A 55701-nucleotide genomic window follows, 5' to 3' on the forward strand; every position below is an offset into this window, starting at 1 on the left:
CTGCCATCGGGAGCGGCGCGGCGTGCGGTTGCCGGCCCGCACGGCCGGATTACGGTACGACGCGGACCACCTGGCCGCCGCGGTCGGTCAGGTCTACGACCGGCTCACCCCGACCGCACCACTTCGCGGGTGTCCGTCACTGCGCGGCGGAGGCGTGCGGAACGCATGAGCCGGTGCCAGGCGACGTAGCCGAAGATCGTGCCGATCGTGTTGGACAGCAGGTCGTTCACGTCGGTCCAGCGGTTGCCGTGCACGGTCAGGATCATCACCAGCTGGGTGACCTCGATGCACAGGCTGAGCAGGAAGCCGATCCGGACCACCCGCAGCCGGTTCACGATGCCGAAGTTGAGGTGTAGCAGCGCGGCCAGCGGCAGCGTCATCATGGTGTTCAGCACGAAATCCCGGCGGCGCATGCTGAGCGTCGGGATCAGCAGGATGCGGTAGGTGTCCGGCGGGCCGGAGTCCGGGCCCCAGGCCAGATGCGCGGGGAGCATGGTGGCGCCGAGGACCGCGACCGCGTACCACGACAGGGCCCAGGCGGCGAGCAGACGCCGGGTGGTCAGCTGGCCCCGCCGGCGCAACCACCACCAGGACAGAAGCATGAGAATGCCGCCCAGCGGCAGCAGCACCGGCAACGCCGGAATGTCGAACTGTTCAGCACGCATCGCAACTCACGCTACGCGACCCGGCGCAGCCCCTCCGCATGATCCTCGTCGTATCGGCCCCGGCGCCGCGCCGCCGTCGCGCCATTTCCGCTCAGCGCAGCCAGCCCTCTTTGCGGGCGATCCGGATGGCGTCCAGCCGATTGCGCGCCCCGGTCTTGGCGATCACCGCGGAAAGGTAATTACGGACGGTGCCGCCGGACAGGTAAAGGCGGCCGGCGATCTCTTTCACCGACTCGCCCTCGGCGGCCAGCCCGAGCACCTCGAGCTCCCGGGTGCTCAGCCCGCGGTCGGTGTTCAGCGAGGCGGCCTGCAGCATCGGCGAGACCACCCGCTCGCCGGCCGCCAGCCGGCGCACGGTGTCCGCCAGCGAGGACGAGGCGGCGCTCTTGACCAGGAAGTTCAGCCCGCCGTTCCACCGGCGGGGCGGGAGCATGCCGCGCTTGGACGGGTCGCAGAGCAGCAGCATGGCGCAGGACGGGATGGCGGTGTGCAGCTCGTCGGCGATCGGCAGCACCTGGCTCACCATGTACTCCGTGTCGATCACGATGACCGCCGGCCACAACTGCGCGGCGCGCGGGGCGAGATCGGCGTTGATCGGCAGGGTGGTCACGTAGTGCATGTCCGGTTCCGTCTCCAGGAACGTGCGCACCGGGACGCCGAAGTATCCCTCGTCTCTGACCACCACGATCCGGATCATCACACCACCCTCGTCGACGGGCGCCGGGTCGCGACCCGGCGCCGAACCGTATGGAACGCTCGACGCACCCATTCTTAGACGACTCGCGGTCCATTCTGCGAGTGCGGCACAAGTCGATCCGATAAAGATCTCCAGGGGTACACCGTGGGGAGGTCAAAAGGGATTCGTGCCACCGCCGATGGGCGCGGCGCACCTACATAACGTAACCGTCCGGAACACCCAGCGCACGTTCTGTCGGCCGTTCGACGGAGTCAGGTCCACCGGATCAACGAATCCGGCAGCCGGAACAGGCGATTCACCCCGGAGTGCCCTACCCAGACTGCCCATCAACGCTTACAAGTCGTGCTATTCCGGGCATCGATCGTCCGTTCCGGCCCGCCGAAATGTCACCGTGACTCAAGTCCGACAGAAAAATCACTCGAAAGATCGCGTCATCATGACCGTTTTCGATAACCGCATTGATCAATTCTCGCCCGCGTTTCCGGCTTCCCCCGCGACAGCGGCGATCCCGGCTTGGGGGTCGTGCAACCGGCCGCCCTCGACGCCCCGGCACGCCCCCATCCCCCCGCGGAGGAGATCCGGAGACGGCGAAGGCGCCCCCGGCCGGAGCCGGGAGCGCCTTCGCGGGTGGTGCGGTCAGTGCAGGACGATCGGGGCGGGCGCGGCCCCCTGGTCGTCGAGCAGGTGCGACTCCTGCTTCCTGCGGGGCAGGAAGAACGCCGGGATCAGCGTGGACAGGGTGAGCACGAAACCGACCCAGAACGTCGTGGCGAACGAGTCGGCCACGAAGTTCAGCCCGCGCTCCAGCAGGTCGGGCGGGAGCTGGGCGGCGAGCTGCGGGTCCTGCTGGGCGCCGATCGCGGCCCCGGCCTCGGTGACCGGCGCGCCGGTCTGCGGGTTGGTCACGCCCGGGATGACCGGGGACTCGTTGAGCTGGTTGGTCAGGATGACCGACATCATCGCGGTGCCGACCGAACCGGCGATCTGCTGCAGGATGTTCAGCAGCGTGGAGCCGCGGGCCACCTCGTGGTGGGTGAGCGTCTTCAGCGCCGACGTCATGATCGGCATCATGGTGCCGCCCATGCCCAGGCCCATCACGAACAGCGAGCCGCACAGCAGCAGGTAGGACGTGTCCGTGCCGACCTGGGTGAAGGTGAAGAAGCCGGCCGCGATCAGCAGCAGCGCGAACGGGACGGTCCGGCCCACCGGGATCTTGTCGGCCAGCATGCCGGCGATCGGCATGGTGACCATCGCGCCGATGCCCTGCGGGGCCATCAGCAGGCCGGCGCTCAGCGTCGACTCGCCACGGACCTGCAGGAAGTAGCTCGGGAAGAGCAGACCCGCGCCCATGAACGCGATGGTGAACACGGCCAGGGTGATGGTCGAGACGCTGAGGTTCCGGTTGCGCAGCAGACGCAGGTCGAGCAGCGGATGCTTCGGCTTGAACGAGTAGAACACGAAGCCGATCACCAGCAGCGCGCCGATCAGCATCGGCACCCACACCTTGGTCGCGGTGAACTTGCCCTCCTCGGGCAGCGACGACACGCCGTAGAGGAACGCGGCCAGACCGGGCGAGAGCATCAGCATGCCGAGGAAGTCGAACGACTCGGACGGCTCCGGGCTGTCCTTCTCCAGCGCGAACCACGCGTAGACCAGCGCGACCGCGCCGATCGGCAGGTTGATCAGGAAGATCCAGTGCCAGCTGGCCGCCTCGATCAGCCAGCCACCGAGGATCGGGCCACCGATCGGGCCGAGCAGCATCGGGATGCCGAGCACGGCCATCAGCCGGCCGATCCGCTCCGGGCCGGCGGCCCGGGTCATGATCGTCATGCCGAGCGGCATCAGCATGCCGCCACCCAGGCCCTGCAGCACCCGGTAGCCGACGAGCTGGCCGATGTTGTCGGCGGTGGAGCACAGGACGGAGCCGAGGGTGAACAGCACCAGCGCGGTCATGTAGAGCCGCTTGGTGCCGAACCGGTCGGCCGCCCAGCCGGTCAGCGGGATGACGGTGGCCAGAGCCAGCGTGTAACCGGTCATGGTCCACGCGACCTCGGCATAGGTCGCGTCGAACTCGGTCTGGAAGGTGGGCAGCGCGACGCTCACCACGGTGATGTCGAGAATCGACATGATCGCGCCGAGGACCACGACCCCGGCGATCTTGAGAACGGCGGCGTCGAGCTTGGCTGGCGCAGCCTGGGCTTGACTACTCAAAGGAAACTCCCATGGCCGCATGGGCCCATGCGGCGGATTGTCCGGACAGATCCGGCGGGCTCAGCCCCCTGTTCCCGCCATGACACGGCGTGAGCGTAGTCCTCGCGCTCCCCGGCTCACCTCCCCTTTATCCCGCTCCGGACTGTGTCGCTCCCCACTGGTTCGCCGTTCTGGACACGCGCACCGCGGCCGGCACCCCCAGCCCGTCGGCGGCCCAGTGCGCCAGGACCGGCGCCAGCACCCCGCCGCCGAGGAACCGCAGCGTCCCGAGCGCCACACCGGCCACCCCGGTCACCACCGCGTCGGTCCACGGCCGGCCCGGCCCCAGGTGCCAGAGCCCGAACAGCGCCGCGGACACCACGGTGGCCCAGACCGGTCCGTGCTCGCGGTCGATCAGCCCCCACAAAACCCCGCGGAACGCCACCTCCTCGAAGATCACGGTGGCCAGCGGGATCGCCACCAGCGAGGTGTACCACGGGCGCTGGTAGGACGTCCGGAAAAGCCGGCGGGCCGCCGGGACGCGGACCGCCACCGCGTACCCGATCGCGATCAGCACGGCGGCGCCCAGCCCGTACCGGAAACCGGCGGTCGTGAGTCCCGCCTGCCCGGCGGTGAGGCCGGAGACCGCGACCAGCAGGGCCGCGGCCAGCGGCCCGGTGACCGGCTGGGCCCAGCCCGGCCCGGCGGCGGTCCAGACCCGGACCACCACGATGATCAGCAGCACCACTGCCAGCGCGGACGACACCTCCCACGGTAAATCGCTCGACCCGGTCCGGCAGCTCCGGCTACCTTGCGACGACGCATGTGGCGACTGACGAGAGGGGGCCCCGATCATGTGGACCCCCGTGTCGCGATTCGACCTGATCCTCGTGTCTGGTGTGCCCGGTCCCGGCCGCGCCACCGGGGCTGGACGTCCCTGACCGCCTGAGCGTTTCTCGGCGGCCGGGCCGGCGCACGTCCCCCGACCGATCCGCATCGAAAGAACGAACCATCATGCGTGTCCGCAATCTCGGCATCCTCGCGCACGTCGACGCCGGCAAGACCACGTTGACCGAGCGCATCCTCTACGTCACCGGCGCCACCCACAAGCGCGGTGAGGTGCACGACGGCACCACCGTCACCGACTTCGACCCGCAGGAGCGCGACCGTGGGATCACCATCTTCGCCGCGGCGGTCAGCTGCGACTGGGCCGGGCACCGGCTGAACCTGATCGACACCCCGGGACACGTGGACTTCTCCGACGAGGTGGAGCGGTCGCTGCGGGTGCTCGACGGCGCGGTCGCGGTCTTCGACGGGGTGGCCGGCGTGGAGCCGCAGTCCGAGGCGGTCTGGCGGGCCGCGGACCGGTACCGGGTGCCGCGGATCGCCTTCGTCAACAAGCTCGACCGGGCCGGCGCGTCGCTGTCCCGGGCGGTGCGGTCCATCGCGGAGCGGCTCGACGTCGTTCCGCTGGTGGTGCAGCTGCCGCTGGGTGCGGAGGGTTCGTTCCGCGGCGTCGTGGATCTGGTCGGTCGGCGGACGCTGACGTGGGCGGACGGCAGCCTGTCCGAGACATCGGAGATTCCGGCGGAAGCACGGGCGGCTCGGCAGCGCCTTGAGGAGCAGGTCGCCGCCCTGCACCCGGACGCGCTGGACGAACTGGGCGACATCTCGGACACGACACTGCGCAAAGCGCTCCGGGACCTCACCCTCAAGGGCGAGGCGGTGGTCGTGCTGTGCGGCTCGGCCTACCGGAACAAGGGCGTCGAACCGCTGCTCGACGCGATCGTCGACTACCTCCCGGCCCCGGCCGGCGATCCCGCCGCCGACCTGGCCGCGCTGGTCTTCAAGGTGCACACCGCGAAGACCGGCCGCCTCACCTACCTGCGGGTCTACGACGGCACGATCACGAAGGGAGACACCGTGCGGGACGCGGGAACCGGCCGTACCGAAAGAATCGCCCGCATCCTGCGGGTCCAAGCGGACCGGCACACCGAGATCGGCCGGGCCGTGGCCGGCGACATCGTCGCCGTCGCCGGGGTCAAAGCCGCCCAGGTCGGCGCCACCCTGGCGGATCCACGGCACCCGGTGCTGCTGGAAGCGCCGCGCAGCGCCGAACCGCTGGTCTCGGTCGCGATCGAGGCCCGCACCCGGCAGGACGCGCTGCGGCTGCCGGCCGCGCTGGCCGCGCTGACCGAGGAAGATCCGTCCCTGACCGTACGGGTCGACGCCGAGACCGCGCAGACCCTGCTCTCCGGGCTCGGCGAGCTGCACCTGGAGGTGGCGGTGGAGAAGCTCCGGCAGCGCACCGGCCTGGCGGTGACCATGGGCCGCCCCCAGGTGGCCTACCGGGAGACCGTCCGGCGGGGCGTCACCGGACTGCTCCACCGGCACGTCAAGCAGGACGGCGGGGCCGGCCAGTTCGCGCACGTGGTGCTGGACGTCTCCCCGGGCGAGGGATTCACCTTCGCCTCGACGGTGACCGGCGGGCGGGTGCCGGCCGAGTACATCCGCGCGGTCGAGGCGGGCTGCCGGGAGGCGCTCGCCGAGGGTCCGCTCGGCGGTCACCCGGTGACCGGGCTGCGGGTCACCCTGACCGACGGCCAGACCCACCCGAAGGACTCGTCCGAGATGGCGTTCCGCGCGGCCGGCCGGTTCGGGCTGCGCGAGGCGCTGCGCGCCTGCGAGATGCGGTTGCTCGAACCGGTCGCCGAGGTCACGGTGAGCGCTCCGGCGGAGACGCTGGGCGCGGTCCTCGGTGACCTCGCGGCCCGGCGCGGCCAGGTCGTCGATTCCGGGGTACGCACGGTGACCGCCGTCGTGCCGCTGGCCGAGCTGTTCGGTTACGCCACGAAGCTGCTCAGCCGCACCCATGGTCGCGGCACGTTCACCAGCCGGCCGGCCGGCTATCGACCGGCGGCGTGAACGGACGACGGGCCCCGGCTCTCCAGCCGGGGCCCGTCGGCACCCGCTCTCTGCGGCCGGGACTTGTCGGCGGTCGCCTTCCCCGGCCGTGCCTTGTCAGCCGTCGCCCTCTCCGGGCGTGGCTTGTCAGCCGTCGCCCTCTCCGGCCGTGGCTTGTCAGGCGGCTGCCGCGACGCCGGCGGTGGTGACCGGTGGCAGGGTGGGGCCGAGGTGCACGTCGGTGCGGGCCGGCTCGACCGGGATCGGCGCGGCGCCGGCACCGGCTTTCGGCAGCGGCCGCCGCGGCTGGACCCGGCCCGAGCTGCCGCCCCGCCCCGGATAGACCAGCAGCCCGTTGACCGGGTCGGGGACCGCGTCCAGCGCGGCACGGACCGCCGGCAGCGCCCGGAACTCGGCGAACCGCTCATCGGTCCGGAAGGCGATCTCGAAGAGCACTCCCCACGAGTGCCGGTGCCAGACCCAGTCATAGGCGCCGTGCGTGACGGCGGCCTCGACCAGCGCGTTGCCATGCGAATCCTGCCAGCGGGCGGCGGAGAGCCGCGGCCCGTCGAAGACCTCGATCGACCACCAGTGCAGCTCCATACGATCCAATGTACGACCGCCGGGCACCGCCGAACGGGCCAAAATATGCTGGTCGCAGACCCCGGTGTCGATCCGGGCGAACCACCCTTATGAGGGGCGGGCGGGCAGCCGGCCCGTCTGCGGCGACCCCACAGTGGATGACACCCGCACGCGCCCCCGGCTGGACTCGAACCAGCGACCCCGGCGCTCGGAACGCCGTGCTCTCTCCGCTGAGCTACGAAGGCATGGTTCCCGCGGAGGAGGTGGGATTCGAACCCACGGGACCCTTCCGGGCCCACGCCGATTCCAGCGGCGTTTCCGAAGCCAGGCCGGCTCCTCCCGACGTACACAAGCAGCGCGGACGGGATTCGAACCCGCACATGCCCTGGGTGAAAACCAGGTGACTCTCCCTCTTCGTCCACCGCGCCATGCGTGCCCCGAGCTGGTGTCGAACCAGCGACTTCCGCCCTGTGACGGCGGCGCTCTCCCGCTGAGCTACCGGGGCTGGGAGCAGGGGTGGGATGCGAACCCACGACTTCCGGCTCATGAGGCCGGCGAGGACGACCGAACTCGTCCACCCTGCGAGTACGCCGCCGGGGACTCGAACCCCGAACCCGCTGATCAAGAGTCAGCTGCTCTACCCGTTGAGCCAGCGGCGCATGAGGAGACGGCGGGAGTCGAACCCGCACGAGACATCACTGCCTCCACCCGCTTTCGAGGCGGCGGCCGGCGCCGATCGGCTGGCGTCTCCACAGTGTCGGGTCGACCGGATTCGAACCGGCGGCCTCTCGCTCCCGAAGCGAGCGCGCTACCAAGCTGCGCCACGACCCGTTCTTTCGCTACGTCGGGATGGCGGGATTCGAACCCACGACCCCCGGCACCCAAGGCCGGTGCGCTGACCAAGCTGCGCCACATCCCGCTGGCGGAGAGTGAGAGATTCGAACTCTCGGTGAAGGATCATTCCCCCACTACGGATTAGCAATCCGCCGCCTTAGGCCACTCGGCCAACTCTCCTCCGCGCCCTGTACCGGGATCGAACCGGCGACCTCGCGCTCGACAGGCGCTTGCTCTACCACTGAGCTAACAAGGCAGGGTGGACCCGGCCGGATTCGAACCGGCCACCTCCGCTGTGCGAGAGCGGCGCTCTACCAGAAATGAGCTACGAGCCCGTGACAAGAACTGTCGTACCCGGAGCGCGATTCGAACGCGCACTGCCACCGTTCTGAGCGGTGTGCCTCCTGCCGTTGGGCTACCCGGGCATGGTGCGGTGTTTCGCTGCGAGCGGAGGATTCGAACCTCCAACCTTCCGGTTCAGAGCCGGACGTGCTGCCAGATTGCACCAGCTCGCATCGTTTCTCACGAAGAGTGGTCACCGGGATTCGAACCCGGGGCCTCCGCCATGGCGAGGCGGCGCTCTGCCAACTGAGCTACGACCACGTGCGTCGCCCGTCCGGGGGTCGAACCCGGTCTTCCGGAGTGAGAGTCCGGTGGTCTGACCTTCCGCAACCTCACGGGCGATGACCTCACTGCGCGTCCCCGGAGAGATTCGAACTCCCGACACCCGGATCCGTAATCCGGTGCTCTATCCGCTGAGCTACGGAGACCTGACCTGCATGGAGCGTGGACCTGGGCGGATTCGAACCGCCGACCCCCGGTCTGCCGAACCGGTGCGCTACCGGACTGCGCTACAAGCCCATTGTTCCGCCCGGCCGCCGGCGGCGATGCTGCCGGCGGCCGGGACAAGTGATGATGATGTGTGTCATCCACTGTGGAGTTGTCAAGGAGCACGATCGCCGGTGGAAAGCCGGGATCAGACGCACGGGCAGCAGGATTCGAACCCGCATCTAACAGATTTGGAATCTGTCGCTCTGCCGTTGAGCTACACCCGCATGCTTTGTTCGCTGACGGCAAAGAAAAACCGCCCGGTCCCGGATCGGGAGGGCGGCTGATCGACGCTAGCTGGATTGCTAGCCTCGCCACCACTCCGGATCACGCTTCGACTCACTGGGAAGCGGAAGATCCATGATCAGGGCTGCCTGGGGACGACCGGAGCGCGCCGGAGCGCTCGCACCGCGCAGCATTTCTCGCTGCGACATGCTGGCAATCGGCCACCGCATGATCGTTTCACCCCTTCCCTGATCGGTCCGGCTCCGGCCTCTCGGCCCGTCCGGCTCGCTGTTGAAGCACACAGTATTCGCGGCCCCGGGGACCGGCAACGCATTTAAACGACGGAATTCCGCACGGCATTTCCGATCGAGGCGTCGTCCGGGCCTCACCTGGGTATATCGGGGGCATGAGTGATCTTGAGCCAGAGAGCTTCGCCGAGTTCGTGACGACGGACGGGCCTGGTTCGGCGGACGTCAGCCAGCTGCCGCCGGTGGATGGTGCGGACGACACCGAGCCGCGGCCGGCCAGCGAGGACGTCGAGCGCGTTCCGGCCGAGGCCGACGACCAGGAGTTGTACCGATAGGCCGATGCCGGGCCCCGAGGACGGGGCCCGGCATCACGCGGGCGCGGGGTGGGTCAGGCCTCGACCGGGGTGAGCTCCGGCAGGGCCGCGGGGGCCGGGGCCGGGGTGGTCGCGCGCTTGGCCGGGACCAGCAGGGCGACCAGGAAGGCGGCGGCGCTGGCGACGGCGAGCAGCAGGAACGCCTCGGTGTAGCCGGACTCGGCGGGCAGACCCTGCGGGCCGGGGTGGCCGGTCACCACGGAACTGACGATCGCCGTGCCGATCGAGGCGCCGATCGTACGGATATTGGTGTTCATGCCGCTCGCCGTGCCGGTCTGATGCCTCGGGACGCTCTGCACGATCAGGTTGATCATCGAGGAGTAGAGCAGGCCGAGGCCGATGCCGAAGACCGCGCCGGTGACGGCGACGACGGCCCGGCTGTCGTGGGCGAGGGCGAGGCTGAGCGCGCCGGCCGTGCCGAGGCCGGCGCCGATCAGCAGCTGGGCCTTGTTGCCGACCCAGCGGGTGAGCGGTCCGCTGATCGAGCCGGACACCGCCATGGTCACCATCATCGGCAGCATCAGCAGCCCGGCCGTGGTCACGCTGGCGCCGAAGCCGTAGCCGGTGCTCGACGGGACCTGCATGAGCTGCGGCAGGAAGGCGAAGACGCCGAACATCGCGGCGCCGAACAGCAGCGAGACCAGGTTGGTGGTCCAGACCGCGGGCAGGCGCATCATCCGCATGTCGATCAGCGGCTCGGCGGAGCGCAGCTCGCTCACCATCCAGCCGGCGAAGAAGACCACGGCCAGAGCGAACAACCCGACGGTACGGCCGGTGGTCCAGCCCCAGGTCGCGCCCTTGCTCAGCGGCAGAAGCAGGGCGACCAGCCAGCCGGCCAGCAGCACCGCGGAGAGCCAGTTGATCCGGCCGCGCGGGCCGGGCGGGGACGCCGGGATCACCCGCCAGGCGACCACGGCGACCAGGGTGACGGCGACCATCGGGATCCAGAACAGCCAGCGCCAGTCGAGCCAGCCGACGATCGGGCCGGCCAGCACGATGCCGAGGCCGCTGCCGCTGGCGATGACCGCGGCGAGGACGCCGATCGCGGAGGACACCCGGTGCGGCGGGTAGACGTCGCGGATGATGCCGAAGGAGACCGGGAAGACGGCGGCGCCGAGGCCCTGCACGACACGGGCGACGATGAGCACGGTCACGGTCGGGGCGATCGCGGCGAGCAGGCAGCCCAGCGCGATGGCGCCGAGCGCGACCAGCAGGGTGCGGTCCTTGCCGATGGTGTCGGCGATCCGGCCCATCAGTGGGGTGGCCACCGATGCGGCGAGCAGCCAGGCGGTCAGCACCCAGGTGACCGTGCCGGCGGTGGTGTGCAGGTCCTGCTGGATGGTCGGCAGGACCGGGGTGACCAGGGACTGCATGAGGGCGAACGCGGCGGCGGCCGCGGCCAGCACCGCGAAGGTCACGCGCGGCGCCGGCTGACGGTCCGAGGTCGCCTGATAAAGTCGAGGCATGCCTCCAGATTAGTGGAGGGTGCCCTCCGGTTCGCAAGCGGTTTTCTCCGGGGGCCGTGTGAGGAGGGTCTCCATGCCTGATGTGCCAGTCGCGGTGCGTCGTCCGCAGCGGGCGGACGCGCGGCGCAACTTCGACGCGCTGCTCGCCGCCGCCCGGGACACCTTCGCGGAGCAGAGCACCGACGCGTCGCTGGAGGAGATCGCCCGGCGGGCCGGCGTCGGCATCGGCACGCTGTACCGGAACTTCCCGACCCGGCGGGACCTGTTCGAGGCGGTCTACGTCGAGGAGATCGCCCAGCTCAGCGCGGCCGCCGAGGCGGTGGCGGCGCAGCCACCGTGGGAGGCGCTGCGCGCCTGGCTGGAGCGGTTCGTGGGCTACGTGGTGACCAAGCGCGCGGTGATCGACGCGCTGAACCGGGAGTCCGAGCTGTTCCAGGCGTGCCGGGTGACCATGTACGCGGCCGGCGAGCCGCTGATGGAGCGCGCCCGCGCGGCCGGCGAGGTCCGGCCGGACGCCAGCTTCGACGACGTGCTGCGGATGATCTCCGGGCTGGTGTCCGGCGCGTTCGTCGACGAGGCGCAGCGGGACCGGGTGCTGACCTTCGCGCTCGACGGCATCCGCGCGGGCCACCGAAAAAGCGCTGACCTGGACAGTTGAGGAAGCCCCGGCAACCCGGGCGCGAGGAGGCCGGGGCCGGCAACGAGCCGCGCGACGCCGCCGCCCTGGCGATCTGACCAGCCAGCCTGTCGATGCCGCTCGCTGCCGCATCGGTTTTCCACACCAGCATCTTGTCCACAGGACAGCCGCGTGTGGCCGCGATGCTGCGCCACACTGTCTTCGGGCGGCTCCCCCTGGGAGGGCGGGAAACGGGCGGGCGGGAAACGGGCGGGCGGGAAACGGGCGGGCGGGAAGCGGGCGGAAACGGGCGGTCAGGGGCCGGGACCGGGCAGCCGGAGAACGAGCGAGCGAGGAGTGCGCCTCACCAAGGCGACGAGGCCGCCCCAGATGGGACGGCCTCGTGAGTCTGCGCTGGTCAGGCGCTTTGGGCGTACGCCAAATCGGGTTTTCTGGTGGTGGTCTGGAAGCCGGTGGTGATCAGGTAGAGGGCCGCGGCGTAGGTGGTCATGATCAGGACGCCGGAGGCGGGGACGTGGAGGCCGGCGGCGCCGGCGCCGATCATCAGGTCGGAGATCAGGAAGAGGGCGCCGCCGAGCGCGGTGCGGCGGGAGACGCCGACGGCGGCGGCGGCCATCGCGGCGAGGGCCAGGCTGTAGATCAGGATCGGGACGCGGAGCGTGCCGAGCCGGGACCAGAGCAGGGCGTTCACCGCGGCCCAGAGGACCGCGTAGGCGGCGAAGGCGGCGACCCGCGGGCGGGCGCGGCGCAGGAACGCGGTGAGGAAGCAGAGCTGGGCGCCGAGGAAGCAGGCCATCCCGGCCAGGAACGCCGGGGTGCCGTCGAGCAGCAGGGCGACGTCGCCGAGGAAGGCGAAGGCCAGGCCGGCGCTCAGCCGGTTGCGCTCCGCGACGTACCCGATCAGCAGCGGCGCGAGCAGCGGTTTCGTCACCCACTGCAGGGCGGTCCAGTCGGCCGCCACCGCGATCACCTCGAGGATCGCGACGGCGATGAAGATCTTCAGTTTCATCCGGCCGGCTGCCAGCCGGGACGGCCGAAGACGTAGCCGAGGCGGGCCCGCCAGGAGGTGGCGGTGCGCAGGTCACGCCAGATCGCGGCGTACTCGTGGGTGGCCACCTTGAGCGGGTTGTAGGTGGTGATGTTCGTGGTCAGGCCGTACTTCACCGGCTCGCCCTCCGGCTCGAAGCTGCGGAACATCCGGTCCCAGACGATCAGGATGCCGCCGTAGTTGCGGTCCAGGTAGGGGTCGTTGGAGCCGTGGTGCACCCGGTGGTGCGACGGGGTGTTGAAGAACCACTCGATCGGCCGGGGCAGCCGGTCGATCCGCTCGGTGTGCAGGAAGAACTGGTAGGCCAGGCTGATCGACTGCTGCAGGAAGATCATCCACGGCGGGAGGCCGAGCAGGGCCAGGGGCAGCCAGAACGGCAGCGACGTCATCGGGGTCCAGCTCTGCCGCAGCGCGGTGGACAGGTTGTAGAACTGGCTGGAGTGGTGCACCACGTGGCTGGCCCAGAGCACCCGCACCTCGTGGTGCAGCCGGTGGAACCAGTAGTACGCGAGGTCGTCGGCGAAGAACAGCAGCACCCAGACCCACCAGTGGTGCGGGTCCAGCTTGAACGGGCTGAGCACGTAGAGCCCGGCGTAGACGACGGCGGTGAACAGCTTCCACGGGAAACCGATCACCTGGCTGCCGGCGCCCATGGTGAGGCTGGTCGCGGTGTCGCGGGCCTCGTAGCCACGCTCCTCGTCGTCGGGCAGGAAGCGGTAGGACAGCACCTCCATGACGATCAGCAGCAGGAAGGCCGGGACGGCGTAGAGGACGGCGGGGATCATCGGACGGTCTCCTTCGCTTGCAGGAGGCCGCGCGCGGCCGCTTCGGCCTCGGCGGCGGCGCCGGCCTCGATCAGGGCGGCGAGCTTGCGGTGGGCGGCCACATTCAAGATCTCTTCGGTACGCAGGTGGGGCGGCACCTGCCCGACCGCCAGCGTCCCGGCGGTGAGGCTGTTGAAGGCCAGCAGGTACGCGATGTTCCCGGAGCCCTCGATGATCCGCCGCCACAGGGCGAGGTCGGCGAGCCGCATCGCGGCCAGGTCGGGAACCGCCGCGGCGTAGGCCTCGACGGCGTCGCTCACCCGCCGTTTCGCCTCCGGGGTGGCCCGCTCGGCGCAGAGCCGGGCGGCGTCGGCGCCGACGCAGGCGCGCATCTCCATCACGTCGCGGGCCAGGGTCTCGACCGGCAGCACGTCCTCGGCCGCGGTGAGCGCCATGGCCAGGTCGAGCCCGGCGGTGGCCCGCCAGTCGAGCACCCGGGTGGCGCCGCCCTGGCTGACCTTGACCAGCCCGAGCTGCTGCAACCGGCGCAGCGCCTCACGAATCGCGTGCCGGTTGACCTCGAAGGTCGCGGCCAGCTCGCGCTCGCTGGGCAGCGCGTCGCCGGCTGGGTAGCGGCCGGCCAGGATGGCGTCGCGCAGCTGCCCGAACACGTGGTCGGAGACGGACTGGCGTGGTGCGGGATCGAAATCCATGAGCGGCAGTGTGCCCCGCAACACATCAACCCGTCAACTGGTTGGACCAGTAGCGGCACAAGAAAGCCGGGACGTCGCCGCCCCAGCTTGCGCTACGTCAGCGGCGCCCGAAGAACCGGCGCCACCCGCTGGGCCTCGGCTCCGGCTGAACCGGCTCCGGCGCCGCGTCCTCGTCGTCGCCCTCGTCCTCGCTCTGCCGCAGCACGGCCTGGGCCAGCGCCTTCTCCCCCTCGACCGCGCCCGGCGTGACCAGCATCAGGTGCGCCAGCGAGGTCCAGATCATCACCGGCCGGGGCGCCTCGGTCGCCGCGACCAGCCGGTCGCGGACCAGGACGCGGACCTCGTCGCGCAGCGCCGGCTCCCGGTACGCCGCGGTGACCAGGGCGAACAGCGCCGCGTCGGAGACCCAGTCCTCGACGCCGAAGGCCAGGTCGACCAGCACCTGACGGCGGGTGGAGGTGGCCCAGGGCTGGTCCTTCCGGTGGTGCAGGATGCCCAGGCAGACCCACGGCTGCAGCAGCCGGTACCAGTACACCGGGTCGGACTGGGACAGGATCTGGTAGCGCCGGATGTCCGGCGCCTGCGGCGGGTGCACCAGCAGGCCGAGCAGGTCGTCCAGGCTCAGCGCGCCGAGCGGCTCGGCGCGGACGTAACCGGCCAGCGGCGACGGCCACGGCTCCGCGCCGACCCGGTGCAGCACCTCGACCGCCTCGGCCGACGGCGGGGCGACCGCGGCCACCGCGTCGTCGCCCTCGTAGCGCCAGACCGCGTACTTCCCGGGCCGCAGCGGGACCCGCATGTCCGGCTCACCGAACTCGGCGATGCCGATCTGCACCGGCCGGCCGACGAACCGGCGGAACGCGGCGAGCGCGCTGGCCGGCTCGCCGCCGGAGAGGCCCAGCTCGGTGATCATGCCGGTCTCCCCGGCGGCCTGCCGCCGGGCCATGTCCCGGGTGACGTTGCTGACCGCCTCCTCGGGCATCGGCACCCAGTTCAGCCAGGGGCGGCGCTGGCTGGCCATCGCGAAGAGCATCTCGGTGGTCGCGCAGGCGTGCGGATCGTCGGCGACCGCGACCAGGTCGGCCACGTCCCCGCCGTCCCGGAACCGCAGCGCCCGCCGGGCCGCCTCCTGATGCGGGAACCCCGCGTCCGCGGCGAGCTCCCGCAGCTTGTCTTCCACGTCTTGGCTGACCATGGCGGCAGAGCCTAGACGATCAAAATGGACCCTCGCCAGCATCCGCACATCGGCTCGCTCGGCTTCACCCGGGAAATGTATGCGGAACATATGCCGCGAACCCCGGGCCGCTTCCCGACCGGACCCGCGGGATCACGCCTGATCGACGGCGAACGGCTGGAGTCCCCCCGGGTCGAGCTGGCCACCGCGCTGGTCGTCCGGGACAGCACCGCCCAGGTCCAGCTCCGGGACGGGCCGGCCGAAGAAGTAGCCCTGCGCGTACTCGTAGCCGAGCTCACGCAGGTACTCGGCCTGTTCGGCGGTCTCCACGCCCTCCGCGACGGCGCGCAGCCCGAGCCCCTTGCTGACGTGGATCAGCGCGTCGACGATCACCGCCCGGCCGCCACCCTCGGTGATCTCGTCGACGAACGACTTGTCGACCTTGAGCACGTCGACCGGGACGGTGCGCAGCAGGCCCAGCGACGAGTGGCCGGTGCCGAAGTCGTCCAGCGCGATCCGTACCCCGGCCCGGTGCAGGGTCTCCACCGCGTGCACCGCCAGGCCGCCGCCGAACAGCGCGGTCTCGGTCACCTCGACCAGCAGCTCGCCCGGGGTCAGCCCGCACTCGTCCAGGATGCCGGCCACCACCTCGGGGAAACCGGGCTCGCTCAGCTGGCGGGCCGAGACGTTCACGCTGATGTAGCCGAGCGCGTCCGGGCCGTACTCGCGCCGCCAGCCGGCGAACTTCCAGCACGCGGTCCGCATGACGAACTCGCCGAGCTCGACGATCAGCCCGTTGTCCTCGGCGACCGGGACGAAGTCGGCCGGGCTGACCAGCCCGCGGACCGGATGGTGCCAGCGGACCAGCGCCTCGCAGGCCCGGATCCGCCCGGACGCCAGGTCGACGATCGGCTGATAGACCACCCGGAAGTCGCCGTCGTCCAGGCTGTGCCGCAGGTCGGCGCCGAGCCGCGCGGTCGCGTCGGCGCGCTCGTCCAGCTCCGGGGTGTAGACCATCAGCTGGCTGCCGGACGCCTTCGCGGCGTACCGGGCGGTGTCCGCGCGGCGCACCAGCTCGGGCACCGGCACCGCGCCGCACTCCTCGCTGTCGGCCACCCCGAGCCGGGCGTTGAGCAGCAGCTCGTGCTCGCCCGAGACGACCGGGCGGCGCAGCACGTCGACCAGCCGGGACACCACCGTGTCGCCGTCGTCCTCGCCGGCGTCCAGGACCAGCACGGCGAACTCGTCGGCGCCCATCCGGGCCACCGCGTCGCCGTCGCGCAGCGACGCCCGCAGCACCCCGGCCACCGCGGCCAGCGCCTGGTCACCGGCGGTCCGGCCGAGCCGGTCGTTGACGTGCTTGAACCCGGCCAGGTCGATCATGATGAGCCGGCACGGGCCGGCCGCCACGCCCTTGGCCACCTCCTCCTCGAAGGCGCGCCGGTTCGGCAGGCCGGTCAGGTCGTCGCGCATGGCCAGGTCGTGCAGCCGCCGGGCCTGGCTGTGCACCCGGGCGATGTAACCGGACATCCGGGTGATGATCAGCAGGAACAGTGCCATCGAGCCGATCCCGACGGCGAGCCAGCTCATCTGGCCGCCGCCGCGCTCGCCCTGCACCAGCAGCACAGCCGGGACCAGCAGCATCGAGGCGGTCAGCGCGAGCAGCCGGCTCCAGCCCAGGCTGTCCCCCTCCTCGACGGCCGGGGTGGGCGACGCCGGATGCGCGGCCGCGGCGGCCCAGCAGACGTAGGCGAGCAGGTAGCCGGCGTAGACGTAGGTGCCGCCACCGGCCACCGAGACCGGCCACAGCGTGTAGAAGACGTTGCAGGTCAGCGTGATCAGGCCACCCGCGGTGAGCAGCCACATGCTCCCGGTGCGCGGGCCGTGGCGCAGCAGCATCGGCACCAGCAGCGCGCAGAGCAGCACCCCCATCGTGGGGTAGCCCGCGGTCACCGCCCGGGTGAGCGGCGGCAACGAGTCGTCGATCACGATCGGCGCGATCACGAACGTCCAGTACGCGATGCCCACGCTGATCGCCACGATCGCCGAGTCGATCAGGTTGCCGGACCAGACCGGGCCGCGCCGCCGGGTCAGCCGGAAGAGCGCGACCAGCAGCATCGGATAGGCGCCCAGGTAGAACGCGTCGGCCAGGGACGGGAACGGCGGCGGGCGCCCGGCCAGCTGCGGTGCGGCGTAGACCAGGTCGCCGGCCGCCCAGGTGGCGATCCCGGCCGCGAAGATCCGCCAGGCGGCCGACCGCCCGTACACCAGCATCAGCACCACGGACCCGACCGACACCAGGGAGGAGAGCAGCACGGCCGGCCATCCGTACGGCAGCAGCGCGTAGCCGCCGGCCGCCGCCGTACCGGCCAGCAGCCAGGCGAGCCACCTCGGGGGACGCCGGAGACCCGTCACACCCCCTCAGATCGGCATCCCGCCCGCGAAGTTGAGCTTCACCGCCCGGGAACGTCTGACGATTGCCCTCCGCCGTCGTCGGTGAGCTGCGCGAGGTACCAGGTCCGGTACCGGTCCAGGATCGGCTCGATGTCGGTGGTGGCGACCTGGCGGAACAGATCGAAGACGTGCCGGTACTGCCGGACGACGCCACCGCCCCGGGACAGCAGGCCGGTGTTGAAGGCGTCGATGACCACCATGTCCTCGTCGTAGACGGTGAAGCCGTGCAGGGGCGGCAGCGGGGTGGGCACGCCCTCCGGCACGAGGGCGAGGATCACGTTGGGCCGGCGGGCCAGCAGACGCAGGTTGGTCAGCTGCTCCAGCATCGCCTCCGGCGGGCACAGCCGGTTGCGCAGCACCGCTTCGGTGACGACGAAGTGAAAGGTGGTGTCCGGGTCGGCGAGGACCTCCTGCCGGGCGGTCCGCGCGGTGACCGCGCGGGCCATCGCCGTCTCGTCGGCGTCCGGCTGCACCAGCCGCTGGAAGGACAGCAGCGCGGCGCGGATGTAGCTGCCGGTCTGCAGCAGCCCGGGCAGCACGGCCGGCTGGAAGTCCCGGATCTCGGTGGCCGACGCCTCCCACTCGGCCACACCGTTCTGGCGGTTGGCGAGGTCGGCGTTGGAGGGCCGCCAGTCGGTCATCCGGTCCTGCGCGCCCTCGGCCCGGCGCTGCAGGTCGGACGCCACCGCGTCGTCGGCGCCCAGGGCCCGTGCGATGGTGACGACGTCCTTCGGGTCGGCCACCCCTCGACCGCGTTCGATGCGGGAGATCTTCGGCTGGCTCATCCCGACCCGGACGGCGAGCTCGGCGCCGCTCAGCCGCCGCGCCCGGCGCATCCGCGCGAGCGTGGTACCGACCGGTTCTTCCTGGTCGAGAGGGGCACCGGAATCCGAACTCACACCCCGGGCCCCTTCCTCGACCGTCAGGAGATGGCGCGGTGCGCCTCAGCGAGCAACTCGGCCGGGATCTCCACCAGCATCTCGCCGTCGGGCACCTCGACGCCCGTCCGCTCAGCGGGCACGAAGTACCCCTGGACCACTACGGAACCGGAGTCGGTGCGGTAGATCGTCGGGCACGAGCCGGCCGTGCAACTACTCGCGACGACCTGCAGGGACATGTTGTTAGTCACACCGCAGACTAAATCATAGCGGATACCCAAAGTAGACCCGAATCACGGACAAGCAGTCCGGCAAAATCCGGCTTACACCCCGGGTATCGGACACACTGTGCGATTCGGCTATAGACATCAGTAAAGCATCTCTTCATGCCAGCTGATCTGCCGCATGGCAACCTGCCTGATGGCCTGATCCGGACAAAGGCCAAAATTCGCGGCTCGTGAATAAGTCGTCGACAAGCGCCTGTTATGCACGGAGGCTGTCGGTAATCACTCGACTACTCCTCCCTTTGGCGGTAGCGATGCTCTACCACTCCCCCGCGGCCGTGTCGTTTGCCGACGACCGGGCGCCGCTCTATCTCCTCCTCGCCGCGATCTTCATGGTCGTCGGCCTCCGGTACCTGAAACGGGCCCTGGAACCGTTCGGGGCGGTCATCGGCGCCGCCGCGGCCGCCGCCGTCGTCGCCTTCTCGCTCGGCGCCGGGCTCATCTTCCTGCTCGCCGCGATCGCCTCGCGCTGACCCGAGGAGCGCATCATGACCGATCTGACCACCGCCGGGCTGATCGCCGCGCTCGTCGGCCTCTTCCTGGTGTCCGAGCTGGCCGCCGCCACGCTGCCCCTGTTGATCGTGATAGCGGTGGTTCCGCCGCATGAACGCCCGGCCCTGGCGGCGGTGCTCGCCGCCACCGACAGCCGGCGTCGCCTGCACGTGTGGCCCGCGCTGCGGACCGCGGTCGCCGACCGGCGCCGGCTCCGGGCCGGGCGGTACGCCGCCGCCGGGCGACCCGGGCCGCCGTAGCGGGCACGTCCGGCCGCTGGCGGGGTGCTGGCACCGGCGTGCCAGCGCGCTGTGCGGATCATGCCAGCGGGCTCCTCCACTCTCGGTGGCGTAACCGGATGAGGGGGGATCGTGGACGATCTCGTAGTGCGCGCCGAGGGGTTGCGCAAACGCTTCGGGCAGACACAGGCGCTCGACGGAGTGGATCTGGCCATGCGCCGGGGCACGGTGCTCGGCGTGCTGGGGCCCAACGGGGCCGGCAAGACGACCGCGGTGCGGGTGCTGGCGACGCTGCTGCGCCCGGACGAGGGCACCGCGTACGTGGCCGGCGTCGACGTGCTGCGCGAGCCGCAGAAGGTGCGCCGCCGGATCGGGCTGACCGGCCAGTACGCCTCGGTCGACGAGGACCTGACCGGCACCCAGAACCTGGTGCTGATCGGCCAGCTGCTCGACCTGCCGACCCGGGCCGCCAAGCAGCGGGCCGCCGAGCTGCTCGCCTGGTTCGACCTCACCGAGGCGGCCGGCCGCCCGGCCAAGACGTACTCCGGGGGCATGCGGCGCCGCCTCGACCTGGCCGCCAGCCTGGTCGGCCGGCCCGAGGTGATCTTCCTGGACGAGCCGACCACCGGGCTGGACCCGGCCAAGCGCGAGGACATGTGGGGGGTCGTGCGCACCCAGGTGGCGCAGGGCTCCAGCGTGCTGCTGACCACGCAGTACCTGGAGGAGGCGGACGCCCTGGCCGACGAGATCGTCGTCGTCGACCACGGCCGGGTGATCGCCCAGGACACCCCGGACGGGCTCAAGCGGCGGGTCGGCGGGCAGACCCTGCGGATCCGGCCGACGGATCCCGCACGGCTCCCGGACGTACTGAAAATCCTCGATGCGGTGGCCGCGCCCGGCACCAACGCCGCGCCGGACGACGCGGCCGGATCCCGGCCCGGCGCCGCGTCGGTGCCGGTCACCTCGGACCACGCGCTCGACGACGTGATCCCGGCACTGCGCCGGGCCGGCGTGGAGATCAACGAGTTCGGCCTGCACCTGCCCAGCCTGGACGAGGTGTTCCACACCCTGACCAGCGACAAGGGCGACAGCAAGAAGACGGAGGCGCTGGTATGACCACGGCAGTTCTCGCCAAGCCGGCGAGCTTGGACACGCCGCGGCGGGGCGGGCTGATCCGGCACAGCGCCGCGCTCGCCAAGCGCAGCCTGATCAAGACGATCCGGACGCCGGAAGCGCTGATCGACGTGACCATCCAGCCGGTCATCTTCCTGCTGATGTTCACCTACCTGTTCGGTGGCGCGATCGCCAACGGTGACCGGCACGGCTACCTGCAGCTCCTGCTGCCCGGCATGCTCGCCCAGTCGCTCGCGATGGGCGGCATCGCGCTCGGCCAGAACCTGAACGCCGACATCGAGAAGGGCGTCTTCGACCGGTTCCGGTCACTGCCGGTGTCCCGGTCGGCGCCGCTGGTCGGCGCGGTCGGCGCGGACATCGTCCGCTACCTCACGGTGTGCCTGGTGACGCTGGGCGTCGGCACCGTGATGGGCTTCCGGATCCAGACCGGCGCGGTGCCCACCCTCGCCGCGGTCGCCCTGGCCATCGGGTTCGGCCTGTGCTTCGGCTGGGTCTCGGTCTGGGTCGGCATGCTGGTGCGCACCTCGGGCGCGGTGCAGGGCGTGATGTTCCTGCTGGTCTTCCCGCTCTCGTTCGGCAGCGACGTGTTCGTCCCGGCCGACACGCTGCCCGGCTGGCTGCAGGGCTTCGTGCAGGTCAACCCGATCACCCACCTGGTCGGCGCGGAACGCGGCCTGCTGATCGGCGGCCCGGTCGCCGACCACCTGCTGGCCACGCTGGCCTGGATGGCCGGTCTGCTGGTGGTCTTCGTGCCGCTGGCGCTGCGCGCCTACAACAAGCGCACCTGATCACGACTCCAGCGCACGGTTCACCTGGCCCGGATCGATCCGGGCCAGTGCCGTGCCCGGGTCCAGGCCGAACCCGGCGGCGTACGCCTCGGCGAACGCCTCCTCCCCCAGCACCGCCCGGTTGCGCCGGGTCAGCTCGGCCACCTGCAGGTCGGTCGGGTCGTGCGCGCCGCGCAGCCGGGCGCCGGCGCCGAGCAGCTGCACCGCGTCCCGGTGCCGGCCGAGCAGGTCGGCCAGGCTCGCCGCGCCGATCGCGACCAGCGACAGGATCGGCATGTCCCGGGTCGCCTGAGCGGCGGCGTACGCCCGGATCAGCGCTTTCTCGGCCTGGACCGGGTCGCCCCGGCGCAACGCCAGCGCGGCCCGCACCCCCTCGATGATCGCGGTGCCGTGGTCGCCGTTGATGAATTCCAGCGACTCCACCGGCAGCCCGGTCGCGGCCCGGGTGACCAGCTCCTCGGCCCGGTCCAGGTCGCCGAGCGCGACCAGCATCCCGGCCTCCAGGGCGTCGATGAGCAGCATCATCGCCGGGGACGCCGACCGGCCGGCCCGCTCCCGGGCGGCCCGCAGCGCGGCCCGGGCCTCGTCCGGCTCGCCGCGCCGCAGGTACAGGTCGGAGCGCCGCAGGTCGATGAAGACCTCGTCGCCCAGGTCCAGCGAACCGAACTCGGCGGCCAGCGAGGTGGCCGTGTCCAGGTCGGCGAGCGCGCCGTCCAGGTCGCCGTCGTACTGCCGGAGCAGGGCGCGCAGCGGCAGCACGGTGGCCTGGCCCCAGCGGTCGCCGGCCGCCCGGAACCCGGCCAGCGCGTCGGTCACGTCGACCCGGACCTGGGCCACATCGCCGTTGTTCTCCGCCACCTGGGCACGGAACAGCAGGGCGAGCGCGGTCACCCAGCGGTCCGGGCCGGCCACCAGCTCGTCGATCCGGGCGCGGGCCGCCTCCGGCTCCTCGGCCATGTAGAGCACCACCGCGGCCAGCGCGCCGGTCAGCCCGGGCAGATGCGGGTGCGCGACCAGCCGCCGGGCCAGCTCCCGCATCCGCTCCCGGCGCTGGTCGGCGCTCTCCAGCGCCATCGCGTACTCCGCGCTGACCCGGTTCAGCACCAGCACCGCCTCGGCGCAGTCCAGGGTCAACTGGTCCCGCTCACCGGGCACGTTCAGCGCCTCGCGCAGCCAGAACGCGGCGTCGGCGTGCCGGCCGAACATCTGCCAGTACCAGACCAGGCTCATCGCCAGGCGCAGCGCCTGCTCGGCCTCGCCCTGGTCACAGAGGTGGCGCAGGGCGGCTAGGGCGTTGTCGTACTCGGCGCGCAGCACCCGCAGGGCGTCCAGCTGCTCGGCGGTGCGCAGCCGCGGGTCGTGCTCGGCGACCAGGGCGGCCAGGTGGCGGGCGGCCAGACCCCGGACGGCGGGCAGCGTGCCCTGCTCGGCGAGGCGGTCGACGCCGTACTCGCGGAGCGTCTCCAGCATCCGGTACCGCCCGTCCGGGGCGCGGTGCAGCAGCGACTTGTCGACCAGAGCGGCCAGCAGGTCCGGGATGTCCGGGGCGTCCGGGCAGACCGCGCTCGCCGAGCCGATGGTCACCCCGCCGGGCAGCACCGACACCCGCTCGGCCAGAGCCCGCTCGTCGTCGGCGAGCAGATCCCAGCTCCAGGCGATCACCGCGCGCAGCGTCCGGTGCCGGGGCAGCGCGGTCCGGCTGCCCGTGGTGAGCAGCCGGAACCGGTCGTCCAGCCCGGCTGCCAGCTCGGCCAGCCCGAGCGTGCGCAGCCGGGCGGCGGCCAGCTCCAGGGCGAGCGGCAGCCCGTCCAGCCGGCGCACGATCTGCACCACCGGCGCCACGGTCGCCTCGCCGGCCCGCTCGTCGACCGCGAAGCCGGGCAGCACCGCGGCGGCCCGCTCGGCGAACAGCCGGACCGCCGGCGACCGGAGCACCTCGGCCGGCTCGGTGCTCTCCGGCACCCCGAGCGGACCGAGCGGGACCAGCGCCTCGCCGTCCACCGCGAGCGGCTCCCGGCTGGTGGCCAGGATCCGCAGCCCCGGGCAGCGCACCAGCAGCGCGGTGACCAGGTGCGCGACCGCGTCGATCAGGTGCTCGCAGTTGTCCACCACGAACAGGCACTCGCGCCCGGCGAACTGGTCGACCAGCACGTCGATCTCGCCGCGGCCCTCGAACCGGATCCCGGAGTTCTCGAAGATGGCCGCGGCGCGCAGACCGGTCGCGGTCAGCACCGCGGCGGGCAGCTCGGCCGGCGCGGTCACCGACGCCAAGTCGATCAGCCACACGCCGTCGCGGTAGTCACCCCGCCGCCGGCGCGCCGCCTGCGTGGCCAGCCGCGTCTTGCCGGCCCCGCCCGGCCCGAGCACGGTGATCAGCCGACCGCCGCTGAGCAGCGCGTCCACCCGCTCCAGGTCGGCCTCCCGGCCGATGAAGCTGGTCAGTGGTTCCGGCAGATTGCTCGCCGCCGGGTGCGCCTCGTCCTTTTCCGGTACGGCCTGGTCTGCCCCGCCCAGCGCATCGGACGTCCACGCCCCGGACTCGCGCGAACTGCCGGCCGACCGGTGCGCCCGGTCGCGCGCCGCCGCGGACTCCGGGCCGCCGACCGGCCGCTGGTCGCGGTCCGCCGCCGCGTCCGGGCCGCGCGCCGGCCACTGCTCACGGTCCGCCGCCGCGTCCGGGCCACGCGCCGGCCACTGCGCACGGTCCGCTGCCGCGTCCGGGCCGCGGAGCAGCCGCAGGTGCCGCTCGCGCAACGCCGCACCCGGATCCGCGCCGAGCCGGTCGGCGACCTCCTCGCGCACCCGCTCGTACAGATCGAGGGCCTCCGCCTGCCGGCCCTGCGCGGCCAGCGCGTCCATCAGCAGCGCCACCACCCGCTCGTCCAGCGGATGGTCCTCGTGCAGCCGGCTCAGCCGCGCCTCGGCCGCCTCCGGCCGGCCCCGCCGCAGGTCGGTCTCGGCCGCGTCGGCCAGCGCCGCGGCCACCGCCCGCCCCAGCCGCACCGCGACCGCCTCGGCGACCGCGCCGACCTCCGCCGCCACCGGCCCGCGGACCAGTGCGCCGGCCTGGTCCAGCAGCTCGGCCGCCGCAGCGGTGTCGCCGTCCCGCAGCCGCTGCCGCCCGGCCGCGGCCAGCCGCTCGAACCGGGTCACGTCCACGTCGTCGCCGGTCACCGCGAGCCGGTAGCCGCCCTCGTCCTGAGTGACCGCGTCGGCGTCGCCGAGCACCCGGCGCAGCCGGGACACCAGGGACTGCAGCGCGTTGGCCGGGTCGGCCGGCCGGTCCCGCGGCCACAGCGCGTCGACCAGCGTCCCGGCCGGGACCGGCCGTCCACCGGCCAGCGCCAGCCGGACGAGCAGCCCGCGCAGCCGCGCACCGGGCACCGCCAGGCCGGCCTCGTCCCGCCGGACCCGCAACGTCCCGAACAGCTCGACCCGCAACCGGCCGGCACGCTCCCCGTGCTCGCTCACGCCTGCGATCCTCTCGCGTACCGCCAACCCACACCAAACCGGTCCAGCGCGATAGCTGTGCCCGTCCACAGTTGCGGGTTGTCCACAGGTGGCCCGCCGGAGCGCGCGCTTTTCCGCCACACTGCTCTGCGGGGGCTCCCCCTGGGAGGGCGGGCTGTGATGATCTTGCGCGCTGCCTGGTGGATCACGGCATCAGGGGTGATGCGTGCCGGGGAGGCCGACGGCCCGGCGCAGAGGAAGAATGGCCAGCGGAGGGCGGGCGGCCCAGCGGAAGCCGAACGGCCCGGCGGAAGGCGAACGGCCCAGCACGGAAGCGGGACCACGGCTTGCTCGGCGATGGCTGGCCAACTGGGGCGCGGAAAGCGCGGAAGCCGAACGGCCTCAGCACGGAAGCGGGACCACGGCCCGCTCGGCGATGACGGGCCAACTGGGGCGCGGAAAACGCGAAACCCGAACGGCCCAGCAGAAGGCGAACCGCCCAGCACGGAAGCGAGACCACGACCCGCTCGACGATGACGGGCCAGCCGGGGCACGGAAAAACGCGGAAGCCGAACGGCCCAGCAGAACGCGAACGGCCCAGCACGGAAACGGGACCACGACCCGCTCGGCGATGACGGGCCAACTGGGGCGCGGAAAAAACGCGGAGGGCGGGCGGCCCGGCGCGAAGGGGGACGGCCTGCACACGGGGAGGACCACGGACCGGTCCGCGGTGGCTGTGGGCGAGGACGACCTCAGGGGGCCATCCACCGGCCCGCGGTGGCGGTGGGCGAGGACGACCTCAGGGGGCCATCCACCGGCGGGAATAGAGGGTGATGGCTACCGAGGTGGCCAGGTTGAGGCTGGAGACGTCGGGGCGCATCGGGATGCGGACGCGGACGTCGGCGCGGGCCAGGAGGTCCGGGGAGAGGCCGTCGCGTTCGGTGCCGAAGGCGAGGACGGCCCGGTCCGGGATGGCGGCCGGGGAGATCTCGACGCCGTCCGGGTCGAGGGCGACGATCGGGCGGCCGGTCAGGGCGGCCACGTCGGTGCGGGCGACCGGGAGGGCGTAGTGCAGGCCGGCCGCGCCGCGGATCGCCGCCGGATCCCACGGGTCGCTGACCCCGTCGGTGAGGACCGCGGCCGCGCCGGCCGCGGCGGCCACCCGGATCACCGCGCCGACGTTGCCCAGGTTGCGCGGATCCTCGAGGAAGACGACCGGGGCGGCGGACCCGGCGCGCAGCACCGCGTCCACATCGACCGGCGGGCGCTCGGCGATCGCGATCACCTCGGTGCGGACCGGGTTCTTCGACAGCTGCCGGAAAGCGTCCCGGGCGACCGGCCGGGCCAGCTCGCGGAACCGGCCGAGCAGGTCGGGCGCCAGGTCGGCGGCGAGCCGTTCCAGGTGTTCCGGGTCGACGGCGGCGACCTGGCGCACGGTGGCGCCGAACCGGAGGGCGTGCTTGAGGGCGTGGAACCCTTCGAGCACCGCCAGGTCACGGTCGGCGCGAGCCTGGGCGAACGCGGCGAGGGTCATCGCCGCTGATTATGACGAGCGCGCCCAGACCGTACGCCAATAGGGGTTTGGTTTTCATCCGTGGGCCACCTTCGGTCGTTAACGTGCCCGGCCGTGACCAGCGTGGATCGTCGTAAATTCTTGCAGATGCTGGGTGTGCCGGCGGTTGCCGCCGCGATGCCCGCCGGGCTGGAGAAGGCCCTCGCCATTCCGGCGAACAACCGCACCGGGTCGATCGAGGACGTCGAGCACGTCATCTTCCTGATGCAGGAGAACCGTTCCTTCGACCATTATTTCGGTACGTTGCGCGGCGTGCGCGGGTTCGCCGATCCGCACCCGGCGAAACGGCCGGACGGCCGGACGGTCTGGCATCAGGAGGAGCTGCTGCCGTTCCGCCCGGAGGTCAAGGATCTGGGCGGCGCCTTCCTGCCGGACCCGCCGCACGGCTGGAACGACGGGCACGCCGCCTGGAACGGCGGCCGGTTCGACCAGTGGGTGCCCCACAAGGGCGTGCAGACGATGACCCACCACACCCGCGCCGACCTGCCCTATCATTTCGCGCTCGCGGACGCTTTCACGGTTCTCGACGGCTACCACTGTTCGCTGCTCGGCCCGACCGACCCGAACCGCTATCACATGTGGAGCGGCTGGGTCGGCAACGACGGCAAGGGCGGCGGCCCGGTCATCACCAATGCCGAGGCCGGTTACGACTGGACGACCTATCCGGAGCGGCTGGAGGCGGCCGGCGTCTCCTGGAAGATCTATCAGGACATCGGGCTCGGGCTGACCGCGGCGGGTTCCTGGGGCTGGACCTCGGACCCGTTCATCGGCAATTACGGCGACAATTCGCTGCTCTACTTCCACCAGTACCAGAACGCGACGCCGGGCAATCCGCTCGCCGACCGTGCGAAGACCGGCACCGAGGTGAACACCCTCGGCCGCGACCCGGAGAAATTGCTCACCGATTTCCGATCCGACGTGGCGAACGGGACGCTGCCGCAGGTCACCTGGCTGGTGGCGCCGGAGGCGTACACCGAGCACCCGAACTGGGAGCCGCACAACGGCGCCTGGTACGTCTCCCAGGTGATCGACATCCTGGCGTCGAACCCGGCGATCTGGTCGAAGATGGCGCTGTTCATCACCTACGACGAGGAGGGCGGCTTCTTCGACCACCTGGTCCCGCCGACCCCCGACCCGGCGCGCTCGACGGTGTCCACGGTCAACGAGATCTTCCCGGGCGGCGACGGGCACCCGGCCGGCCCGTACGGTCTCGGCATCCGCGTCCCGACGATCGTCGTCTCACCGTGGACCCGGGGCGGCTGGGTGAACTCGCAGACCTTCGACCACACTTCGCTGATCCGCTTCCTGGAGCGCCGGTTCGGCGTCACCGAGCCGAACATCACCCCGTGGCGGCGGGCCGTGGCCGGCGACCTGACCAGCGCCTTCGACTTCCGGACCCCGAACCGCCGGCCGGTCGGCCTGCCGGACACCACGGCGTTCAAGCCGGCCGACCTGACCCGGCAGCCGGACCTGGTCCCGGTCCCGCCGGCCGACCCGGAACTGCCGAAGCAGGAGCGCGGCGTGCGGCCGGCCCGGGCGCTGCCCTACACCCTGCACGCGGACGTCCTCGGCGACGCCGTCGAGCTGCGCAACAGCGGCCGGGCGACGGCGGTCTTCCAGGTCCGTCCGGCCGGCGGCGACCCGCTGTCGATCACCGTCGAGCCGGGCAAGCGGCTGTCCGAGCCGCTCACCGCGACCGAGGTCGAGGTGCACGGGCCGAACGGTTTCTACCGCCGGTTCCGCCACGGCACCGGGGCCGTGCGGGTCCGGGCGCGCTACGACGAGCACCGGGACACCGTCCTGCTGGAGATCCGCAACACCGGCCGGGAACGGGCCGAGGTACGGGTCGCCGACCGCTACACCGGGCACGCGTCGACGCTGACCCTGCGGGCCGGCACCGCCCGGACCTCGCAGATCAGCGCGGCCCGCACCCGCGGCTGGTACGACGTCACGGTCACCTCCGGCAGCGTCGTCGCGCAGTACGCCGGCCACCTGGAGAACGGCCGGGACAGCATCACCGACCCGGGCATGGGCGGCCTGGTCTGACGGCTGCCGCCCCGGCGAGCCGGACTCCAGCCGGAGTACCCGGCTCGCCGGGGCGGACCGGCAGCTCAGCTCAGCTGGGCCCAGGCTCCGGGGGCGGCACGGACGGCCCGGACGACGGCGGGGGCGGCGCGGTAGGTGACGTGGCCGCGCGGGCAGGTCAGCTCGTAGATCAGGTCGGCGTGGTGGCGCAGCAGCATCTCCCGGAGGGTGTCCGGGTCCGGGTCGCCCGGCAGCTCGCCGGCCAGCAGCTCGCGCTCCACGGCGGCGCTGCGCCGGGGCATCACCTCGTAGCCGGCGGGGGCGCGGACCGTGAGCGTCGCCGGGAACCGCCGGTGGACGGCCTCGGCGATGATGTCGCCGCAGGCCGGGCAGAGCAGCTGCTTGCGCACCGTCCATGCCATTCTCCCAGCCTGCCCTCCCGGCCCGCTCCGCACCAGTCGAGCGGGCCCGGCTGGTCGGCGGGCCGGGTTGGGGGCGGGCCGGATCGGGTATCCGGGAGGTCAGGTGATCTTCAAGAGGTGGCGGAGGTGACTGCCATGACCACACCGAGTGCCAGCATCGAGCTGATCGAGCTGAGTGACAGCGACCAGGTGGTGGAGGATCCGGCGGAGGACATCCGGGGCCGGAAGGTCCGGGACCGGGACGGGCACGAGCTCGGGCGGGTCGACGACCTGCTGATCGACCCGGAGGAGCGGAAGGTGCGGTTCCTGCGGGTGGCGCACGGCGGGATCCTCGGTTTCGGCGGGACCGCGTCGTTCGTGCCGGTGGAGGCGATCCGGGCGATCGACGACGAGATCGTGCACGTGGCCGAGCCGAAGCAGATCGTGGCCGAGGCGCCCGCCTACGACCCGGAGCTGATCGACGCGACCGAGTACTACCACGATCTGTACCGGCACTACGGGTACCCGCCGTTCTGGAGCACCGGCTACATCTACCCGGGATATCCGCACTACCGCATCTGATCGGCCCGGTGCCAGGAGCGCCACAGGGCGGCGTACGAGCCGTCCGCGGCGAGCAGCTCGTCGTGGGTGCCGAGCTCGACGATCCGGCCGTCGTGCATGACCGCGACCCGGTCGGCGTCGTGGGCGGTCTGCAGGCGGTGCGCGATGGCGATCACGGTACGGCCGTGCAGCACCGCCGCGAGGGCCCGTTCCGCGTCCCGGGCGGCGGTCGGGTCGAGCAGCGCGGTCGCCTCGTCCAGGATGACCGTGTGCGGGCCGGCGAGCAGCACCCGGGCCAGCGCCAGCTGCTGCGCCTGCGCACCGTCGAGCGGGTGTTCGCCCAGGTCACGGTCCAGGTCGTCGGCCCAGTCGGCGCCCACCGTGGCGAGCGCCCGGCGCAGCTCGTCGTCCGGGGCCGGGACCATCAGGTTGTCCCGGACCGTCTCCCGGAAGACATGGTGCTCCTGGGTGACCAGCACGACCTGCTGGCGGAGCAGCTCCGGGGGCAGGTCGGCGATCGGGACGCCGCCGACCGTGACGCTGCCGGCGGTGGGACGGTCGACGCCGGCGAGCAGGCGGCCGAGCGTGGACTTGCCGGCGCCGGAGAGGCCGACCACGGCGAGGCGCTCGCCCGGCCGTACCGTCAACTCGACGTCGTGCAGCACGTCGCGGCCGCGGTCGTAGGCGAAGCGGACGCCGCGCACCTCGATCCGGTCGCCGGCCGGCGGGTCCGGCGCGTAAGCCGGCGGCGCCGGCGTCGCGGCGAGTCCCTCGACCCGGGCGAACGACGCGGCCGCCGCCTGCAGCTGCTCGATCCGGATCAGCAGGGTGTCCAGCGGGTTGGCCAGCTGGCGCAGGTAGAGCACGGCCGCGCTGAGCACGCCGAGGCTGATCCGGTCGTCCAGGTAGAGCAGGCCGCCGGCGAGCAGCACCAGCACCAGCGGGACCGCGTAGGACGCCTCGACGCCGGGCAGGAAGACGCTGCGCAGGGCGAGCGTGAGCAGCCGGGTCCGGCGGGTCTCGTCGATCGCCGCGTGCCCGGCTGCCAGCCGCCGGTCGGCCAGCCCGAACGCCTCGACGGTGCGGGCGCCCGCGGTGGTCGCGGCCAGCTCCTCGGCCAGCCAGGAGTTCGCGTCGCCCTCGCGCAGGTAGGCGTCCCGGGCCCGTTTCAGGTACCACCGGGTGACCAGCCAGATGCTGGTCAGCCCGAGCACCCCGAGCAGCCCCAGCAACGGGCTGAGCAGGAACACCGCGATCAGGATGAAGATCATCTCGACCAGGCCGATGAGCAGCCGGGGCAGCAGGTCGCGCAGGGTGCTGGCGACCGCGTCCACGTCGGTGGTGCCACGGGCCGCCACGTCGCCGGCCGGGATCCGCTCGATCACCGACGCGGGCAGCTCCAGCGCCCGGCGCAGGAACGTCTCGCGGATCCGGGCCGAGGTCCGCTCGCCGAACCGGTAGCCCAGGGCGAGCGCCAGCCGGGCCAGTGCGATCTGGGTGAGCGCGCAGGCCAGCACGCCCAGCGCGAGCCGGTCGACGGCGGCCGCGCCGCCTCCCCCGGCCACCGTGTCGATCACCCGGCCGAGCAGCCACGGGCCGCCCAGCCCGGCGATCGCGGCCAGCGAGTTCAATCCGATCAGGACGGCCACCGAGCGCTTGTCGGCGGCGATCAGGCGGAGCGTGGCGCGCAGCACGAGGCGCTGGTCGGCGACCGGCAGGGTGGCGCTCATTCGGCGAACACCCGGGTCACCAGCGCCCGGTAGCCGGGCTCGGCCGACAGCAGCTCGCGGTGCGTGCCGGTGGCCGCGACCCGCCCGCCGACCAGGTAGTGCACCACGTCGGCGCGGTCCAGCAGCACCGGCGAGGTGGTCGCGACCACGGTCCCGCGCCCGGCCCGGCGCTCGGCCAGCCGTTCCGCGATGGCCGACTCGGTGTGCGCGTCGACCGCCGAGGTGGGCTCGGCGAGCAGCAGCATCTCCGGGTCGGCGTGCAGCGCGCGGGCCAGCCGGACCCGCTGCCGCTGACCGCCGGAGAGGTTGCGGCCACCCCACTCGACCGGGTGGTCCAGGTCGGCGGCCACGTCGTGGGCGACCGCGGTGTCGATCGCGGCCCGGATCAGGTCGTCGTCCGGGTCGTGCCGCCCGGCCACCACCTCGCGCAGCGGGCCGGCGAACAGGTCGGCGCCGTTCTCGGCGACCAGGATCCGCTCCCGGATCGCGTCCCGGGCCAGGGTGTCCAGCCGGTAGCCGGCCCAGGTGGTGTCGCCGGGCAGGTAGCGGCCGAGGCGGTCGAGCACCTCGACGGCGTCGGCCGGGCGGGCGCCGGCCAGCGCGGTGAGCCGGCCCGGCTCGGCGGTCACCCCGGAGGCCGGATCGTGCAGGTGGCCCGGACCGGCCGGGGCGGCGGCGCCGGCCGGGTCCTCCAGCGGCAGGTTCAGGAAGCCGGTCACCCGGCGGGCGGCGACCAGGCCGTAGGTCAGGTCGAAGCCACAGAAGATCAGCACGCTGATCGGGATGACCAGCAGCGCGGTGTAGCCGTAGACGCCGACCAGCTCGCCCACGGTGATCTCGCCGTTCGCCGCCTTCCGCGCGGCCACCCAGATCACCAGGGCCAGGAACACCATCGGCAGGCCGTCGCCGAGCGCGCCGACCCAGCTGGCCGGGCGGCCGACCCGGTAGCCCTGGTCGCGCAGCCGGGCCGACTCCCGCCGGTAGCGGGCCAGGTGGGTGTCGGCGCCGCCGAGCCCGTTCAGCACCCGCAGGCCGCCGACCACGTCGACCAGCCGGGCGTTGAGCGCGCCCTGGCGTTCCCGATAGCGCGAGCCGGCCCGCTGGGTGCCGAGCAGCAGCGGGGTGACCAGCAGGCCGAAGGCGGGCACGCCGAGCACCACGACCAGCGCGAGCACCGGGGTGGTCCGGTAGAGCATGGTGGCCACCACGGTGCAGGAGCAGAGGCAGGCCAGGCCGATCCCGGCGACGTTCATCGCCCGGCCGATCAGCCACACGTCGGAGATGCCGATGGTGACCACCTCACCGGCGGTGATCCGGCGGGGCAGCGACGCGCCCAGCCGGGTGGCGTGGGTCAGCACCAGATCGGCGGTGCGCAGCGCGGCGGCCAGCCGCAGCTTGGTCATGTTGCGGTGCCGCAGGATCCCGAGGACCGCGTTGACCAGCCCCATCACCAGCACCGCGGCGGTCCAGGCGAGCAGCGGGCCGGCCCGGCGCGGGGTGAGGCCCCGGTCGATGGCCTGGGTGAGCAGCCACGGCATCGCGGCCAGGCTGACGAACCAGAGCGAGCCGCACAGCGCGCCGAGCGCCACCCGGCCCCTCAACTGTCGCGCCAACCACCAGAGGTAACGACCGGGTCCCCGTTCCACAACCGACATCCTGCCGCCGCGGCTGCCGCACGGAAACCGGATTAGTCCAGCTTTCGGCGCATCCGCAGGCAGCGGATGTGGTCGTCGGCCCGGGACAGGCCGGCCTGCACGGTCTCCACCGGCTGGAAGCCGCGCGAGCGGTAGAAACCGATCCCGGCCGCGTCGCCGAGGAACACCGACAGCCACACCTCGGCGCCGCCGGCCGCCCGGATCTGCTCGACCACCCGGTTCAGCAGCAGGGTGCCGAGGCCGCGGTGCCGCTCCGCCGGGTCCAGGTAGATCAGGTGCAGCTCGCCGACGCCGTCCCCGGTCAGTCCGCCACCGGCCGCGCCGACCAGCCGCCCGCCCTCCTCGGCCACCTGGTAGCCGAACCACCGCGGCGGGTGGGCCGGCACCTGCCGGGCGACCCGCTCGGCGCCGAAGTAGACGGCGACGGTCCGGTCGATGTAGCCGGGCGGCAGCAGGTCGCGGTAGGCGGCCCGGTACGCGGAGGCGCAGATCTCGGCGACCCGGAAGGCGTCGGCGCTGGTCGCGGGTCGGGCAACGGCGGTCAACGATGGTCCTGGCACGCGGCTCAGATTAGATCACCGCCGAAGCTGCCCGGTCAGGTTGCTGATCCGGCCCTGCCCGTCGAACTCCACCCGCATCTCGCTGCCGCTCGGATGCACACCGGTGACCAGGCCGTCCTCGCTCGCCACCCGCCAGCCCTGCTGGCTGAGGAACGCGGTCACCATGGCCCGGTGCTCGACCGGGTAGCCCATCAGCACCTGGTTCACCACGGTGAAGGCGCGCTCCGGGGCGACCGGCTGGTCCGGGACGCCCTCCAGGTGGAAGAAGACCGCGCCGCCGTCGTACGGACCGCGGTAGTAGCAGCGGCCGGTCAGCCCGGAGGCGACCAGGGCGAGCCGGTGCCCGTCCGCCCGGTCCAGCGGGAACGTCGCGTCGGTCAGCTCGGTCACGCCCTGCCGGACCCCGAACTCGCGCATCCAGCTGCTCAGCGCGAGCAGCTGCCGGGGCAGGCCGCTCTGCTCGTTCGCCCAGGCCCAGAGCCAGGTGCCGTCGAGGTGGCTCTCGGTGCCGAGCAGCTGGATCGGGAAGCTCAGATCGTCGCCGAAGGTGACCTGGCCGGCGGTCAGGTCGAGCTGCCAGTCCCGCTCGCCGATCAGGTCGGCGAGCGCCAGCTGGCGGGCGTGGGCGGTGGCGACGTACTGGGTGAGCAGATCGGAGAACATGGCGGGCAGTCTGTCACCCGTCCGCGAGGGCCTTGGCCAGGGCGGCGATCACCCGGTCGGCGTCCGCCTCGCCGGTGCGCCAGTTGGCGAAGGCCGCGCGGAGCGCCGGGACACCCCGATGGACGGTCGGCGTCAGGAACGCCTCGCCGGAGCGGGCCACCGCGGCCAGGACCGCGGGCACGTCATCGACCGCGAAACACACGACATTGAGACGTACGGGGGCGAGCACCCGCACTCCGGGCAGGCCAGCCACCTGCTCGCCGAACCGGCGGGCCGCGGCGACGTTCCGCTCGACGACCTCCCGATGCCCCTCGGCGCCGTAGGCCGCGAGCGTGAACCAGGCGGTCAGCGCGCGCAGCCGGCGGGAGTTCTCCGGGGTGAGGTGGAACAGGTCGGGGTCGCCCTCGGGCGGGGTGAGATAGGCCGCCGCGTTCTGGAAGACGTTCAGCTGCAGGTCGCGGCGGCGGGTGAACTGGATGGCGGCGTCGTACGGCACGTTGAGCCACTTGTGCAGGTCGATGCAGATGGAGTCGGCTTGGTCGAGGCCGGCTACCAGGTGCTTGTGGTCCTCGGACAGCGCCGCGAAGCCGCCGAAGGCGGCGTCGACGTGCAGCCAGAACGGATATTTCGATTTGAGCCGGGAGATGGCGCTCAAGTCGTCGAAGTCGACCGTGTTGACCGTGCCGGCGTTCGCGACCACGATCGCCGGCCCGTCGATCGCGGCGAGAGCCGCCTCCAGAGCCGCCACATCAACGGCTTCACGATCATCGAGCAGCGGGACCGTCCGCAGCTGATCACGGCCGATGCCGAGCATCGACAGCGCCTTGTAGATGCTGGAGTGCGGCGCTCCGGACAGGACCGAGATGTCGCCCAGGGCCGCGACGCCCTGCCGGGCGACACTGATCCCCTGCTGCGCGCCGAGCCACTCCCGCCCGATCGCCAGCCCGACCGTGTTCGACATGGTCGCCCCGGACACGAACGTCCCGTGGTGCCCCGCGCCGAGCCCGAAGAGCGACCGGAGCCACCCGACCGTCTCCCGCTCCAGGTCGACCGCCGACGAGTCCTGCCGGGTCACCGCGTTCTGGTCGAACGCCCCGGTCAGCCAGTCCCCCACCAGCGCGGCCGGTGTCGCCCCGCCGGTGACGAACCCGAGGTAGCGCGGCCCGGCGCTGCCGGAGAACCCGGGCGCCCACCGCTCCCGGAAGACCTGCAGGGCCCGCGCCGCCCCGACCCCGGCGACCGGGAGCGGCTGCGGCGCGAACTCGGCGCGCGTCGCCGCGACCGGCCGCTCGCCGAGGTCGTCCAGGATCCCGGCGGCGTAGTCACGGGCGGCGGTCAGCAGGTCGGGCAGGCCGGCCAGGTCGGCAGCGAGGCGAGAGTCCACCCGAGCACGGTAGGCAGGCGGACACCGGCGCGTCGCGGTCCAGTTCCGGGTGTCTGGCCTCAGTCGTCGTCGCTGCCCAGCGCGGGCACGCCAGCGGCGCAGGTCACCCGGACCTTCACCCGGACGTGGTTGTCCCGGACGCTGCGGAACTCGCCCTCCCGGCCGCGCTGCTCGTGCACCGCGAAGCCCTGGGCCGGCGCCATCGAGATGATCCCGCCGCAGTCGGCCACCACGGTCCCGCCGCGGGTGGGGAAGGAGCGGCCGGCGTCCTTCGCGGGCGCGGCTGTCGTGGGCGCGGCCGTCGCGGGCGCCGCTGTCGTGGGCGCCGACGACGGGACGGCCGGAAGGTCGCCGAGCTCCTGCTCCACCTGCGCCTCGCTGACCGCGTCCCCGGGCCGGGTGGTCAGATCCGCGCCGACCAGCCGGATCCCGATCACTCCCACCAGCACGGCGAGGATCGCCGCCACCACCCATCCCGCGCCGATCACCACGCGCTGCCCCAGTCGACTCACCCGGCCACTATGCGCCCCGCTCGGCTAAGTCCGGCCCGGGACACCGCTAAGAGAGGGTTAAGAACCGCCCGAACCGCCTGGTCCAGCCGTTACCGTGCAGCCGTGGCGAGACTCCTGCTGATCGAGGATGACCCGGCGATCCGGAACACCCTGCTGCGCGCCCTGCGCGAGCGCGGGCACGCGGTGGCCGCGTCGCCGGCCGCGATGGACGGCCTGCAGACCGCCCTCGCCGAGAAACCCGACCTGATCGTCCTGGACCTGGGACTGCCCGACCTGGACGGGCGGGAGCTGCTGCGGATGCTGCGCGCGGTCAGCCGGACCCCGGTGATCATCGCGACCGCCCGGGACGAGGAGACCGAGATGGTCCGGCTGCTCGACGCGGGCGCCGACGACTACGTGGTGAAACCGTTCACCGCCGCGCAGCTGGACGCCCGGATCCGGGCGGTGCTGCGGCGCGGCGCGACCGTCGAGGAGACGCCGGTGCTCGCGGTCGGCGGCCTGCGGATCGACCCGGCCGGCCGCACGGTCACCCTGGACGGCGCGCCGGTCGAGCTCACCCCGCGCGAGTTCGACCTGCTGCACCACCTCGCGGCCCGGGCCGGGCAGGTGGTCACCAAGCGGGAGCTGCTCAGCGAGGTGTGGCAGGTGCCGTACGGCGGGGCGGACAAGACCGTCGACGTGCACCTGTCCTGGCTGCGGCGCAAGCTGGGCGAGACCGCGCAGGAGCCGCGCTACCTGCACACCGTGCGCGGGGTCGGGGTCAAGCTGAGCGAGCCGGCGTGAGGGCCCGGCTGACGCTGCTGGTCGCGGCGACCACCGTGCTGGTGCTGCTGGCCTTCCTGGTGCCGATCGGGCTGCTGCTGCGCCAGGTCGCGCAGGACCGGGCGCTCGGGCAGGCCGACGACGTGGTGCAGACGATCGTGCCGCTGGCCGGCGGCGACGTGGCGACGTTGCGGCTGGTGGTGACGGCTCAGGACGTACCGGTGACGGTGTTTCTCCCGGACGGGACCGCGGTGGGCGCGCCGGCGACCATGACCCCCGCGGTCCGGCTGGCGCAAGCCAGCAATCAGGCGCTGACCGTGGCCACCGGCGCCGGGCGGGAGCTGGTGGTGCCGGTGGTCGGCGCGGCCGGGACCAGCGTGGTGCGCACCGTGGTCACCGACGCCGAGCTGTCCCGCGGCGTCACCCGGTCCTGGCTCACCCTGGGCGGTCTCGGCGTGGCGCTGCTGCTGCTCGGCCTGCTCGTCGCGGACCGGCTGGCGCGCGCCATCACCGCCCCGATCACCCAGCTCAGTGAGGTGTCGCACCGCCTGGCGAACGCCGAACTGACCGCCCGCGCCACCCCGGCCGGCCCGCCCGAGCTGCGCGAGGTGGCCGGCGCGCTGAATCATCTCGCCGGCCGCATCGAGGACCTGCTCGCCGCCGAACGGGAACGGGTCGCCGATCTCTCGCACCGGCTGCGCACGCCGCTCACCGCGCTGCGCCTGGAGGCCGAGTCGCTGCGCGACCCGGAGGAGTCGGCCCGGGTCGCGTCCGCCGCCGACGGGGTGGCCCGCGCGGTCACCGCGGTGATCCAGCAGGCCCGCCGGGACGTCCGGGCCCACTCGGCCACCTGCGACGCGACCGCGGTGGTCGGGGACCGGGTGGCCTTCTGGCGGGTGCTGGCGGAGGACACCGGGCGCGCGGTGACCCAGTCCCTTCCGGACCGCCCGCTGCCGGTCGCGGTGGCCGCGGACGACCTGGCGGCGGCGTTGGACGCGCTGCTCGGCAACGTTTTCGCGCACACCCCGGACGAGACGCCGTTCTCGGTCACGCTGATGGCGCAGCCGGCGGGTGGCGCGCTGCTCACGGTCGCCGACGAGGGTCCCGGCCTGCCGCCGTCGGCCGCCGCCCGCGGCGCCTCCGGCGGCGATTCCACCGGCCTCGGGCTGGACATCGCCCGGCAGGTCGCGGCCACGTTCGAGATCGCGGGTGGTCCGGGCGGCGCCGTCGTCTCGCTGTCCCTGCCGGGCGTTTCCGGTACGCCCTGAGCCGTCCCGCCGCCGGTAGGGACTGCGCGGATACCTTCGCAGCCGATATATTGCCTCGCGTGGAGACACCCCTGCGCGAACCGACCTTCCTGATCCTCACCGCCCTGGCCGGCGACCCGCTGCACGGCTACGGCCTGATCGCCGAGGTGGACCGGCTCTCCGACGGCCGGATCACGCTGCGGCCCGGCACGCTTTACGGCGCCCTCGACCGGCTGACCGACGCCGGCCTGGTCGCCGTCGACCGGGAGGAGACCGTCGACGGCCGGCTGCGCCGCTACTACCGCCTCTCCGACCAGGGCACCACCGTGCTCGCCGAGGAGACCGAGCGCATGCGCCGCAACGTCGAAGCCGCCACCGCCCGCCTCCGCGCCCGCCCCAGCCCGGCCCCGCACCTGGCCCGCCTCGCGTCACCCCGCACCGCCCGCCTCGCGTCGCCTCTCATCGCCCGCCTCGCGTCGCCCCGCACCGCCCGCCTCGCGTCGCCCCGCACCGCTCGCCTCGCGTCGCCCCTCACCGGCCGCCTCGACGGAGGAATGGCATGACCGACCTGGAACGCCGCTACTCCCGCCTGGTTCGCTGGTTCTACCCGGCCGCCTACCACCGAGCCCGCGGCACCGAGATCGTCGGCACATACCTGGAGCTGACCGGCCCGGACCAGCGCCGCCCGGCCGTCGCCGACATCGTGGACCTCGCAGCCGGCGGTCTCCGCGAACACGTCCGCGCCGCCGGCGCCACCACGCTCGGTCCGGGCCTGCGCCTGGCCGGCACGCTCGCCATGATCACCCTTGCCGCCATCGCCGGCACCGCCGCGGTCGCCGAGAGCGCTGAACTCGCCGAGCACCCGGTCCGCTGGCAGAGTCCCCATTTCGGCCCGTTCGCCATAGTCAACCTCACGGTCTGGGCGGCATGGCTGCTCGCCGTCACCGTGCACCTGTTCGCCCCTGGCCGCCCGGCCCGCCTGACCCTCGGCGCGGCCCTCGCCGTCACCGTGGCCGTCATCCCGCTCGCGGACTACCGCCCGCCGCTCTACATCCTCGTGCCGCAGGCCAGCCTCGGCCTGGTCGCCCTGGCCGCCGGCCACCAAGCCCGGCGAATCCGCGCACTCCCGGTCCTCGCCGCCGCAGCCGCCGCCTCCTACGTGGGAAGCCTGCTGTCAGCGGCCGACCCCTGGTACCCCGCCTGGTTCTACATCTCGGCTGCCGATGAGCTCCTGCCGGGCGCGGCGGTCGCCCTGCTCCTCACCGCGCTGCTGCTCGCCACCGGCCTGGCCGCCCGGGGCGACCTGCGCGGCGGCTGGACCCTGCTGGCCCTGCTCGCCCCGATCGGCCTGCTGACCCTGCACCCGCTGACCGCCGCCATCACCAGTACCACCGCCAACGTCCCGAACCCGGCCTGGTCGTCGATGGCCGTGGTCGCCGTCGCCATCACCCTGGTCCCGCCGTCCTCCTCGCCCTGGCCACCCCGTTCCGCCGGCACCGCCGCGCGCCACGGCCGCACTGCCCCAGCTGCGGCGGCCCCGCCCCGGATGCCGGACCGCCATCCTGATCAGACTTACCGTCCACTCTAACCTAGGTTAGAGTGGACTATGTTTCTCGACATCCTGATCTTGAGCCACCTGCGCGGCGGGCCGATTCACGGCTACGAGCTGAAGCGGAAGGTCGCCGACACGATCGCCGTCGCGCTGAACAACAACACGCTCTATCCGGCGCTGCGCCGGTTCGAGGCGGCCGGCGCGGTGACCAAGGTCGCCGAGCAGCAGACCGGCCGGCCGCCCCGGCACGTCTACGAGATCACCGACGTGGGACGCGAGCTGCTGCACGACATGGTCGCCGAGCTGCCCGCCGAGCTGGCCGGGGAGGAGGCCGAGTTCCTCACCCGGCTGGGCATGTTCGACGAGCTGACCCCGGACGAGCGGGCCGCGGTGCTGGCCGCCCGGGATCAGGCCCTGGCCCGCCGGCTGGAGCATCTCGGCGGGCAGGCCGCCCGCGCGCGGAACAGCCGGAACAACCGGGACTGGGGCGGCCTGGTCACCGCCGAGCTGATCGCCCGGACCGAGCGCGAGCGCACCTGGCTCGACGAGCTGCGAAGGCGCTCGTCATGACCGGCCACGCCGAAAGGAAGCCGGCCGCTCCTGGAATCGCCGCGCGGGAGACGGCCGCCGCGAGCGACGCCGCGCCGGAGACGGCCGCCCCGAAGGAGGCCGGCAGCCCTCGCCTCAGCCGGCCCGCCCAGCTGGGGCTGATGATCGGGCCGGTGCTGACCATGGTGGACTCCAGCATCGTCAACGTCGCGGTCGCCGACATCGCCCGCGAGCTGCACGCCACCCTGGACGGCGTCCAGTGGGTGGTCAGCGGCTACCTGCTGGCGCTCGCCGCCGGGCTGGCCGCGAGCGCGTACCTGGCCCGCCGCTTCGGGACGCTCCGGACGTACCGGATGGCTCTGATCGGTTTCGTGGCCGCCTCGGCGGCCTGTGCCGTCGCACCCACCGTGCCGCTGCTGATCACCGCCCGGGCCGCCCAGGGTCTGCTCGGCGCCCCGCTGGTGCCGCTCGCGATGACCCTGCTGCTCGGCCGGCAGGGTGCGGCCCGGCGCATCCCGATCGCCGCCGGCCTGCTGTTCTTCCTGGCCCCGGCGCTCGGGCCGACGCTCGGCGGCCTGCTCGTCGCGACCGGCGGCTGGCCGTGGATCTTCCTGGTCAACGTGCCGGTCGGCGTCGCCGGGCTGCTCGGCCTGCGCCGGGTCCCGGCCGGCGCCGCCGCACCGGCCGATCCGGGCGCGCGGTTCGACCCGATCGGCCTCACGCTGCTCGCGGCCGGGCTGACCGCCGTGCTCTACGGGGTCAGCCGCGCCCCACTCACCGGCTGGCTCAGTCCGGTCGTGATCGGCACGGTCAGCGCCGGGCTGGCGCTGCTCGCCGGCTACCTGTGGTGGGCGTCCCGCCGCGCCCAGCCGGCCGTCGACCTGGCGCTGGTGCGCTACGCCCAGTCCCGCCTCGCGCTCACCCTGAGCGTGGTCTCCTCGGTGGTCGCCTACGCCGCGGTCTTCCTGCTGCCGGTCTTCACCCAGGCGGTGCAGGGCCACTCCACGCTGGCCACCGGCCTGGCGCTGCTGCCGCAGGGGCTGATCACCGGGGTCGGCACCGCGCTCGGCCAGCGGCTGGCCACCCGGATCCCGGTGCGCACCCTGGTCACCGGCGGGTTCCTGGTGCTCGGCGCGACCAGCGCCGGGTTGCTGCTGCTGCAGGCGGACACCCCGCTCGGGGTGACCGCGATCATCCTGTCCGGGCGGGCCGTGGCAATCGGCTTCGGGATCACCCCGCTGCTGTTCGCGATGCTCGCCCCACTCGGCGACGGGCAGCTGGCCGACGGCAACACGATCTTCAACATCGCGCAGCGGCTGGGCGGGGCGCTGGGCGTCAGCCTGCTCGCCACGCTGTACGCCGCGCAGGTCGCGGCCACCGATCCGGTGACCGGCTTTCATCACATCGGGGTGATCCTCACCGGGGTCGCGCTCGGGGCGGCGTTGCTGGCGCTCCGGCTCGCCCCGATCCGGCAACCAAGCGGCTGACCGGATCGTTGCGGTGCACGTGAGTCTTGCGATCTTGCTGTCGACCGTCCTCCTGGCCGCCCCCGTGCCGCATCAGTCAGAAATGCCGGAGTTGCACTGCACCGGTAGCCCCGCCGCCAGTGCCCGGGCCGGCCGCACCCCGGTCCTGCTGATCCACGGCACCACCTCGAACTCCCGGGCCAACTTCTCCTGGAACTGGGCCCGGGCGTTCGACCGGGAGGGCCGCGCGCACTGCGAGATCGACCTGCCGGACAGCGGTAACAGCGACATCCAGGTCGCCGCCGAACGGGTCTCCCGGGCGATCCGGCACCTGCACCGGGCCACCGGCGCCCGGATCGACCTGGTCGGGCACAGCCAGGGCGGGATGATCGGCCGCTGGGCGCTGAAGCACCACCCGGAGACCCGCCGGATGGTGGACGACTACGTGTCGCTGGCCGCGTCGAACCACGGGACCGACGAGTTCGTGGTGCAGTGCGCCGCGCAGACCGTGTGCTCGGCGGCGTACTGGCAGCAGCGGACCGGCTCGGCCTTCCTGACCGCGCTCAACCGTGGACCGCAGACCTGGCCGGGGATCGACTACACCCAGCTCTACACGCGATACGACGAGATCATCCTGCCGTACCGCCGGTCCGCGCTGCCGCCCGCGCGCAACGTCAGCAACCTCGCGGTCCAGGATCTCTGTCCGACCGAGACGGTCGAGCACTTCGGGATGGCCTACGACAACGCGGCCTGGCTGCTCGGCATCGACGCGATCCGGCACCCCGGCCCGGCCCGGCTGTCGCGGGTGAGCCGGGCGACCTGCGGCTGGCCGCTGATGCCGGCGGTCGACCCGGTCAGCTTCCCGTCACACGCGTCGCAGGCGCTGGCGCAGAGCGCCCGCTCGATGCTGACCACCCCGCAACTGACCGCGGAGCCGCCCCTGCGGTAGGTGGCCCCGTGGCGGTAATCGCCTTGACTTCAACCGAGGGTCAGGTGCCACGGTGGCCGTCATGAGCATGGAGATGGCGGCCTGGAACTCGATGTACCACGCGATGAACCAGCAGGACGACAAGCGTCCGTTCTCGCTGGCGACGTTACGGCGGATAGCCGGGTTCGCCCGGCCACACCGGCGGGCGCTCACCGGCTTCCTGCTGGTCAGCGTGGTCACCGCGTTCCTCGCGGTGGCCGGGCCGGTGCTGGCCGGCCGGGTGGTCGACGCGATCGTCGAGGGCCGGGACACCGAGCTGGTGGTGATGCTCGCGGTGGCGATCGCGGTGGTCGCGCTCGGCGAGTCCGGGCTCGGGCTGGTGCAGCGGTGGTTCTCGGCGCGGATCGGCGAGGGGCTGATCCTGGACCTGCGCACCGCGGTCTTCGACCACGTGCAGCGGATGCCGATCGCCTTCTTCACCCGGACCCGGACCGGCGCGCTGGTCAGCCGGCTCAACAACGACGTGATCGGGGCGCAGCGGGCGTTCAGCGACACCCTCTCCGGGGTGGTCGGCAACCTGGTCACGCTGATCCTGACGCTGATCGTGATGGTCGGCATCTCCTGGCAGATCACCCTGCTCGCGCTGGCCCTGCTGCCGATCTTCGTGCTGCCGGCCCGGCGGATGGGCGGCCGGCTGGCCAAGCTGGAGCGCGAGGCGGCCGAGCACAACGCGGCGATGAACACCCAGATGACCGAGCGGTTCTCGGCGCCCGGCGCGACCCTGGTCAAGCTCTACGGCCGGCCGGAGGCGGAATCGGCCGAGTTCGCCGCCCGGGCCCGCCGGGTCCGCGACATCGGCGTGCGCACCGCGATGGCCCAGTGGGTGTTCCTGACCGCGCTGGTCTCGGTCTCCGGGCTGGCGGTCGCCCTGGTCTACGGCCTGGGCGGCTACTACGCGCTGCGCGGCACCCTGGACCCGGGCAACGTGGTCGCGCTGGCCATCCTGCTCACCCGGCTCTACGCCCCGCTCACCTCGCTGGCCAGTGCTCGGGTCGAGGTGATGAGCGCACTGGTCAGCTTCGAGCGGGTGTTCGAGGTGCTCGACCTGAAACCGCTGATCGAGGAGAAGCCGGACGCCCGGGCGGTGCCGGACGGGCCGGTGTCGGTCGAGTTCGACGGGGTCACGTTCGCCTACCCGGCCGCCGACCAGGTGTCGCTCGCCTCGCTGGAGGAGGTGGCGACGCTGGACACCCGGGGCGGGGCGGAGGTGCTGCACGGGGTGTCGTTCAAGGCCGAGCCGGGTCAGATGGTCGCCCTGGTCGGCTCGTCCGGGGCCGGCAAGTCGACGATGGCCAGCCTGCTTCCCCGGCTCTACGACGCCGGGTCCGGGGCGGTCCGGCTGGCCGGGGTGGACGTGCGGGACCTGACCGCCGGGTCGCTGCGCGCCACGCTCGGCATGGTCACCCAGGACGGGCACCTGTTCCACGACACGGTCCGGGCGAATTTGCTGCTGGCCCGGCCGGAGGCGACCGAGGAGGAGATCTGGGAGGTGCTGCGCCGGGCGCACATCGCCGACCTGATCGCGTCGCTCCCGGACGGCCTGGACACGGTGATCGGCGAGCGCGGGTACCGGCTCTCCGGCGGCGAGCGGCAGCGCCTCACCATCGCCCGCCTGCTGCTGGCCCGGCCGCGGGTGGTGGTCCTGGACGAGGCCACCGCGCACCTCGACTCGACCTCCGAGCAGGCGGTGCAGGCCGCGCTCGGTGAGGCGCTGGCCGGCCGGACCGCGGTGGTGATCGCGCACCGCCTGTCCACGGTCCGGGCCGCCGACCAGATCCTGGTGATCGAGGACGGCCGGGTCGCCGAGCGCGGCACCCACGCGGAGCTGCTCGAGGCGGGCGGCCGGTACGAGGAGCTCTACCGGACGCAGTTCGCCGCGGTCTGACCCGTTCGATCCGCCGCGGTCTGACCCGTTCCCTCCGCGGCGGTCGTCCGATCCCGGAAGCCGTCGGGGCGGACCCGCACCCCGTCGATCACCTTGCGGCGGCCGTCGTGCAGCAGGCTGAGGTCCAGGCCGGGCACGCGGTCGCCGTGGTCGAGACCGGCCACCCGCTCGGCCAGCGCGCGGGCGTCGACCAGCTCGGTGAAGACGTCGCGGAGCGCGGCCACGTCCTCGTCCGGCAGGAACAGCACCCCCTGGGCCCGGCTGGCCTGCAGGACCCGGGCGGCGACCGGATGCCGCTCGGCGTGATAGGTGTCGAGCAGTTCGTCGCCGGCCTCGCCGCGGATCACCTCGGCGAGCTTCCAGCCCAGGTTGACGGCGTCCTGCAGGCCCAAGTTCAGGCCCTGCCCACCGGCCGGCGAGTGGATGTGCGCCGCGTCGCCGGCCAGAAACACCCGCCCTGACCGATACCGCACAGCCTGCCGGGTGGCGTCGGTGAACCGGCTGGCCCACCGCACCTCCGCCAGCGTCAGGCCGTCGCGGGCCAGCGCCTCGGCGAGCTCGGTGTCCGGGATCGGGTCGTCCCGTCCGGCGGCCGTCTGCGCGGGCCCGGCCGCCAGCATCCGGAACACGCCGTCGCCGAGCGGCAGCACGGTCAGCAGGCCGTCGCCCCGCGGCGCCGGCAACTCCCAGCCGCTCGGCCCGCCGTCAGCCAGCGTCACGTCCGCCACCAGCGCACACACCCGTGCGTCCCGACCCTCAAAGGCCACCCCCGACTGCTTGCGTACGACACTCCGCGCCCCGTCGCAGCCGACCAGCCAGGACGCCCGCTCCCCGTCGACGTCGACTCCCGCCGCGTCCTGGTGGAACGCGGTCACCGCGCTGCCGTAGCGGATCTCGGCGCCGAGCGACAGCGCCCACCGGGCCAGCCGCTCCTCGACCCGGGCCTGCGGGATGCCGACCTGGTAGGGATGCGGGGTGTCCAATCCGGAATAGTCCAGCGGGATCCCGGCGAAGTGGCCGCGCGGCAGCAGCACCGGCGCCTGGGCCAGGATGTCGTCGAGCAGCCCGCGCGAGGCGAGCACCTCGGCCGAGCGGGGCTGCAGGTTGAGCGCCTTGGACTGGCCGGTGCGGGCGGTCAGCCGTTCCCGCACCAGCACCCGGGCCCCGCCGAGGGCCAGCTCCCCGGCCAGCATCAGCCCGGTCGGCCCGGCCCCCACGATGATCACGTCATGATCGGTCATACCGAGCCCTCCCTGGCATGTTCTCCGGCCCCTCGCATGTGGCGTTCGCTGGTCGGTGCGGCCGGCGGGGCGGTCATGCCCTCAGGTCCTTCTTCTTCGTGTAGTACAGATGGAAGATCAAGGTCGGGACGAGGATCACCGGCCAGCTGGCGTTGAGCACGGCGGGGGCCAGGTCGAGCGGCATCAGGTAGGCCGCGAGAACGGTGACGACCACGTTGAGCAGAGTGGCGCAGCCCCAGACGAAGGTGAGCAGCCGCAGCGCGAACCGGAAGTCGCGGTCGGTGTCCCAGCGGCTCTCCCAGGCGCGCAGGCCCTCGGGGCCGACCTTGGTGCGCACGAAGGCGCGGATCAGGTACATCAGCGCGGGGCGGCCGGCCCCGACCGAGGCGAGCAGCCAGACGCCGATCAGGCCGGCGATCAGGCCGCCCCAGGCGTCGCGGATCAGCATGGTGCGCGGGTCGCCGGTCATCGCCGAGACGCCGACGCTGAGAGCGACCGCGGAGAGCACGAACAGGGCCAGGAAGTCGACCTTGCGAGATCTGACGAACCGGGCGATCACCACCACGGCGGGGACGGTCGCCGAGATCAGCAGCGACCACCACTGGTCGACGCCGGCGGCCCGCAGACCGTAGTAGACAGCGAGCGGCAGACCGAAGTCGATCAGCAGGGGCAGCAGCAGTGCGATGCGGCTCGGCGTCTTCACGGGCTTCTTCGCGGGGGCGGCCGGCGCGGTCATGCGGGGTCCCCCTGCGGGTGGCTCGGATGGATGGGCTTCGGCGAGGCGGCCGGGATGGTCATACGGGATCCTTCCGGATGGCGCGGGTGAAGAGCGCGACCAGCTCGGCCGCGTAGGCGTGCGGGTCGAGGCCGGGGCGCCCGGCGGCGGCGTCGATCGCGGCCCGCACGGTGGTCGCCATGACGGCGGCGTCGAACTCGCGGAACTCCCCGGCCGCCTGGCCCTCGCGGAACATCGCGGCCAGCCGCGACTCCGGGTCGTCGACCTCCTCGGGCCGCACCAGCATGGCGCCGTCGTCGGTGCGGGCGCTCATCGCGATCTCCAGGTACGCCCGGATGGCGGCCGGGCGCTCGACGAAGAACTCCAGGTTCGACTCGATGTAGGTGGCCAGCAGCTCCAGACGGTCCCCGGTGACCGCCCGCAGCCGCTTGCCCATGAAATCGGCGGCCTCTGCGAAGACCGCGGCGACCACCGCCCGGACCAGGTCGGCCTTGTCGTCGAAGTGGTACGAGATCAGCCGGGTGCTGCTGATCCCGGCCCGCTTGGCGATCCGGGCGAAGGAGGCGTTGCCATAGCCCAGCTCCGCGATGGTGTCGATCGCGGCGCTGACGATCTGGGCGCGCCGGGCACCGGTCGCCACCGTGTCGTTTACTCGCATGAGTAAATTTTTACTCGCCTGAGTAATGGACGTCAACGCCTTTCCTTGCGAGAGCACTGCTCTTGACAAGGAGCGCCGCTACGGAGTTCACTGATTTCAACAGAGAGCACTGCTCTCGAAACGAGGAGGACGACATGCGGTACCTGGCACCGAAGCGGGCGACGAACCTGTTCAACGACTTCGCCAAGTGGCTGACCGCGCACGGCGTGAGCCTGATGGGCAGCCGGGTGCTGGCGGTCCGCGGGCGCAAGAGCGGCGAGGTGCGGACGACCGTGGTGAACGTGTTCGAGCACGACGGCGAGCGCTATCTGCTGGCGCCGCGCGGGCACACCCAGTGGGTGCGCAACCTGCGGGCGGCCGGCGCCGGCGAGCTGCGGCTGGGGCGGCGCCGCCAGGGTTTCACCCCGGTCGAGATGGCGGACCGGGACAAGCCCGAGCTGATCCGGCTCTACCTGCGCAAGTGGGCGTGGGAGACGGGGGCGTTCTTCGACGGGCTCAAGGCGGACTCGCCGGAGGCCGACATCGCGGCGGCCGCCCCCGGCTTCCCGGTCTTCAAGATCGTCCCGAAGTGAGTCGGCGGATCGCGTCGCGGTTTTCCCGGCTGGTCCTCACGGGTGTCTCGGCCGGGCCGAGACACCCGTGAGGACCAGCCGGGGGGACCGTGAGTCGCGCGGCCGTCCGGGCCCCGAGCTTTCGCGCGTCTCAGCAGACCGCGCTCACCTTGCCGTCGTTCCAGCGCCAGATCGTGCCGTGCTGGAAGTGCTGGTAGCGGCCGCGGCGGTCCGGGGTGGCCGACTCCTCGTCGGTCGGGTATCCGATGCAGCCCGCCTCGCCCCGGTTGCCGCGCCACAGGTCGAGGATGTGCCCGGTGACCGCGTGCGCGCCGGTCGCCGGGGACCAGTAGATCGAGCCGCCGGCGAACTGCTGCATCCGGCCGCCGTCGGCCGCGGACTGCTCGATGCCGAGCGGGCAGCCGAGCCGGCCCTTGTTCGAGCCGAGCGACACGTATCGCGCCAGGATCCCGCCGTGCACCCGGAGCCGGCAGTAGGTCGCGCTCTTGTCCGAGGACTCGCTCTCCTCGGCGTGCGCGGACGGGGTCACACCGAGCACGGCGATGAGGCCTAGCGTGACGGCTGTCAGTGCTCCGAGTTTCATAGCAATCCATACCGTTGAGGGTGTTTACTTCACCTTCGTACCATTGCCGACTTGGTGAAGTGCGAGTTTCGCCCCAGGATCATCCGGCTCGTCGCTTGGTGGGGCACCTGTTCCGCAACCACCGGATTCAGCCCGGCGGTCGCCGGGCGGCCCGGTGTCCGGCGGACCTCGCGGGCCGCCACGGGACGGCCGCCTGCGGTTGGGGGCGGCCCAGCCCGTACCGAAAAAAATGGGGTGGCGTCCTGCTGGCTGATCACCGCGACCACAGGCTTGGTTTCGCCGACTAGCATGGCCCGGTGCTTGCCCCGGGGATTGTGCTCAACGGCCGCTATCAGCTGACCCACCGCATCGCGGCCGGCGGGATGGGCGAGGTGTGGCGCGGCGGGGACCTGCTGCTGCACCGCGAGGTGGCGGTGAAGGTGCTGCTCCCGGCCCTGATGAACGACAACGACTTCATCACCCGGTTCCGGTCCGAGGCGCGGATGATGGCGCAGCTGCGGCACCCGGGGATCGTGCAGGTCTACGACTACGGCGAGAACGCGGTGGTCGACGGCGAGCGGTTCGACTACCTGGTGATGGAGTTCATCGACGGCACGTCGCTGTCGAAGAAGGTCCAGCAGGCCGGGCGGCTGAGCCCGGCCGAGACGATGTCGATCGTGGCCGGGATGGCGGACGCGCTGCACGCGGCGCACCAGTCCGGGATCATCCACCGCGACGTGAAACCGAGCAACCTGCTGGTCCGGCCCGGCGGGGCGATCGTGCTGGTCGACTTCGGGATCGCCCGGTCGGTCGGGATCAGCGGCATCACCAGTACGAACGTGGTGATGGGCTCGGCGCACTACATGGCGCCGGAGCAGGCCGAGGGGCTGCCGGTGACGGCGGCCACCGACGTCTACGCGCTCGGGGCGGTGGCGTTCACCTGCCTGACCGGGCGGCCGCCCTATGTCGGGGACAACCCGCTCGCGGTGCTGGCGCAGCTGGTGCACGGGCAGCCGCCGGTGCTGCCGCCGGACGTGCCGCGGCCGGTGGCGTCGGTGGTGCTGCGGGCGCTGGCCAAGGATCCGGCGCAGCGGTTCCCCAGCGGGGCGGCGCTGGCCGACGCGGCGCGGAACGCGGGACGGCCGGCGCCCGGGCCTGGGGGCTGGGGGACGCAGACGGTTCAGCAGCAGGTTTCCGCACCTACTTTTCCGACATTTCCGGTTCAGCAGCCGGGCCCTCCCGGCGGGTTCCGGGCGGGGTCGGCGCCGGTCGCGGCGGCTCCGACCGCGTCGGGGGCCACGTTCGTCCCGCCTTCCCGCCCGGACAAGCCGGGCAAGTCACGAAATCTCGCTCTTGTCGGTGGTGCGCTGGCGCTGATCGTCCTCGGCGTCGGGATCATGCTGGCGACCCGGCCCGACAAGGGGCAGGCGGACAGCCAGGGCGTGCCGGCCGGCGGCGTCCAGGCGCAGGCCGGGGCCGATCAGCAGCTGCCCGGGGAGGCCGAGGACGAGGTGCTGCCGGCGCCCACCCCGACCAAGAAGAACGGCAAGCGCGACAAGGACCAGAAGCCGAAGCCGGGCGCGAGCGAACCGTCCGCCGACCCGTCGGCGGACGGGCCGGGCGACGAGTCCCCGTCGCCCGACCCGAGCACGGCCACCCCGGAGGAGACCGAGGAGCCGAACAAGTACACCCCCACCCAGGTGTGCGGCAGCGACTTCACGGTGTCCGACCAGCACAACCTGAAGTCCGCCGCGGGCGTCGTGAAGGGCAAGATCTACCTGCTCTACCGCGCCTCGGACGGGTCGAACTGCGTGGTGACGATGCGGACCGCCGGACTGGCCAAGAAGGGCGCGGCGTCGGCCTTCCTCGAGGTGCAGGGCAAGAGCGGGAAGACCGACAGCGGCTCGTTCCAGTACTACGCCGGGCCGGTCACCGCGGTGGCCAAGGCGACCTGCGTGAAGTGGGGCGGCTCGGTCGGCACGCTCTCCTGGACCAGCGGGTTCGAGCACTGCGACTAGGTCCGTCCTGGATCTTTCTCAGGGCCAGCCGCCGCCGGTCGATCAAAGCGGCATGACCGGTGGACGGGTGCGTGCGGCGCGGGCCGCGCTGATCGGCCTCACCGTCGGCGTGCTCGCGCTGGCCGGGCTGGCCGCCTTCGGCATCGGCGGCTACCCGGCCGTCGGCGCGGTGCTCGTCGCCGACCTGGCGATGCTGGCGGTGTGCGCCCGGGCGTTGTTCGGCAGCGCGCCCGAGGAACGCGAGCAGCCACTGCACGACGGGCTGACCGGCCTGCCGAACCGGGCGATGATGACCGCGGCCGTGGAACGCGCCCTGCCGGTCGCCGCCGCCGGGCAGGAGCCGGCCGGCCTGCTGGTCTTCGACGTGGACGACCTGACCGACGTGAACTACTCGCTCGGCCAGCGGATCGGCGACCTGCTGCTCACCGAGGTGGCGTCCCGGCTGTCCGCCGCGGTGCGCGACACCGACACGGTGGCCCGGGTCGGCGACGACGAGTTCGCCGTGCTGCTCCCCCGGATCGGTTCGGCGGCGGCCTGCCTGGAGACCGCCCGCCGGCTGCTGGACGCCGTCCGCGGCCCGGCCGACCTGGACGGCTTCCAGGTCCGGATCAGCGCCGCGGTCGGCGCGGCCGTCTATCCGGCGCACGCCGCCACCCCGACGGAACTCTTCCAACGCGCCGAGACCGCGATGCGCACGGCCAAACAGTCCCGCTCGGCCACCGCGATGTTCGGCCCGGAACCCAGCCCGGACGACCGCCGCGCGCTGCCCTCCCGCTGATCAGATCCGGTCGATCTCGGTGAGGTCGATGTCGATGGGGAACGGCACGGTCAACGTGACCCGGTCATGGAATATCCCGAGAGGCGCGTACTGCCGGGTGGCGGGGTCGAGTTCGTACGCATAGAGAATGACCTTGCCGGCACCGTCCTCGACACGCCAGAAGTACTCAATCCCGGCCTCAGCATAGAGTTGGGGCTTGCGCTTCCGGTCGCGCTCCTCCGAGTCGGGCGAGACGACCTCGACGACCAGCGCGACCGCGTCGGCCGGATACCAGGTGGCCGCTGAGTCGATCTCGGCGTCGGCGTGGACCAGCATCACATCGGGTTCCAAGCGCTGACGCGGCCCGAGCACGACCGACATCTCCCGCCGGGCCCGGTAGTGATCCCAGGGAGCCAGTCGGGCAAGCGCATTCTCCAGCAGACGCAGCGCCTTCATGTGGAAGAGCTGCTGCGGACTCATGGTGACGATGGCTCCGTCGATGAGTTCGGTGTGTGGCGGCAGACCGGGAAGCCGATCCAGGTCGTCAGCGAAATAGCCCTCCGCCGGAGGCCGTTGCCACTCGGCCAGCGGTTCGGCACTCATGCATTCGACCCCCCTGATGGTGACTGACTTCCACGGCAGAGCCTACCCGTCGAAGAGCCGGAACGACTGATGGCGAGCAGCGAGGCGTGGCCTTCCGGAGTCAGCCCAGGAGGTCGGGACGCTGCCAGGGTTGACCGTGGACGTGGTGGGCCAGGAAGGCGAAGACCGTCTCGTACCAGACCTTGGCGTGGCCCGGGGTGAGGATCCAGTGGTTCTCGGTCGGGAAGAAGAGGAAGCGGTGCGGGCTGGCGCCGTCCGCGGCCTTCGACCGGGACAGCAGGTCCCACCAGAGGCGCAGCGACTCACCGATCGGCACCCGGTAGTCCTTGTCCCCGTGGATCACCAGCATCGGCGTGGTGATCCGGTCGGCGAACCGGTGCGGTGAGTTCACCTCGTTCGCCTCCGGGGTCATCTCACGGGTCCAGTAGAACGACGCGTCCGTGGTGCCCATCATCTGGTCCAGCGCCCACAGCGAGGCGTGCGTGACGATCGCCGCGAACCGGTCGGTGTGCCCGGCGATCCAGTTCGCCATGTAGCCGCCGAAGCTGCCACCCATCGCCGCGACCCGGGTCTCGTCGATGTCGGCGCGCTGCTCGGCGGCGTCGGTGATGGTCATCAGATCGGTGTACGGCGCCGCGCCCCACGCGCCCCAGCCGCGCCTGATGAACTCCAGCCCGTAGCCGGTGGACAACGCCGGGTCGGGCAGCAACACCGCGTAGCCCCGGGCCACCGCGAGCCACGGGTTCCACCGCCAGGACCAGGAACTCCACGAGGCCAGCGGCCCGCCGTGGATCCACAGCAGCAGCGGCGCCGGCCGATCCGGGCCGGCCGAGTCCGGCAGCGCCAGCCAGGCGCGCAGCGGGGTGCCGTCTTCGGCGGTGGCGGTCACCTCGGCCACCCGCCCCGGGATCGGCAGGTCGTCGACCGGGCTGAGCAGGCGCTCCACCGCCGGGGTGCCCTCCACCGAGACCCGGACCGGGACGGCCGGGCTGTCGGTGGCCGAGCGCAGCGCGTAGATCGACCGGCCGTCCGGGGCCACCTCGAAGTCGGTGTACGACCCGTCGTCGGTGGTCAGCCGGGTGGGCTGGCCGGTACGCGCGTCCACCCGCCACAGCGGAGCCCGCCCGTGATGGTCGGCGGCCACGATCAGCGCCGCGCCGTCCGGCATCCAGCGCAGGCCGGTCGGCCAGCGGTCCCACGACCCGGTCAGCTCCCGGACCGGGCCGCCGGCCAGCGGCACCAGGGCCAGCCAGCGGTCGCCCGGATCCGCGGCGGTCGACCGGCGGTAGACCACGACGGCCACCTGGGTGCCGTCCGGCGAGATGCGCGGCGCCTCGTACTCGTACTCGGCGTCGTCGGCCAGGGTGCGGCGCTCGCCGGTCGCCACGTCGATCGCCACCAGGGTGTAGCGCTGCGACCCGGCCGGCTCGGCGACCGCCCAGGTGGCGACCACGGTCCGGCCGTCCGGGGCGAGATCCCAGCTCGCCATGTCGCCGAGCGCGCGGCCGACGTGCCCGGTCAGGTCGGTCAGCTCCGGCTGCTCGGCGTCGCCGAGACGGGCGGTGAGCAGCCGGGTGCGGTCCGGGCCGAACGCCTCGTCCCAGTGCCGGATCGGGTAGTCCTCGTAGAGCACCGCGGTGACGCCGGCGTCCTTGCGCTTCTTCCGGAACTCCCGGTCGTCGTCCGGGTCGGCCGAGGTGGCCGCCAGCGCCGAGCCGAACACCACGGTGCCGCCGGTGCCGGCCACCAGGCCGCGGACACCGCCGGGCGGGGACGTCACCACCCGGGCGTCGCCGCCGCCGGCGGGCAGCAGCCACAGTGAACTCACCGGCTCGTCGCCGGGATCGTCCGCCGGGTCCGGCCGGGCCGAGGTGAACAGCAGATCGCCGTCCGCGGTGAAGGCGGCCGCGGTCTCCCCCTTGTCGCTGCGGGTGAGCCGGCGGGCCGGACGGGCGCCCGCCGGGTCCACCTCCCAGAGCGCGGTGACGTAGCGGTTCCTCTTACGGTCCGGGGTGCTCACCCCGACCACCAGCCGGCGACCGTCCGGGGACAGTCGCAGGCCGGTGATCCGGGGCAGGGCGACGTAGGCATCGAGGTCAGCGAAAGGGGCCGAACGGTCATCGATGATCACTCGGTCTTTCTATCACTCGGGCACCCGTTCCGGCCGAAAGGTCAGTCGTCGTCGCGACCGTGGTGACGGTCCTTGCCGCCCTTGTCGTCGCCGCCCTTGCCGCTCTTGCCGCCTTTGTCGTCGTGGCCCTTGTCGTCGGAGGCCCGGCTGCCGCCCTTGTCGTCGCCGGCTTCGGTGCTGCGGGTGCGGCTACCGCCCTTGTCGTCACCCGGCTCGGCGCTGCGGGTGCGGTTACCGCCCTTGTCATCGCCCGGCTCGGCGTGACGGGTGCGGCTACCGCCCTTGTCGTCACCCGGCTCGGCGTGACGGGTGCGGCTACCGCCCTTGTCATCGGCGCCCCGGCTCCGGCCGCCCTTGTCGTCGGCGCCCCGGCTCCGGCCACCCTTGTCATCGGCGCTGGCCGAGGCGCTCGGCGAGGCGCTCGGCGACACCCGGACCTCCGCGCCGCCCTTGATCCGGTGCCGGAGCACCGCCCCGGTGGCGCTGTCCACGTCGATGTCGTGCTCCACCCCGCCGACGATCACGTCGACGTCCCAGACCAGCACGCCGTGCTCGGTCTCCCGCTCCACCGACTCGACCGAGCCGCCGCCGGCCGCCCGGATGGCGATCGCCTTGGCCGCTTCGACGCTGATGGCGACGGAGCTGCTGGCGTACGTCGAAGAGGACGAGGCCGAAGGCGCAGCCGAGGCCGAGAAGCCCCGGTCGCCGGCGAATGCGGCGCCGGCCGCGCCGATGACGGCGAACGCGCCGGTGGCCAGGACGATAGCGGTGCGAATCTTGAACATGTGTGAAACCTCCAGTCGATCCGTTGGGGAAGACCTTCGCCGCAAGATCGCTATCCGCACGCTGTCCGATCGTTAAGGCACGGCTAAGACCCTTTCCCGGTACGCCTCCGTCCCGCCCCGCCCGTCCCGCGCGACGTCACCGCCGCTCACGGCCGCCGCGCGCCACCGGCCAGCCCTCACCCCGGACCGAGACAAGCCGCACCTCCCCACCCCGCTCCACCCCGACCAGTTCCTCCCCCTCACCGGGCCGCACCTCCCACTCCGCGCCGCCCGGCTTCCTGCCCCGGCCGGGTTCCGCCTCCCGATCCGCGCCGCCCGGCGTCCCGCCCCGGCCGGCTTGCGCCTCCTGATCCCCGCCACCCGGCTTCCTGCCCCGCCCGGCTTGCGCCTCCCGATCCGCGCCGCCCGGCTTCCGGCCCCGGCCGGGCAGGACTCGGGTGACGATCGTGGACAACAGCAGCCAACCGGCCGCGACCAGGGTGATCGCCGGACCGGCCGCGACGTTCCCGTGTGCCGACGCATACAGGCCGGCCAGGCCCGCGAGGACCCCGAAGAGCACGGCCAGCACGGTGATCACCGGAAGCCGGTCGGACCAGAGGCGGGCCGCCGCGGCCGGGGCCACGATCAGCGCCACAGCCAGGAAGGTGCCCGCCGCCGGAACCGTCACGACCACCGTGACCTGCACGATGAGCAGCAACATCAGGTCCCAGAACGGCACCCTCACCCCGGCCGCCCGCGCCCCGGCCGGGTCGAACCCGCTGAACCTCAGCGGCCGGGCGAAGGCCACCAGCAGCCCGGCCACCACGATCAGCACGACCCCCGTGGTGATGAGATCGCGGTCGCCGACGGTGAGGATCGAACCGGTCAGCACGGCGGACAGGTCCTTGCCGAACCCGTTCCGGCTCGCCACCAGCGCCGCACCCAACGCGAACCCGGCGGACAGCAGCACCCCGGTCGCCGCCGTCGCCCCCTGCCCGGCGCGACGGCTGAGCGCCACCACCCCAAGGGTCACCACGGTGCCGGCCACCACCCCGCCGACCAGGATGTTCACGCCGAG

At 72.7% G+C, this 55701-nt stretch carries 50 protein-coding genes, 19 tRNA genes and 1 pseudogene (2 of these 70 only partly in view); 21 read left to right on the forward strand and 49 right to left on the reverse strand.

Annotated features, from left to right (window positions below):
- Nucleotides 1–169, forward strand: the 3' end of a protein-coding gene (locus BJY16_RS41905) for a glycosyltransferase (RefSeq protein ID WP_239176658.1). The gene continues 953 nt to the left of window position 1, outside the view; 169 of the gene's 1122 nt are visible here — the last part of the coding sequence; the start codon falls outside the window, past its left edge; the stop codon is at nt 167–169.
- Here the strand turns inward: BJY16_RS41905 and BJY16_RS41910 are convergent.
- From BJY16_RS41910 to BJY16_RS41925, 4 genes are all read right to left on the reverse strand, one after another.
- The gene (locus BJY16_RS41910; RefSeq protein ID WP_185045192.1) at nt 105–665 is read right to left on the reverse strand and encodes a VanZ family protein; all 561 of its coding nucleotides are present in this window, start codon (nt 663–665) and stop codon (nt 105–107) included. The genes BJY16_RS41905 and BJY16_RS41910 overlap by 65 nt on opposite strands.
- A 91-nt stretch (nt 666–756) precedes the next feature.
- Nucleotides 757–1362, reverse strand: a complete 606-nt coding sequence (locus BJY16_RS41915) for a helix-turn-helix transcriptional regulator (protein WP_185045193.1) — start codon at nt 1360–1362, stop codon at nt 757–759.
- 636 nt (nt 1363–1998) lie between these two features.
- Nucleotides 1999–3573 carry a DHA2 family efflux MFS transporter permease subunit gene (locus BJY16_RS41920; protein WP_239176659.1) on the reverse strand — a complete coding sequence of 525 codons (1575 nt, stop codon included), beginning with the start codon at nt 3571–3573 and terminating at the stop codon, nt 1999–2001.
- 127 nt (nt 3574–3700) lie between these two features.
- Nucleotides 3701–4318: a CPBP family intramembrane glutamic endopeptidase gene (locus BJY16_RS41925; RefSeq protein WP_185045195.1), complete on the reverse strand. Its 618-nt coding sequence runs from the start codon at nt 4316–4318 to the stop codon at nt 3701–3703.
- A 131-nt stretch (nt 4319–4449) separates the two neighbouring features.
- Between BJY16_RS41925 and fusA the strand changes: the two genes are divergently transcribed.
- Nucleotides 4450–6477, forward strand: a complete 2028-nt coding sequence (gene fusA / locus BJY16_RS41930) for an elongation factor G (protein ID WP_275408041.1) — start codon at nt 4450–4452, stop codon at nt 6475–6477.
- A gap of 156 nt (nt 6478–6633) precedes the next feature.
- On the opposite strand, the gene BJY16_RS41935 is transcribed toward fusA, so the two are convergent.
- The 20 genes from BJY16_RS41935 to BJY16_RS42030 form a co-directional block, all read right to left on the reverse strand.
- Nucleotides 6634–7059 carry a hypothetical protein gene (locus BJY16_RS41935; RefSeq protein WP_185045197.1) on the reverse strand — a complete coding sequence of 142 codons (426 nt, stop codon included), beginning with the start codon at nt 7057–7059 and terminating at the stop codon, nt 6634–6636.
- Between the two features lie 151 nt (nt 7060–7210).
- Nucleotides 7211–7283 (reverse strand) — tRNA-Arg (locus tag BJY16_RS41940).
- A gap of 10 nt (nt 7284–7293) precedes the next feature.
- A tRNA-Ser gene (locus tag BJY16_RS41945) sits at nt 7294–7378 on the reverse strand.
- Between the two features lie 13 nt (nt 7379–7391).
- Nucleotides 7392–7466 (reverse strand) — tRNA-Glu (locus tag BJY16_RS41950).
- Between the two features lie 5 nt (nt 7467–7471).
- Nucleotides 7472–7543: transfer RNA gene (locus BJY16_RS41955), tRNA-Val, on the reverse strand.
- A tRNA-Met gene (locus BJY16_RS41960) sits at nt 7544–7622 on the reverse strand.
- Between the two features lie 2 nt (nt 7623–7624).
- Nucleotides 7625–7697, reverse strand: a tRNA-Lys gene (locus BJY16_RS41965).
- A 3-nt stretch (nt 7698–7700) separates the two neighbouring features.
- Nucleotides 7701–7789, reverse strand: a tRNA-Ser gene (locus BJY16_RS41970).
- Between the two features lie 6 nt (nt 7790–7795).
- Nucleotides 7796–7869 (reverse strand) — tRNA-Pro (locus BJY16_RS41975).
- Nucleotides 7870–7882: 13 nt separating this feature from the next.
- Nucleotides 7883–7957, reverse strand: a tRNA-Pro gene (locus BJY16_RS41980).
- A gap of 1 nt (nt 7958) precedes the next feature.
- Nucleotides 7959–8052 (reverse strand) — tRNA-Ser (locus tag BJY16_RS41985).
- A gap of 4 nt (nt 8053–8056) precedes the next feature.
- A tRNA-Asp gene (locus BJY16_RS41990) sits at nt 8057–8128 on the reverse strand.
- A gap of 4 nt (nt 8129–8132) precedes the next feature.
- Nucleotides 8133–8207, reverse strand: a tRNA-Ala gene (locus tag BJY16_RS41995).
- Nucleotides 8208–8223: 16 nt separating this feature from the next.
- Nucleotides 8224–8297 (reverse strand) — tRNA-Leu (locus BJY16_RS42000).
- A gap of 16 nt (nt 8298–8313) precedes the next feature.
- Nucleotides 8314–8387: transfer RNA gene (locus tag BJY16_RS42005), tRNA-Gln, on the reverse strand.
- Nucleotides 8388–8402: 15 nt separating this feature from the next.
- Nucleotides 8403–8475: transfer RNA gene (locus BJY16_RS42010), tRNA-Gly, on the reverse strand.
- 5 nt (nt 8476–8480) lie between these two features.
- Nucleotides 8481–8555: transfer RNA gene (locus BJY16_RS42015), tRNA-Glu, on the reverse strand.
- A 14-nt stretch (nt 8556–8569) separates the two neighbouring features.
- A tRNA-Arg gene (locus BJY16_RS42020) sits at nt 8570–8642 on the reverse strand.
- Nucleotides 8643–8659: 17 nt separating this feature from the next.
- Nucleotides 8660–8733 (reverse strand) — tRNA-Ala (locus tag BJY16_RS42025).
- A 122-nt stretch (nt 8734–8855) separates the two neighbouring features.
- Nucleotides 8856–8927 (reverse strand) — tRNA-Trp (locus BJY16_RS42030).
- Between the two features lie 404 nt (nt 8928–9331).
- Between BJY16_RS42030 and BJY16_RS42035 the strand changes: the two genes are divergently transcribed.
- Nucleotides 9332–9508, forward strand: coding sequence for a hypothetical protein (locus tag BJY16_RS42035; protein ID WP_185045198.1), 177 nt, complete (start codon nt 9332–9334; stop codon nt 9506–9508).
- A 53-nt stretch (nt 9509–9561) separates the two neighbouring features.
- Here BJY16_RS42035 and BJY16_RS42040 read toward each other — a convergent pair whose 3' ends face one another.
- Nucleotides 9562–11013, reverse strand: a complete 1452-nt coding sequence (locus tag BJY16_RS42040) for an MFS transporter (RefSeq protein ID WP_185045200.1) — start codon at nt 11011–11013, stop codon at nt 9562–9564.
- A gap of 73 nt (nt 11014–11086) precedes the next feature.
- On the opposite strand from BJY16_RS42040, the gene BJY16_RS42045 reads away from it, so the two are divergent.
- The gene (locus BJY16_RS42045) at nt 11087–11671 is read left to right on the forward strand and encodes a TetR/AcrR family transcriptional regulator (protein ID WP_185045202.1); all 585 of its coding nucleotides are present in this window, start codon (nt 11087–11089) and stop codon (nt 11669–11671) included.
- Nucleotides 11672–12047: 376 nt separating this feature from the next.
- Here BJY16_RS42045 and BJY16_RS42050 read toward each other — a convergent pair whose 3' ends face one another.
- The 7 genes from BJY16_RS42050 to BJY16_RS42080 form a co-directional block, all read right to left on the reverse strand.
- Complete coding sequence (locus BJY16_RS42050; protein ID WP_185045203.1) at nt 12048–12659, reverse strand: lysoplasmalogenase; 612 nt, start codon at nt 12657–12659, stop codon at nt 12048–12050.
- A complete protein-coding gene (locus tag BJY16_RS42055; RefSeq protein ID WP_185045205.1) occupies nt 12656–13483 on the reverse strand; it encodes a sterol desaturase family protein in 828 nt (275 codons plus the stop codon). Before BJY16_RS42055 ends, BJY16_RS42050 begins: the two co-directional genes overlap by 4 nt.
- Nucleotides 13480–14175, reverse strand: a complete 696-nt coding sequence (locus tag BJY16_RS42060; RefSeq protein ID WP_185045207.1) for a FadR/GntR family transcriptional regulator — start codon at nt 14173–14175, stop codon at nt 13480–13482. The genes BJY16_RS42055 and BJY16_RS42060 overlap by 4 nt, the downstream gene beginning before the upstream one ends.
- 97 nt (nt 14176–14272) lie before the next feature.
- Nucleotides 14273–15370 (reverse strand): hypothetical protein, encoded by a 1098-nt coding sequence (locus BJY16_RS42065; protein WP_185045208.1) that lies wholly within the window; start codon nt 15368–15370, stop codon nt 14273–14275.
- A gap of 132 nt (nt 15371–15502) precedes the next feature.
- Complete coding sequence (locus BJY16_RS42070; protein WP_185045210.1) at nt 15503–17764, reverse strand: putative bifunctional diguanylate cyclase/phosphodiesterase; 2262 nt, start codon at nt 17762–17764, stop codon at nt 15503–15505.
- 38 nt (nt 17765–17802) lie between these two features.
- Nucleotides 17803–18702, reverse strand: coding sequence for a helix-turn-helix domain-containing protein (locus BJY16_RS42075; protein WP_275408042.1), 900 nt, complete (start codon nt 18700–18702; stop codon nt 17803–17805).
- A 23-nt stretch (nt 18703–18725) separates the two neighbouring features.
- Nucleotides 18726–18932 (reverse strand): hypothetical protein, encoded by a 207-nt coding sequence (locus tag BJY16_RS42080; RefSeq protein ID WP_239176661.1) that lies wholly within the window; start codon nt 18930–18932, stop codon nt 18726–18728.
- A gap of 275 nt (nt 18933–19207) precedes the next feature.
- Here BJY16_RS42080 and BJY16_RS42085 point away from each other — a divergent pair, with 275 nt between their 5' ends.
- From BJY16_RS42085 to BJY16_RS42100, 4 genes are all read left to right on the forward strand, one after another.
- Nucleotides 19208–19438, forward strand: coding sequence for a hypothetical protein (locus BJY16_RS42085; protein ID WP_185045213.1), 231 nt, complete (start codon nt 19208–19210; stop codon nt 19436–19438).
- Between the two features lie 15 nt (nt 19439–19453).
- The gene (locus BJY16_RS42090) at nt 19454–19717 is read left to right on the forward strand and encodes a hypothetical protein (RefSeq protein ID WP_185045214.1); all 264 of its coding nucleotides are present in this window, start codon (nt 19454–19456) and stop codon (nt 19715–19717) included.
- 111 nt (nt 19718–19828) lie between these two features.
- Entirely contained in the window at nt 19829–20812 is a 984-nt protein-coding gene (locus BJY16_RS42095; protein ID WP_185045216.1) for an ATP-binding cassette domain-containing protein, read from the forward strand.
- Nucleotides 20809–21618 carry an ABC transporter permease gene (locus BJY16_RS42100; protein WP_185045218.1) on the forward strand — a complete coding sequence of 270 codons (810 nt, stop codon included), beginning with the start codon at nt 20809–20811 and terminating at the stop codon, nt 21616–21618. The genes BJY16_RS42095 and BJY16_RS42100 overlap by 4 nt, the downstream gene beginning before the upstream one ends.
- On the opposite strand, the gene BJY16_RS42105 is transcribed toward BJY16_RS42100, so the two are convergent.
- A complete protein-coding gene (locus BJY16_RS42105) occupies nt 21619–25089 on the reverse strand; it encodes an AfsR/SARP family transcriptional regulator (RefSeq protein WP_239176663.1) in 3471 nt (1156 codons plus the stop codon). It abuts the gene before it with no gap.
- A gap of 778 nt (nt 25090–25867) precedes the next feature.
- Nucleotides 25868–26602 carry a TrmH family RNA methyltransferase gene (locus BJY16_RS42110; protein WP_185045219.1) on the reverse strand — a complete coding sequence of 245 codons (735 nt, stop codon included), beginning with the start codon at nt 26600–26602 and terminating at the stop codon, nt 25868–25870.
- A 93-nt stretch (nt 26603–26695) separates the two neighbouring features.
- Here BJY16_RS42110 and BJY16_RS42115 point away from each other — a divergent pair, with 93 nt between their 5' ends.
- A complete protein-coding gene (locus BJY16_RS42115) occupies nt 26696–28687 on the forward strand; it encodes a phosphocholine-specific phospholipase C (RefSeq protein ID WP_185045221.1) in 1992 nt (663 codons plus the stop codon).
- Nucleotides 28688–28752: 65 nt separating this feature from the next.
- Here BJY16_RS42115 and BJY16_RS42120 read toward each other — a convergent pair whose 3' ends face one another.
- Entirely contained in the window at nt 28753–29088 is a 336-nt protein-coding gene (locus tag BJY16_RS42120; protein ID WP_185045223.1) for a hypothetical protein, read from the reverse strand.
- Nucleotides 29089–29223: 135 nt separating this feature from the next.
- Between BJY16_RS42120 and BJY16_RS42125 the strand changes: the two genes are divergently transcribed.
- The gene (locus tag BJY16_RS42125) at nt 29224–29649 is read left to right on the forward strand and encodes a PRC-barrel domain-containing protein (protein ID WP_185045224.1); all 426 of its coding nucleotides are present in this window, start codon (nt 29224–29226) and stop codon (nt 29647–29649) included.
- Here the strand turns inward: BJY16_RS42125 and BJY16_RS42130 are convergent.
- From BJY16_RS42130 to BJY16_RS42155, 6 genes are all read right to left on the reverse strand, one after another.
- Nucleotides 29637–31358, reverse strand: coding sequence for an ABC transporter ATP-binding protein (locus BJY16_RS42130; protein WP_185045226.1), 1722 nt, complete (start codon nt 31356–31358; stop codon nt 29637–29639). The two genes, BJY16_RS42125 and BJY16_RS42130, sit on opposite strands and share 13 nt — an antisense overlap.
- On the reverse strand, nt 31355–32947 hold the full coding sequence (locus BJY16_RS42135; RefSeq protein WP_239176680.1) for an ABC transporter transmembrane domain-containing protein: 1593 nt from the start codon (nt 32945–32947) through the stop codon (nt 31355–31357). Before BJY16_RS42135 ends, BJY16_RS42130 begins: the two co-directional genes overlap by 4 nt.
- 98 nt (nt 32948–33045) lie before the next feature.
- Entirely contained in the window at nt 33046–33558 is a 513-nt protein-coding gene (locus BJY16_RS42140) for a GNAT family N-acetyltransferase (protein WP_185045230.1), read from the reverse strand.
- A 30-nt stretch (nt 33559–33588) separates the two neighbouring features.
- Entirely contained in the window at nt 33589–34236 is a 648-nt protein-coding gene (locus BJY16_RS42145; protein ID WP_185045231.1) for a DUF6882 domain-containing protein, read from the reverse strand.
- Between the two features lie 13 nt (nt 34237–34249).
- Nucleotides 34250–35620 (reverse strand): pyridoxal phosphate-dependent decarboxylase family protein, encoded by a 1371-nt coding sequence (locus BJY16_RS42150; protein ID WP_185045233.1) that lies wholly within the window; start codon nt 35618–35620, stop codon nt 34250–34252.
- A gap of 59 nt (nt 35621–35679) precedes the next feature.
- On the reverse strand, nt 35680–36132 hold the full coding sequence (locus tag BJY16_RS42155; RefSeq protein WP_239176665.1) for a hypothetical protein: 453 nt from the start codon (nt 36130–36132) through the stop codon (nt 35680–35682).
- 102 nt (nt 36133–36234) lie between these two features.
- Between BJY16_RS42155 and BJY16_RS42160 the strand changes: the two genes are divergently transcribed.
- From BJY16_RS42160 to BJY16_RS42195, 8 genes and pseudogenes are all read left to right on the forward strand, one after another.
- Nucleotides 36235–36915, forward strand: coding sequence for a response regulator transcription factor (locus tag BJY16_RS42160; RefSeq protein ID WP_185045234.1), 681 nt, complete (start codon nt 36235–36237; stop codon nt 36913–36915).
- Nucleotides 36912–38162 (forward strand): HAMP domain-containing sensor histidine kinase, encoded by a 1251-nt coding sequence (locus BJY16_RS42165; RefSeq protein ID WP_185045236.1) that lies wholly within the window; start codon nt 36912–36914, stop codon nt 38160–38162. The genes BJY16_RS42160 and BJY16_RS42165 overlap by 4 nt, the downstream gene beginning before the upstream one ends.
- Before the next feature lie 59 nt (nt 38163–38221).
- Nucleotides 38222–38551, forward strand: a pseudogene (locus tag BJY16_RS42170) (PadR family transcriptional regulator); the annotation flags it as partial.
- 149 nt (nt 38552–38700) lie between these two features.
- The gene (locus tag BJY16_RS42175; RefSeq protein WP_185045239.1) at nt 38701–39729 is read left to right on the forward strand and encodes a hypothetical protein; all 1029 of its coding nucleotides are present in this window, start codon (nt 38701–38703) and stop codon (nt 39727–39729) included.
- A gap of 18 nt (nt 39730–39747) precedes the next feature.
- Complete coding sequence (locus tag BJY16_RS42180; RefSeq protein WP_185045241.1) at nt 39748–40263, forward strand: PadR family transcriptional regulator; 516 nt, start codon at nt 39748–39750, stop codon at nt 40261–40263.
- On the forward strand, nt 40260–41729 hold the full coding sequence (locus BJY16_RS42185) for a DHA2 family efflux MFS transporter permease subunit (protein ID WP_239176667.1): 1470 nt from the start codon (nt 40260–40262) through the stop codon (nt 41727–41729). The genes BJY16_RS42180 and BJY16_RS42185 overlap by 4 nt, the downstream gene beginning before the upstream one ends.
- 82 nt (nt 41730–41811) lie before the next feature.
- Entirely contained in the window at nt 41812–42657 is an 846-nt protein-coding gene (locus BJY16_RS42190) for an esterase/lipase family protein (protein ID WP_260418371.1), read from the forward strand.
- Between the two features lie 61 nt (nt 42658–42718).
- The gene (locus BJY16_RS42195) at nt 42719–44581 is read left to right on the forward strand and encodes an ABC transporter ATP-binding protein (protein WP_185045243.1); all 1863 of its coding nucleotides are present in this window, start codon (nt 42719–42721) and stop codon (nt 44579–44581) included.
- Here BJY16_RS42195 and BJY16_RS42200 read toward each other — a convergent pair.
- From BJY16_RS42200 to BJY16_RS42210, 3 genes are all read right to left on the reverse strand, one after another.
- Nucleotides 44554–45822, reverse strand: a complete 1269-nt coding sequence (locus BJY16_RS42200; protein ID WP_185045244.1) for an FAD-dependent monooxygenase — start codon at nt 45820–45822, stop codon at nt 44554–44556. The two genes, BJY16_RS42195 and BJY16_RS42200, sit on opposite strands and share 28 nt — an antisense overlap.
- A gap of 73 nt (nt 45823–45895) precedes the next feature.
- On the reverse strand, nt 45896–46525 hold the full coding sequence (locus BJY16_RS42205) for a VC0807 family protein (RefSeq protein ID WP_203758813.1): 630 nt from the start codon (nt 46523–46525) through the stop codon (nt 45896–45898).
- 91 nt (nt 46526–46616) lie between these two features.
- Complete coding sequence (locus tag BJY16_RS42210; RefSeq protein WP_185045248.1) at nt 46617–47216, reverse strand: TetR/AcrR family transcriptional regulator; 600 nt, start codon at nt 47214–47216, stop codon at nt 46617–46619.
- Nucleotides 47217–47350: 134 nt separating this feature from the next.
- Between BJY16_RS42210 and BJY16_RS42215 the strand changes: the two genes are divergently transcribed.
- Nucleotides 47351–47788 carry a nitroreductase family deazaflavin-dependent oxidoreductase gene (locus BJY16_RS42215; RefSeq protein WP_185045250.1) on the forward strand — a complete coding sequence of 146 codons (438 nt, stop codon included), beginning with the start codon at nt 47351–47353 and terminating at the stop codon, nt 47786–47788.
- A gap of 130 nt (nt 47789–47918) precedes the next feature.
- Here BJY16_RS42215 and BJY16_RS42220 read toward each other — a convergent pair whose 3' ends face one another.
- Entirely contained in the window at nt 47919–48326 is a 408-nt protein-coding gene (locus BJY16_RS42220; protein WP_185045251.1) for an LGFP repeat-containing protein, read from the reverse strand.
- Between the two features lie 341 nt (nt 48327–48667).
- Here BJY16_RS42220 and BJY16_RS42225 point away from each other — a divergent pair, with 341 nt between their 5' ends.
- Both BJY16_RS42225 and BJY16_RS42230 read left to right on the forward strand, forming a co-directional pair.
- Nucleotides 48668–50368: a serine/threonine-protein kinase gene (locus BJY16_RS42225; protein WP_185045253.1), complete on the forward strand. Its 1701-nt coding sequence runs from the start codon at nt 48668–48670 to the stop codon at nt 50366–50368.
- A 52-nt stretch (nt 50369–50420) separates the two neighbouring features.
- Entirely contained in the window at nt 50421–51146 is a 726-nt protein-coding gene (locus BJY16_RS42230) for a GGDEF domain-containing protein (protein WP_185045255.1), read from the forward strand.
- Here BJY16_RS42230 and BJY16_RS42235 read toward each other — a convergent pair whose 3' ends face one another.
- The 4 genes from BJY16_RS42235 to BJY16_RS42250 form a co-directional block, all read right to left on the reverse strand.
- On the reverse strand, nt 51147–51728 hold the full coding sequence (locus tag BJY16_RS42235) for a Uma2 family endonuclease (protein WP_185045257.1): 582 nt from the start codon (nt 51726–51728) through the stop codon (nt 51147–51149).
- A gap of 100 nt (nt 51729–51828) precedes the next feature.
- Nucleotides 51829–53859, reverse strand: a complete 2031-nt coding sequence (locus tag BJY16_RS48830) for a S9 family peptidase (RefSeq protein WP_185045259.1) — start codon at nt 53857–53859, stop codon at nt 51829–51831.
- Nucleotides 53860–53900: 41 nt separating this feature from the next.
- Nucleotides 53901–54644, reverse strand: coding sequence for a PepSY domain-containing protein (locus BJY16_RS42245; RefSeq protein WP_185045261.1), 744 nt, complete (start codon nt 54642–54644; stop codon nt 53901–53903).
- Nucleotides 54645–54780: 136 nt separating this feature from the next.
- Nucleotides 54781–55701, reverse strand: the 3' portion of a protein-coding gene (locus BJY16_RS42250; RefSeq protein WP_203758814.1) for a metal ABC transporter permease. 162 nt of this gene lie beyond the right edge of the window; only the last 921 of its 1083 coding nucleotides appear in the window; the start codon falls outside the window, past its right edge; it ends in the stop codon at nt 54781–54783.

Source organism: Actinoplanes octamycinicus, assembly GCF_014205225.1.
Classification (GTDB): domain Bacteria; phylum Actinomycetota; class Actinomycetes; order Mycobacteriales; family Micromonosporaceae; genus Actinoplanes; species Actinoplanes octamycinicus.

Bases quoted from the DNA above. Each gene is read 5' to 3' on its own strand.
- BJY16_RS41910 (WP_185045192.1), bottom strand. From the start codon at position 665: ATGCGTGCTGAACAGTTCGACATTCCGGCGTTGCCGGTGCTGCTGCCG.
- BJY16_RS41915 (WP_185045193.1), bottom strand. From the start codon at position 1,362: ATGATCCGGATCGTGGTGGTCAGAGACGAGGGATACTTCGGCGTCCCG.
- BJY16_RS41935 (WP_185045197.1), bottom strand. From the start codon at position 7,059: ATGGAGCTGCACTGGTGGTCGATCGAGGTCTTCGACGGGCCGCGGCTC.
- BJY16_RS42035 (WP_185045198.1), top strand. From the start codon at position 9,332: ATGAGTGATCTTGAGCCAGAGAGCTTCGCCGAGTTCGTGACGACGGAC.
- BJY16_RS42040 (WP_185045200.1), bottom strand. From the start codon at position 11,013: ATGCCTCGACTTTATCAGGCGACCTCGGACCGTCAGCCGGCGCCGCGC.
- BJY16_RS42045 (WP_185045202.1), top strand. From the start codon at position 11,087: ATGCCTGATGTGCCAGTCGCGGTGCGTCGTCCGCAGCGGGCGGACGCG.
- BJY16_RS42050 (WP_185045203.1), bottom strand. From the start codon at position 12,659: ATGAAACTGAAGATCTTCATCGCCGTCGCGATCCTCGAGGTGATCGCG.
- BJY16_RS42055 (WP_185045205.1), bottom strand. From the start codon at position 13,483: ATGATCCCCGCCGTCCTCTACGCCGTCCCGGCCTTCCTGCTGCTGATC.
- BJY16_RS42060 (WP_185045207.1), bottom strand. From the start codon at position 14,175: ATGGATTTCGATCCCGCACCACGCCAGTCCGTCTCCGACCACGTGTTC.
- BJY16_RS42065 (WP_185045208.1), bottom strand. From the start codon at position 15,370: ATGGTCAGCCAAGACGTGGAAGACAAGCTGCGGGAGCTCGCCGCGGAC.
- BJY16_RS42090 (WP_185045214.1), top strand. From the start codon at position 19,454: ATGACCGATCTGACCACCGCCGGGCTGATCGCCGCGCTCGTCGGCCTC.
- BJY16_RS42100 (WP_185045218.1), top strand. From the start codon at position 20,809: ATGACCACGGCAGTTCTCGCCAAGCCGGCGAGCTTGGACACGCCGCGG.
- BJY16_RS42110 (WP_185045219.1), bottom strand. From the start codon at position 26,602: ATGACCCTCGCCGCGTTCGCCCAGGCTCGCGCCGACCGTGACCTGGCG.
- BJY16_RS42120 (WP_185045223.1), bottom strand. From the start codon at position 29,088: ATGGCATGGACGGTGCGCAAGCAGCTGCTCTGCCCGGCCTGCGGCGAC.
- BJY16_RS42125 (WP_185045224.1), top strand. From the start codon at position 29,224: ATGACCACACCGAGTGCCAGCATCGAGCTGATCGAGCTGAGTGACAGC.
- BJY16_RS42130 (WP_185045226.1), bottom strand. From the start codon at position 31,358: ATGAGCGCCACCCTGCCGGTCGCCGACCAGCGCCTCGTGCTGCGCGCC.
- BJY16_RS42145 (WP_185045231.1), bottom strand. From the start codon at position 34,236: ATGTTCTCCGATCTGCTCACCCAGTACGTCGCCACCGCCCACGCCCGC.
- BJY16_RS42175 (WP_185045239.1), top strand. From the start codon at position 38,701: ATGACCGACCTGGAACGCCGCTACTCCCGCCTGGTTCGCTGGTTCTAC.
- BJY16_RS42180 (WP_185045241.1), top strand. From the start codon at position 39,748: ATGTTTCTCGACATCCTGATCTTGAGCCACCTGCGCGGCGGGCCGATT.
- BJY16_RS42185 (WP_239176667.1), top strand. From the start codon at position 40,260: ATGACCGGCCACGCCGAAAGGAAGCCGGCCGCTCCTGGAATCGCCGCG.
- BJY16_RS42190 (WP_260418371.1), top strand. From the start codon at position 41,812: ATGCCGGAGTTGCACTGCACCGGTAGCCCCGCCGCCAGTGCCCGGGCC.
- BJY16_RS42195 (WP_185045243.1), top strand. From the start codon at position 42,719: ATGAGCATGGAGATGGCGGCCTGGAACTCGATGTACCACGCGATGAAC.
- BJY16_RS42200 (WP_185045244.1), bottom strand. From the start codon at position 45,822: ATGACCGATCATGACGTGATCATCGTGGGGGCCGGGCCGACCGGGCTG.
- BJY16_RS42210 (WP_185045248.1), bottom strand. From the start codon at position 47,216: ATGCGAGTAAACGACACGGTGGCGACCGGTGCCCGGCGCGCCCAGATC.
- BJY16_RS42215 (WP_185045250.1), top strand. From the start codon at position 47,351: ATGCGGTACCTGGCACCGAAGCGGGCGACGAACCTGTTCAACGACTTC.
- BJY16_RS42230 (WP_185045255.1), top strand. From the start codon at position 50,421: ATGACCGGTGGACGGGTGCGTGCGGCGCGGGCCGCGCTGATCGGCCTC.
- BJY16_RS42235 (WP_185045257.1), bottom strand. From the start codon at position 51,728: ATGAGTGCCGAACCGCTGGCCGAGTGGCAACGGCCTCCGGCGGAGGGC.
- BJY16_RS42245 (WP_185045261.1), bottom strand. From the start codon at position 54,644: ATGTTCAAGATTCGCACCGCTATCGTCCTGGCCACCGGCGCGTTCGCC.